Origin of the sequence: Rhizobacter sp. Root1238 (assembly GCF_001425825.1) — a bacterium.
Lineage (GTDB): Bacteria > Pseudomonadota > Gammaproteobacteria > Burkholderiales > Burkholderiaceae_C > Rhizobacter.
In genome coordinates, this window is the sequence record NZ_LMDM01000002.1 from 164,321 (window position 1) to 219,921 (window position 55,601).

At 68.4% G+C, this 55,601-nt stretch carries 55 protein-coding genes (2 of these 55 running past the window's edge); 37 read left to right on the top strand and 18 right to left on the bottom strand.

What is annotated here, in order from left to right; all coding sequences use genetic code 11:
• Both ASC98_RS03365 and ASC98_RS03370 read left to right on the top strand, forming a co-directional pair.
• A protein-coding gene (locus tag ASC98_RS03365; protein WP_056819609.1) for a phage tail protein crosses the window boundary here: on the top strand, positions 1 to 843 show its 3' end. Its footprint begins 2,889 nt before the window's first position; only the last 843 of its 3,732 coding nucleotides appear in the window; its start codon lies beyond the left edge, outside the window; its stop codon occupies positions 841 to 843.
• 223 nt (positions 844 to 1,066) lie between these two features.
• Positions 1,067 to 1,924, top strand: coding sequence for a hypothetical protein (locus ASC98_RS03370; protein ID WP_056819612.1), 858 nt, complete (start codon positions 1,067 to 1,069; stop codon positions 1,922 to 1,924).
• 814 nt (positions 1,925 to 2,738) lie between these two features.
• Here the strand turns inward: ASC98_RS03370 and ASC98_RS03380 are convergent.
• A complete protein-coding gene (locus tag ASC98_RS03380) occupies positions 2,739 to 4,091 on the bottom strand; it encodes a hypothetical protein (RefSeq protein ID WP_157598161.1) in 1,353 nt (450 codons plus the stop codon).
• A gap of 433 nt (positions 4,092 to 4,524) precedes the next feature.
• Between ASC98_RS03380 and ASC98_RS03385 the strand changes: the two genes are divergently transcribed.
• From ASC98_RS03385 to ASC98_RS03435, 13 genes are all read left to right on the top strand, one after another.
• Positions 4,525 to 4,731 carry a hypothetical protein gene (locus tag ASC98_RS03385; protein WP_082542213.1) on the top strand — a complete coding sequence of 69 codons (207 nt, stop codon included), beginning with the start codon at positions 4,525 to 4,527 and terminating at the stop codon, positions 4,729 to 4,731.
• Entirely contained in the window at positions 4,731 to 6,302 is a 1,572-nt protein-coding gene (locus tag ASC98_RS03390) for a phage portal protein (protein ID WP_235581153.1), read from the top strand. The genes ASC98_RS03385 and ASC98_RS03390 overlap by 1 nt, the downstream gene beginning before the upstream one ends.
• Entirely contained in the window at positions 6,286 to 6,549 is a 264-nt protein-coding gene (locus ASC98_RS30050; protein WP_157598160.1) for a hypothetical protein, read from the top strand. The genes ASC98_RS03390 and ASC98_RS30050 overlap by 17 nt, the downstream gene beginning before the upstream one ends.
• A gap of 97 nt (positions 6,550 to 6,646) precedes the next feature.
• The gene (locus tag ASC98_RS03395) at positions 6,647 to 7,213 is read left to right on the top strand and encodes a glycoside hydrolase family 108 protein (RefSeq protein WP_056819627.1); all 567 of its coding nucleotides are present in this window, start codon (positions 6,647 to 6,649) and stop codon (positions 7,211 to 7,213) included.
• On the top strand, positions 7,213 to 7,770 hold the full coding sequence (locus ASC98_RS03400) for a hypothetical protein (RefSeq protein WP_056819630.1): 558 nt from the start codon (positions 7,213 to 7,215) through the stop codon (positions 7,768 to 7,770). The genes ASC98_RS03395 and ASC98_RS03400 overlap by 1 nt, the downstream gene beginning before the upstream one ends.
• 400 nt (positions 7,771 to 8,170) lie before the next feature.
• The gene (locus ASC98_RS29220; RefSeq protein WP_082542192.1) at positions 8,171 to 9,280 is read left to right on the top strand and encodes a DNA cytosine methyltransferase; all 1,110 of its coding nucleotides are present in this window, start codon (positions 8,171 to 8,173) and stop codon (positions 9,278 to 9,280) included.
• A gap of 6 nt (positions 9,281 to 9,286) precedes the next feature.
• Positions 9,287 to 10,375, top strand: a complete 1,089-nt coding sequence (locus tag ASC98_RS29225; protein ID WP_200953093.1) for a DNA cytosine methyltransferase — start codon at positions 9,287 to 9,289, stop codon at positions 10,373 to 10,375.
• Between the two features lie 24 nt (positions 10,376 to 10,399).
• Complete coding sequence (locus ASC98_RS29230) at positions 10,400 to 11,407, top strand: HNH endonuclease (RefSeq protein ID WP_082542191.1); 1,008 nt, start codon at positions 10,400 to 10,402, stop codon at positions 11,405 to 11,407.
• 406 nt (positions 11,408 to 11,813) lie between these two features.
• Complete coding sequence (locus tag ASC98_RS31460) at positions 11,814 to 12,200, top strand: DUF433 domain-containing protein (protein WP_235581154.1); 387 nt, start codon at positions 11,814 to 11,816, stop codon at positions 12,198 to 12,200.
• Positions 12,201 to 12,677: 477 nt separating this feature from the next.
• Entirely contained in the window at positions 12,678 to 13,784 is a 1,107-nt protein-coding gene (locus ASC98_RS03420; protein WP_056805313.1) for a 6-carboxytetrahydropterin synthase, read from the top strand.
• Between the two features lie 23 nt (positions 13,785 to 13,807).
• Positions 13,808 to 14,443 carry a 7-carboxy-7-deazaguanine synthase gene (gene queE / locus ASC98_RS03425; RefSeq protein WP_056805316.1) on the top strand — a complete coding sequence of 212 codons (636 nt, stop codon included), beginning with the start codon at positions 13,808 to 13,810 and terminating at the stop codon, positions 14,441 to 14,443.
• A gap of 17 nt (positions 14,444 to 14,460) precedes the next feature.
• Entirely contained in the window at positions 14,461 to 15,006 is a 546-nt protein-coding gene (locus ASC98_RS03430) for a methylated-DNA--[protein]-cysteine S-methyltransferase (RefSeq protein ID WP_056805318.1), read from the top strand.
• Positions 15,007 to 15,044: 38 nt separating this feature from the next.
• Positions 15,045 to 15,374 carry a hypothetical protein gene (locus tag ASC98_RS03435; RefSeq protein WP_056805321.1) on the top strand — a complete coding sequence of 110 codons (330 nt, stop codon included), beginning with the start codon at positions 15,045 to 15,047 and terminating at the stop codon, positions 15,372 to 15,374.
• A gap of 20 nt (positions 15,375 to 15,394) precedes the next feature.
• Here the strand turns inward: ASC98_RS03435 and ASC98_RS03440 are convergent, their stop codons facing one another.
• The 8 genes from ASC98_RS03440 to ASC98_RS03475 all read right to left on the bottom strand — a co-directional run bounded on the left by ASC98_RS03440 (position 15,395) and on the right by ASC98_RS03475 (position 23,708).
• Positions 15,395 to 16,483, bottom strand: a complete 1,089-nt coding sequence (locus ASC98_RS03440; protein ID WP_157598159.1) for a hypothetical protein — start codon at positions 16,481 to 16,483, stop codon at positions 15,395 to 15,397.
• A gap of 326 nt (positions 16,484 to 16,809) precedes the next feature.
• On the bottom strand, positions 16,810 to 17,523 hold the full coding sequence (locus ASC98_RS03445) for an ABC transporter ATP-binding protein (RefSeq protein ID WP_056805326.1): 714 nt from the start codon (positions 17,521 to 17,523) through the stop codon (positions 16,810 to 16,812).
• Positions 17,520 to 18,269, bottom strand: coding sequence for an ABC transporter ATP-binding protein (locus ASC98_RS03450; RefSeq protein WP_056819639.1), 750 nt, complete (start codon positions 18,267 to 18,269; stop codon positions 17,520 to 17,522). Before ASC98_RS03450 ends, ASC98_RS03445 begins: the two co-directional genes overlap by 4 nt.
• Positions 18,266 to 19,234 (bottom strand): branched-chain amino acid ABC transporter permease, encoded by a 969-nt coding sequence (locus ASC98_RS03455; RefSeq protein WP_056805333.1) that lies wholly within the window; start codon positions 19,232 to 19,234, stop codon positions 18,266 to 18,268. The genes ASC98_RS03450 and ASC98_RS03455 overlap by 4 nt, the downstream gene beginning before the upstream one ends.
• Positions 19,234 to 20,106, bottom strand: coding sequence for a branched-chain amino acid ABC transporter permease (locus ASC98_RS03460; protein WP_056805336.1), 873 nt, complete (start codon positions 20,104 to 20,106; stop codon positions 19,234 to 19,236). The genes ASC98_RS03455 and ASC98_RS03460 overlap by 1 nt, the downstream gene beginning before the upstream one ends.
• A 1-nt stretch (position 20,107) precedes the next feature.
• Positions 20,108 to 21,235, bottom strand: a complete 1,128-nt coding sequence (locus tag ASC98_RS03465) for an ABC transporter substrate-binding protein (protein WP_157598194.1) — start codon at positions 21,233 to 21,235, stop codon at positions 20,108 to 20,110.
• Between the two features lie 76 nt (positions 21,236 to 21,311).
• Positions 21,312 to 22,127, bottom strand: coding sequence for an alpha/beta fold hydrolase (locus ASC98_RS03470; RefSeq protein ID WP_056805342.1), 816 nt, complete (start codon positions 22,125 to 22,127; stop codon positions 21,312 to 21,314).
• A gap of 3 nt (positions 22,128 to 22,130) precedes the next feature.
• Complete coding sequence (locus ASC98_RS03475; RefSeq protein ID WP_056805345.1) at positions 22,131 to 23,708, bottom strand: benzoate-CoA ligase family protein; 1,578 nt, start codon at positions 23,706 to 23,708, stop codon at positions 22,131 to 22,133.
• A 322-nt stretch (positions 23,709 to 24,030) separates the two neighbouring features.
• Between ASC98_RS03475 and ASC98_RS03480 the strand changes: the two genes are divergently transcribed.
• The 12 genes from ASC98_RS03480 (at position 24,031) to ASC98_RS03535 (ending at position 37,761) form a co-directional block, all read left to right on the top strand.
• The gene (locus ASC98_RS03480; RefSeq protein ID WP_056805348.1) at positions 24,031 to 24,945 is read left to right on the top strand and encodes a helix-turn-helix transcriptional regulator; all 915 of its coding nucleotides are present in this window, start codon (positions 24,031 to 24,033) and stop codon (positions 24,943 to 24,945) included.
• Positions 24,946 to 25,020: 75 nt separating this feature from the next.
• Positions 25,021 to 26,703, top strand: a complete 1,683-nt coding sequence (gene boxC, locus ASC98_RS03485; RefSeq protein WP_056805352.1) for a 2,3-epoxybenzoyl-CoA dihydrolase — start codon at positions 25,021 to 25,023, stop codon at positions 26,701 to 26,703.
• A 63-nt stretch (positions 26,704 to 26,766) separates the two neighbouring features.
• Complete coding sequence (boxB, locus tag ASC98_RS03490; protein ID WP_056805464.1) at positions 26,767 to 28,194, top strand: benzoyl-CoA 2,3-epoxidase subunit BoxB; 1,428 nt, start codon at positions 26,767 to 26,769, stop codon at positions 28,192 to 28,194.
• Between the two features lies 1 nt (position 28,195).
• Entirely contained in the window at positions 28,196 to 29,428 is a 1,233-nt protein-coding gene (boxA, locus tag ASC98_RS03495; protein ID WP_056805355.1) for a benzoyl-CoA 2,3-epoxidase subunit BoxA, read from the top strand.
• Positions 29,429 to 29,502: 74 nt separating this feature from the next.
• Positions 29,503 to 30,270, top strand: a complete 768-nt coding sequence (locus ASC98_RS03500; protein WP_056805358.1) for a crotonase/enoyl-CoA hydratase family protein — start codon at positions 29,503 to 29,505, stop codon at positions 30,268 to 30,270.
• The gene (locus ASC98_RS03505; protein ID WP_056805361.1) at positions 30,267 to 32,123 is read left to right on the top strand and encodes a feruloyl-CoA synthase; all 1,857 of its coding nucleotides are present in this window, start codon (positions 30,267 to 30,269) and stop codon (positions 32,121 to 32,123) included. The genes ASC98_RS03500 and ASC98_RS03505 overlap by 4 nt, the downstream gene beginning before the upstream one ends.
• Entirely contained in the window at positions 32,120 to 32,572 is a 453-nt protein-coding gene (locus ASC98_RS03510) for a thioesterase family protein (protein ID WP_056805363.1), read from the top strand. The genes ASC98_RS03505 and ASC98_RS03510 overlap by 4 nt, the downstream gene beginning before the upstream one ends.
• The gene (locus tag ASC98_RS03515) at positions 32,569 to 33,708 is read left to right on the top strand and encodes an ABC transporter substrate-binding protein (RefSeq protein ID WP_056819642.1); all 1,140 of its coding nucleotides are present in this window, start codon (positions 32,569 to 32,571) and stop codon (positions 33,706 to 33,708) included. Before ASC98_RS03510 ends, ASC98_RS03515 begins: the two co-directional genes overlap by 4 nt.
• Before the next feature lie 20 nt (positions 33,709 to 33,728).
• Positions 33,729 to 34,766, top strand: coding sequence for a branched-chain amino acid ABC transporter permease (locus ASC98_RS03520; protein ID WP_056805368.1), 1,038 nt, complete (start codon positions 33,729 to 33,731; stop codon positions 34,764 to 34,766).
• Complete coding sequence (locus ASC98_RS03525) at positions 34,756 to 36,522, top strand: ATP-binding cassette domain-containing protein (protein ID WP_056805370.1); 1,767 nt, start codon at positions 34,756 to 34,758, stop codon at positions 36,520 to 36,522. Before ASC98_RS03520 ends, ASC98_RS03525 begins: the two co-directional genes overlap by 11 nt.
• A 40-nt stretch (positions 36,523 to 36,562) precedes the next feature.
• Complete coding sequence (locus ASC98_RS03530) at positions 36,563 to 37,321, top strand: ABC transporter ATP-binding protein (protein ID WP_056805466.1); 759 nt, start codon at positions 36,563 to 36,565, stop codon at positions 37,319 to 37,321.
• 2 nt (positions 37,322 to 37,323) lie between these two features.
• On the top strand, positions 37,324 to 37,761 hold the full coding sequence (locus ASC98_RS03535; protein ID WP_056805373.1) for a MarR family winged helix-turn-helix transcriptional regulator: 438 nt from the start codon (positions 37,324 to 37,326) through the stop codon (positions 37,759 to 37,761).
• Here ASC98_RS03535 and ASC98_RS03540 read toward each other — a convergent pair.
• The 3 genes from ASC98_RS03540 to ASC98_RS03550 all read right to left on the bottom strand — a co-directional run bounded on the left by ASC98_RS03540 (position 37,758) and on the right by ASC98_RS03550 (position 40,791).
• Complete coding sequence (locus ASC98_RS03540; protein WP_082542189.1) at positions 37,758 to 39,326, bottom strand: GDYXXLXY domain-containing protein; 1,569 nt, start codon at positions 39,324 to 39,326, stop codon at positions 37,758 to 37,760. The genes ASC98_RS03535 and ASC98_RS03540 overlap by 4 nt on opposite strands.
• Positions 39,323 to 40,234, bottom strand: a complete 912-nt coding sequence (locus ASC98_RS03545; RefSeq protein ID WP_056805378.1) for a DUF2157 domain-containing protein — start codon at positions 40,232 to 40,234, stop codon at positions 39,323 to 39,325. Before ASC98_RS03545 ends, ASC98_RS03540 begins: the two co-directional genes overlap by 4 nt.
• Before the next feature lie 128 nt (positions 40,235 to 40,362).
• A complete protein-coding gene (locus ASC98_RS03550; RefSeq protein ID WP_369820479.1) occupies positions 40,363 to 40,791 on the bottom strand; it encodes a MarR family winged helix-turn-helix transcriptional regulator in 429 nt (142 codons plus the stop codon).
• A gap of 84 nt (positions 40,792 to 40,875) precedes the next feature.
• On the opposite strand from ASC98_RS03550, the gene ASC98_RS03555 reads away from it, so the two are divergent.
• Both ASC98_RS03555 and ASC98_RS03560 read left to right on the top strand, forming a co-directional pair.
• Positions 40,876 to 41,613, top strand: a complete 738-nt coding sequence (locus ASC98_RS03555; RefSeq protein ID WP_056819645.1) for a siderophore-interacting protein — start codon at positions 40,876 to 40,878, stop codon at positions 41,611 to 41,613.
• A gap of 11 nt (positions 41,614 to 41,624) precedes the next feature.
• Positions 41,625 to 42,287 carry a class I SAM-dependent methyltransferase gene (locus tag ASC98_RS03560; RefSeq protein WP_056819648.1) on the top strand — a complete coding sequence of 221 codons (663 nt, stop codon included), beginning with the start codon at positions 41,625 to 41,627 and terminating at the stop codon, positions 42,285 to 42,287.
• Positions 42,288 to 42,308: 21 nt separating this feature from the next.
• Here ASC98_RS03560 and ASC98_RS03565 read toward each other — a convergent pair whose 3' ends face one another.
• Together ASC98_RS03565 and ASC98_RS03570 are read right to left on the bottom strand one after the other, a co-directional pair.
• Positions 42,309 to 44,243, bottom strand: a complete 1,935-nt coding sequence (locus tag ASC98_RS03565; RefSeq protein ID WP_056805390.1) for a S9 family peptidase — start codon at positions 44,241 to 44,243, stop codon at positions 42,309 to 42,311.
• Positions 44,244 to 44,309: 66 nt separating this feature from the next.
• Positions 44,310 to 45,416 (bottom strand): 5-methyltetrahydropteroyltriglutamate--homocysteine S-methyltransferase, encoded by a 1,107-nt coding sequence (locus tag ASC98_RS03570; protein WP_056805392.1) that lies wholly within the window; start codon positions 45,414 to 45,416, stop codon positions 44,310 to 44,312.
• A 155-nt stretch (positions 45,417 to 45,571) separates the two neighbouring features.
• Between ASC98_RS03570 and ASC98_RS03575 the strand changes: the two genes are divergently transcribed.
• From ASC98_RS03575 to ASC98_RS03600, 6 genes are all read left to right on the top strand, one after another.
• Entirely contained in the window at positions 45,572 to 46,756 is a 1,185-nt protein-coding gene (locus tag ASC98_RS03575; RefSeq protein WP_056805395.1) for an ABC transporter substrate-binding protein, read from the top strand.
• Positions 46,757 to 46,758: 2 nt separating this feature from the next.
• Entirely contained in the window at positions 46,759 to 47,619 is an 861-nt protein-coding gene (locus ASC98_RS03580) for a branched-chain amino acid ABC transporter permease (protein ID WP_056805399.1), read from the top strand.
• Entirely contained in the window at positions 47,616 to 48,587 is a 972-nt protein-coding gene (locus ASC98_RS03585) for a branched-chain amino acid ABC transporter permease (protein WP_056805400.1), read from the top strand. The genes ASC98_RS03580 and ASC98_RS03585 overlap by 4 nt, the downstream gene beginning before the upstream one ends.
• Complete coding sequence (locus ASC98_RS03590; RefSeq protein WP_056805404.1) at positions 48,584 to 49,342, top strand: ABC transporter ATP-binding protein; 759 nt, start codon at positions 48,584 to 48,586, stop codon at positions 49,340 to 49,342. The genes ASC98_RS03585 and ASC98_RS03590 overlap by 4 nt, the downstream gene beginning before the upstream one ends.
• Positions 49,335 to 50,033, top strand: a complete 699-nt coding sequence (locus ASC98_RS03595; protein ID WP_056805470.1) for an ABC transporter ATP-binding protein — start codon at positions 49,335 to 49,337, stop codon at positions 50,031 to 50,033. The genes ASC98_RS03590 and ASC98_RS03595 overlap by 8 nt, the downstream gene beginning before the upstream one ends.
• A 137-nt stretch (positions 50,034 to 50,170) precedes the next feature.
• Positions 50,171 to 51,058 (top strand): GyrI-like domain-containing protein, encoded by an 888-nt coding sequence (locus ASC98_RS03600; protein ID WP_056805406.1) that lies wholly within the window; start codon positions 50,171 to 50,173, stop codon positions 51,056 to 51,058.
• Between the two features lie 8 nt (positions 51,059 to 51,066).
• Here ASC98_RS03600 and pobA read toward each other — a convergent pair whose 3' ends face one another.
• Complete coding sequence (pobA, locus tag ASC98_RS03605) at positions 51,067 to 52,245, bottom strand: 4-hydroxybenzoate 3-monooxygenase (protein ID WP_056805410.1); 1,179 nt, start codon at positions 52,243 to 52,245, stop codon at positions 51,067 to 51,069.
• 4 nt (positions 52,246 to 52,249) lie between these two features.
• A complete protein-coding gene (locus tag ASC98_RS03610) occupies positions 52,250 to 53,083 on the bottom strand; it encodes an IclR family transcriptional regulator C-terminal domain-containing protein (protein WP_082542210.1) in 834 nt (277 codons plus the stop codon).
• Positions 53,084 to 53,276: 193 nt separating this feature from the next.
• Between ASC98_RS03610 and pcaH the strand changes: the two genes are divergently transcribed.
• Both pcaH and ASC98_RS03620 read left to right on the top strand, forming a co-directional pair.
• On the top strand, positions 53,277 to 53,969 hold the full coding sequence (gene pcaH / locus ASC98_RS03615) for a protocatechuate 3,4-dioxygenase subunit beta (protein WP_056805413.1): 693 nt from the start codon (positions 53,277 to 53,279) through the stop codon (positions 53,967 to 53,969).
• A gap of 11 nt (positions 53,970 to 53,980) precedes the next feature.
• Positions 53,981 to 54,493 carry a hypothetical protein gene (locus tag ASC98_RS03620; protein ID WP_056805476.1) on the top strand — a complete coding sequence of 171 codons (513 nt, stop codon included), beginning with the start codon at positions 53,981 to 53,983 and terminating at the stop codon, positions 54,491 to 54,493.
• Between the two features lie 6 nt (positions 54,494 to 54,499).
• Here ASC98_RS03620 and ASC98_RS03625 read toward each other — a convergent pair whose 3' ends face one another.
• Both ASC98_RS03625 and ASC98_RS03630 read right to left on the bottom strand, forming a co-directional pair.
• On the bottom strand, positions 54,500 to 55,492 hold the full coding sequence (locus ASC98_RS03625; RefSeq protein WP_056805415.1) for a Gfo/Idh/MocA family protein: 993 nt from the start codon (positions 55,490 to 55,492) through the stop codon (positions 54,500 to 54,502).
• Positions 55,489 to 55,601, bottom strand: the 3' portion of a protein-coding gene (locus ASC98_RS03630) for an NAD-dependent epimerase/dehydratase family protein (RefSeq protein ID WP_056805418.1). It continues 904 nt past the right edge of the window; the window shows 113 of its 1,017 coding nt (coding positions 905–1,017); its start codon lies off the right edge, out of view; its stop codon occupies positions 55,489 to 55,491. Before ASC98_RS03630 ends, ASC98_RS03625 begins: the two co-directional genes overlap by 4 nt.

The window sequence follows — 55,601 nt, forward strand, 5'->3', positions numbered from 1 at the left end:
GGCAACAGCACCTTCACCGCGATCTTCGAGCAGCAGGCTGGCGTCTTCACGTACTGGGTCGCGGCCTTCGACAGCGCAGGCAACACCGGCGCGCCGGTTGGCATCGCGGCCACCATCAACCAGCCGCCCGACTACGTGCTGCGCACGCAGATCCGCTCGACGTTCAGCGGCACCGCAACGAATCTGTTCCTGGAAGACGGCGCGTTGCTCGGACCGGTCGCGCCGGAGACCTGGGCGCAGCACTTCGAATCGCACGGCTGGACCACGCCGCAGCAGCAGGTCGACGCCGGCTTCCCGCTGTACGCACAGCCGAGCGTGGCCGCCGCGACCTACGACGAGACCTTCGACTACGGCACGGCGCTCCCGCCGACGATCGTCACCGTGACGCTGGGCGCGACGGTGGTCGCCGGACAGGTCGCATCCAGCTGCCAGATCTACACGAAGTTGAACAGTGCAGACGCCTGGACAGCCGCGGCCGCGGGCACGACCAGCGTGCTGGCGGCGAGCTTCCGGTACGTCCGGGTGGTGTGGAGCTTCAGCTGCAGCGCGGGCGCGAACCTGATCCGCATCACCAGCTTCGAAGTGAAGCTGTCGAACAAGCTGAAGACCGACTCGGGGCGCTTCGTGATCACGAATGCGGCGGCCGGTGTCGCAGTGCCGTTCGCGGTGCCCTTCATCGATGCCGACACGCCGCTGTGCCAGGCCAACGGGACGACGGCACTGCTGCCCATCGTCGACTTCCTCGACGTGCCGAACCCGACCGGGTTCACCGTCTACCTGCTGAACCCGCAGACCGGGCAGAAGGTCACCGGCTCGGGCGGCTGGACCGCGCGCGGGTATTGAGCCTCATCAGTGAGCCTCCTCCATCAAGACAAACAACACGACAACATCAACGAGCCACCATGCCGATCGACTTCAGCAAGCCCGTCACNCTGAGCCCCACCTCGGTGATCTGCGAGATCATGAAGGTCACCGGCACGGGCAGCTGGACCGCACGCGGGTATTGAGCCTCATCAGTGAGCCTCCTCCATCAAGACAAACAACACGACAACATCAACGAGCCACCATGCCGATCGACTTCAGCAAGCCCGTCACTACCGACCGCTACGACACCGGCGTCCTGCCGCAGATCAAGGCCTCCTTCAGCGCTCTGGCGCAGTGGATGGACCCGGCCTACGTGGGCGCCGTCACCAGCCCGCCGGCGGGCGCGAAGCGCTTCACCGGCGGACTGATCCAGGAATTCAACGGCAGCAGCTGGGTGGAGAAGGCGACCGGGTACCTGAAGAACACTCCACCGGTCTCGTACACCTCGGTGTCGATTCCTGGTGTCGCGGGCGGATGGGCTGGTGTCCAGTTCAGTGATACCGCCAAGCTGTACTCGCTGATGGTGAACGCGAGCGACGGCACGTCGGGGATCTATTCGGTGAGCGAAGGCCGGTGGAAGTGGTTCTTCGACAACGTCGGCCAACTCATCGAAGGGACGGTGCCTTGGGGCCGAATCACGGGTGCACCGGCCATCACGGCTTGGGTGCCCGACGCGGGAGCGAACGGGAACACCGTGCCCGTGCGCAACAGCGCCGGGCACCTCTTGGCGACGTACTACCACCAGGGATCCGGCAACGATGAGAACCCGCCGATCAGCCAAGTGATGGTGACCAATGGCGGTGACGGCTATTTGCGCAAGGCCGGCCTCGGACACCTTGGGAACAGCATCGTGGTGCCCTGGAGCAACGTCTCGGGGCGGCCGGGCTCGATGTCGCAGTTCTTCAACGACGTGGGCTTCGTGTCGTGGAACAGCGCGCCGGTCTTCTCCGGGCTTGTCTACGGGCGAGGTGGCGGCGACGGCCTCGGGCGCATCACGATGACGAACGTGGCTGGTCAGCCGTCGGGCGGGGCGCCGGGCGACATCGTGTTCGTGTACTGACGGGAGGCGCGCACATGGCAGAGATGTGGCGGTATGACGACGGGGGTGTTGCGCGCAAGGCGCGCGAGGTCTGGCGCTATGACGCGGGCGGCACACCACGCAAGGCGCGCGAGATCTGGCGGTATGGCGCCGACGGCGTCTCGCGCAAGGTCTTCAGCGGGTCGTTCACGCTGACGGCCTCGACGGCCAGCGTCTTCGGCTCAGGCTTCACGTCGACGCGTGGTGCAAGCGTGCCGGTGACCACCACCCCAGTGACGGTNCTGCAGCATGCGCAGCGCATCGAAGAAGAGGCGCGAAAGGTCTTCAGCGGCTCGTTCACGCTGACGGCCTCGACGGCCAGCGTCTTCGGCTCAGGCTTCACGTCGACGCGTGGTGCAAGCGTGCCGGTGACCACCACCCCAGTGACGGTGACGGTGCAGGGCGGGGCGGGGGTTTTCACCATCGCCTGGTCGACATTGTCAGGATCGTCCGCGACCGCGATGTCACCCAACTTGGCGACGACGCAGTTCCGGCGCAATGCTGCTGCCCCAACGACCGTTGGCAAGGCCAACACGCTGAGTGGGGTGCAGCGGTGCACGGTGACGGAANTCGTCCGCGACCGCGATGTCACCCAACTTGGCGACGACGCAGTTCCGGCGCAATGCTGCTGCCCCAACGACCGTTGGCAAGGCCAACACGCTGAGTGGGGTGCAGCGGTGCACGGTGACGGAAGTGAACACGGGCGAGGTGAAGACGATCGACGTGACGGTGGTTACGGAGCACTGGTACGACTTTTGACATCCTTAGCATCGGATCGAAGTAGGGAGGCCACTTCTCATTTGGCTTGTGACTCCGCTGACATGCTGACTCGTTCCACGTACTGAACATCAAGCAACGTGGCCAAATCTCGATAGCGGTCTGGCAAGTTACTTTCAAGGGCAAGGAGGACGCGCACCGTTGGAGGTTGTTCCGGTCGATCAATGCGTGCCTGAGCCTCCAAGACTGCTCGGTACTTTACAACTTGGTACAGGCCCCGCTCGTAGTCAGTAATGAGTCGGTCGGAAACACGAGACTTCACCTCCACGCCGATCCAGAGCTGGTCGGACTTGAACATCACGTCCAGTTCATCCCCAGATCGCAGGGCGTACTCCTCCTGTGCAAACCACTCGGCGGCGGCACCGAAGACCTCGGGGTGGTCATGTACGTAGCGTTTGAGCGCTTTGTGAGCATCAGACTCACCGCCGCCCCAGCCCGTTTGCTCGGGACCGCCTCCTTTCTTGGAGGGCAGAGGAATTGGCGTCAACCCAACCAATCGCAAGATCTCGTTCCAACGACTTCCGAAATGAAGGATTCGCTGGTACTCGGCCGCGACCTTGTCTCGCTTCTCCTTTCGCGATAGCGACTCGTACCCAGGCCATCGGCCATCCACGCCAGTGTCCGGGAGTCCGGCGTTGGTGCCACTTGATAGCACGACGATGCTGGTCAGAAAGGGGGGCTCTTCCGGTATTTGCGCGCTGACGCTGTCAATGAGCGCTGTCACCCGACCCAGGACGTACCCAAGACCTTTGGCCCAGGGGGCACCGTGCTTATTGCGCCTGCCCAGTAGCGAGGCTAGTTGCAGGTAGGTAACCGGCGCGAGAACGCTATCGGTTTGTTTGAAGATGTGTGCAACCAGCAGCGAGAGTGCCATAGGCGCGTACTCTTCAGCCGTCAGGTTGCCTTCAGACCCCTGGCCGTCCTCGTCCTCCTCGGCAGTGTCGCTCCGCGTCGCGTCACGCGAACCAGGAGACCCTGGTGCTGCGGTCGTCGCGTTGACCAGTTCGAAGAGCCTTGCCTGGGCATTGGAATCCTCACTGACGAACAGCCCGCGCTGCCTGAACGCGTCTTCGATGTGCAGCCGCTCCTCAAGGTCATCAAGGCGCAAGCCAATCCAACCCTTGAGTTGGTGCGGTCGGTCGAGGTAGAAGTACTTGACTGCGCGCTGGCCGCGTTCCAGTGCGGCCGCGTCCGGCTCCGCCTCATATCCGAACACGGGGAGCTTTAGTTCAATGGCTCTATCAAGGTTGGCGCGCGCCGCATCGCCGTGCTGCTTTGCCACACCCCGCCAACGTCTTGATCTTCCGCCCATCTTCATGAAACGTCGAATACGTCCGTCCTCGGGATCAGGGATGTCAACGATGAAGTCCACCCACAGAGTGCAAACCAACTCGCGGGCATCCGCCGTGAACGCGTTCCACGGAGTGTCTAGTCGCGCATGTCTACTGCTCCGACGATATGTATCAAGTCCGCAAGTCTGCAGCCAGAAGTCGTGTGGCCGCACAGTTCGTTCAGTCATCGCAAATCCAACGAGGATGGGTGGCTAAAGAATGGTGGCTTCCGACCCGAGCGCGAGGTTCGCGATGGCGTTGGGCGGTGCCGATGTGAGTTCGGACTATGGTCGTCAATCTGATGATGGCATAGGAAGCGTAGTAGTCGAAGGGCCGGTTTGGAAGTTCACAGCGAACGGTCGACAGTCGCGTAGTGCTTGTCTGAGACGTCTACGCGCAAGCAGTCCACGTTCTCACCTACAAACTGGATGCCGCTTTCGCGAGCATGGGCGCATGACTACCTCCGCCTCCGCCATGCTGGCCGCGTACTTGCGGGCCGAAACCGAAGTCCTCCTTGGCAAGGAGGCGCGCCTCGGCGACCGCGTCTTCCGCAGCGAGGATTTGGCCGAGATCCGCGCCGGCCGACAGGAATGGGAACGACGCGTCGCCGCTGAGCGCGACCGCACATCCGGCGCGCCGACCCTCGGAGGACTGCACTTCTCCGTCGCGCGTCTCGACTGATGGCCGCCCGCCTGAACCCTGTCGACCGGTTCATCGCCTGGATCGACCCGCGGCGCGGCCTCAACCGCCTGCGCAGCCGCACGCTGCTCGCCCACTACGAGGCCGCGCAGCCGAACCCGCAGCGCAAGTTCCGCCGCGATGGCGGTTCGCCCAATCAACTCGTGGAGCAGGGCGCAGCGGCGCTGCGCAACCAGATGCGCTATCTCGACCGCAATCACGACTTGGTCGTCGGGTCGCTGGACGTGCTGGTCAACAACACGGTGGGCGCCAACGGCATCGGTGTCGAGTTCCAGCCGCGCGCCTTGAGCGGCGAGATCCACACCGACTACGCGGCCGCGCTGTCGACCGCATGGCGCGACTGGCAGCGCCGCCCCGAGGTGCGCTGGCAGCACGGCTACGCGCGCTGCCAGCGCCTGCTCGCCCGCACGCTGTACCGCGATGGCGAGTCCTTTGCGCAGCGCCTGCTCGGCAAGGTTCCTGGCCTGGACCACGGTACCGCGGTGCCGTACTCCCTGGAACTGATCGAGCCTGACTTTGTGCCGTTGGACTACGACGACTCCGCCCGCGGGATCCGGCAAGGCATCCAGCACAATGCATGGGTTCGCCCGACCGCTTACTGGGTCAGCAAGACTCACCCCGGTGAGGTCACCAGTCTGCAGCCGGACCTGAAGGTCGTCCCAGCCGATCGCATGCTGCACCTGGCGCACCTGAGCCGCATCGGCCAGTTGCGTGGCGTGACCCGCTTCGCGAGCGTCATCGGCCGCATCGAGGACATCAAGGACTACGAGGAGTCCGAGCGTATCGCGGCGAAGGTCGCCGCCATGCTCACTGGCTACGTGAAGCGCCAGGCGCCCGATGGTGGCGGCTACGAGGGGCCCCTGAAAGACGACGACGGAAACAATCTGCCGCGCCAGGTAGGCCTGTCCCCGGGCACCATCATCGACACGCTCGCGGTCGGCGAAGAGATCGGCCTCATCGACAGCAAGCGCCCGAACCCGAACCTGATCACCTTCCGCAACGGGCAGCTGCGGGCCTTCGCCGCTGGCATCAGCGCGAGTTACTCCAGCGTCAGCCGCAACTACGACGGCACCTACAGCAGCCAGCGGCAGGAGCTCGTCGAGCAGTGGGTGCACTACGCCTGCCTGACCGATGACTTCGTCTCGATGGCCGTGCAGCCGATGGTCGAGGACTTCATTCGAGCAGCGGACCTCTCCAACGTGGTGCCGATGCCGGCGGACCTGAAGCCCGGTACGCACGACGACGTGCTGTATGTAGCGCCGTCGATGCCCTGGATCGACATGGCGAAGGAAGCCACCGCCTGGCTGACCTTGAGCCAAGCCGGATTCATCTCCGAAGTCGAGGTGATCCGCAAGGCCGGACGCAACCCCGACACCGTGCTTGAGCAAATCGCAAACTGGCGCAAGAAGGTCGAGGAGAAGGAACTGCGCTTCAGCAGCGACGTGCGCCACCAGAACGCGAGTGGCCTGCCGAGCGCGCCGAAGTCCAACGACCCCAACGATCCGAACGACGACACCACCGAGGAGGGCCAAACCGATGACGACAAGCCATGAGCCGCGCAACCTGACGGATGCCGACACCAGTGCCATCGCGGAACACCTGGCTGACCAACTCGCCGCCCAGCTAGTGACCCGGCTGGGCGACGAGCGCACCGCGCAGCGCTTGGTCAACGTCTGGGGCGGCTACGTCGACCGGCAACTCGGTCGAGGTCTGCGCCGGCTCGCGATGTACGCGGTGATGGCGCTGCTCGGCCTGGGTGCGCTGAAGTTCGACTGGTTCAGCCGCCTGCTGGGCAAGTGAGCTACTGCAACGCAGAACCCCAAAACATCTCGACCCCCCCGAGAGCGCAACAACCTCAACGGCCAATCGAACAGAGACCAAACCGAGGCAGCAACGAATGGACTTCAACATAGCCTACGAAACCGTGCTTGGCAAGGAAGCCGGCTACAGCGGTGACCCACGCGACAGTGGCGGCCAGACGAAGTACGGCATCACCGAAGCGGTGGCGCGCGCCTTCGGCTACGCCGGCCCGATGAACCTGCTCGGCCTCGACCAGGCCAAGGCGATCTACCGCAGCAAGTACTGGGACGCGCTGCAGCTCGACCAGGTCGCGAGCGCGGCACCGGCCGTGGCGGGCGAACTGTTCGACACCGCGGTGAACCAGGGCGCCGACCAGGCGGCCACCTTCCTGCAGCGTGCGCTGAACGTGCTGAACAAAGAGGGCAGCTGGTATTCCGATGTGAAGGCGGACGGGCGGATCGGCCCGATGACGCTGGCGGCGCTGCGGGAGTACGTGCGTCGCCGCGGCGCCGAGGGGCAGATGGTGCTGCTGCGCGCTCTCAATGCGCTGCAGGGCGCCTTTTACGTCGAGTTGGCCGAGCGCCGCGCGAAGGATGAAGCCTTCGTCTATGGCTGGCTGTTGAACCGCGTGGAGATCGCCGCCGCTGCAGGAGGCAAAGCCTGATGGATCCGATCAGCACCGCATTCGCGCTCGCGCAGGTCGTGCCGAGCATCCTCAAGTGGATCACCGGCAGCGACCAGGCGGAGCAGGCCGCCAGCACGGTCATCGACATCGCCAAGCGGGTCACCGGCAAGGACACCGGCCAGGCCGCGCTGAGCGCGATCCAGGCCGATCCTGCCGCACTGCTGGCCTTCCGCCAGGCCGTGATCGCGGCCGAGGCCGACCTCGACAAGGCCTTCCTCGCCGATCGGCAGGACGCCCGTAAGCGCGACGTGCAACTTGCCCGCCTTGGCAGGACGACCAAGCGCGCGGACCTGATGATCGTCGGCGACGTGGTGGGCATGCTCGCCTGCCTGTCGGCAATGGTCTTCGTGACCTGGCTGGGCGTGATGAAGGGCGGCGACGTGAATCCGCTGATCATGGCTCTCAACGGCCCGCTGGGCATGCTGACCCAGCAGTTTGCCAACGGCCTGCGAGATGCGCACCAGTTCGAGTTCGGTTCAAGTCGGGGCTCAGCCGAGAAAACCGAACTGTTGGCCCGTGCGCCGGCCGTCAAATAGCACGCGAGATGCCTAGTTGAGACGTGTGCACTCGACCAGAGATGGTCCCGGCACCGATTGTTTCAAGGCGGCGACGAGGGCAGGCAGGTACATAAAATCCGCGCCGCTGGCCGCCTATCCCTCCTCCCATCCCTTGCGGCCGGCTTTCCTCGGCGCCAGCCCTCGCGGGTTGGCGCCGATTTCTGTGCCCGGCGCCGAGTTGTTCAGTCGACGCGAGGCGTAGGTCGCGACGGCCAGGTCTCGACTTCGAGCGCCCGTAGGAGGTTGGCAAACGGGGTGAGCGAGGCGTCACGCTCGCTGAGGATCGAAGTCAGGGACCTGCAACCCTGCGTCCGACTCCGAACAAGTGAACGGTGGCATACTGTATATTTACCCATGCCACGAGGACTGCAGGGTCGCGATGTCGAGCAGCAAAAAAATCAATGTCATCGACCTCTTCGCCGGCGCTGGGGGCCTCAGTGTGGGCGCTTCCCAAGCGGGCGCAAGTGTCGCTGCAAGCTTAGAGTTCAACGCCATCGCCTGCGACACGCTGCGAGCGAACCCGAGCTACCACGGCTCAGTCATAGAGGGTGATGTCTGTGCCTATACGGGCCAAGACCTGCGAAAGATTGGCGGACTCAAGAAGAGTGATCCGTTGGTCGTCGTCGGGGGGCCTCCGTGCCAGCCTTTTTCCAAGGCTGCATATTGGACGGAGGATGGACAGGACGCTGCCTATCGTCGCGCTCGCGCGGAGGGCAAGGATGTCGAGAAGCCCGCCGCGCCCACGAAGGTGAAGGATGACGACCGGCGCGATCTTGTACGGGAGTTCTGGCGTGTTGTGCGCGAGTCGAACGCGGACGGATTCGTATTCGAGAATGTCCCCAGCATTCGGCATCCTCGCAACCGGCCTATATATGACGGCCTTGTAAGGTCGGCTCGGGACGCCGGTTACGAGGTGACGGAGGTGGTCGCGAACGCTGCTGAGTACGGCGTTGCGCAGGCGAGAGAGCGCGTGCTCGTTCTCGGGTCGAAGAAGCGAAAGCCTAACAGACCAGAACAGACTCATGCCTTGGATGCGCAAAACCTATTGCTTCCGCCGGCTGTTACTGCTGGGGAGGCCCTGGATGGCCTCGGTCTGAAGAAGTATTTCGAGCCGGAAGAAGTAGTGACAGGACGTTGGGCTCGTCACTTAGAGGAGGTTCCACCCGGTTGGAACTACAAGGCCCATACATCCTGGGCAAATCATCCAAACCCAACCTTTGTGACGGAAACGCGCTTCTGGAATTTTCTGTTGAAGCTGTCGAAGGATCGACCGTCATGGACTCTTGCAGCCTCTCCGGGTCCCTGGACGGGGCCATTCCATTGGAAGAATCGTCGGCTGCGGACACCCGAGATGGCCGCCTTACAGGGTTTTCCTCGGGAATACGTTATCGCAGGAAGTCGTCGGGAGCGTGTACGGCAGATGGGCAATGCGGTGCCCGTACCATTGGCAAAGTTGATGGTCGGGGCAGTACTGGAATCACTGGAGTAAATTGCCTTGCCTAAACTACTGAAGCGGGATAACCGACCGACGTGCATTAGCCTATTTTCTGGATGTGGTGGGCTTGATTTGGGCGTCGAGGCCGCCGGCTTCCGTGTCGCAGTTGCAACCGACGCAGACAAAACATGCTCTGAGACTTATGCTCAAAACTTCCCTGGCGTTCCGTACGTCGTCGGGAAGATCGGATCTATTCCCACTGAAAAATTATTGGCGGCAGCGAACTTGCGGCCGGGAGGCGTGGATCTACTGGTCGGCGGGCCGCCCTGCCCTGCATTTTCCAAGAGCCGCTTCTATTTGAAAGAGAAGCCGCGCGCGCTCGATGATCCCGTGGCAGCAGAGACGGTCGGTGGATATCTGCGCGTGCTGCGGGATGTCCAGCCGCGTGCGTTTTTGCTCGAAAATGTCCGCGGCTTGGCATATGGGGTCCATAGGGAAGCGCTTGAGCACATCGTAAATTCTGCAACTGAGCTTGGCTATACTGTTAAATGGCAGATTGTCAATGCAGCAGATTACGGTGCTCCGCAAATACGGGAGCGTTGCTTGGTGATCGGTTCCCGGGATGGTGAAGTGCTCTCGCCGCTTCCTACTCATGCAAAATCTCCAGAAGAAGCGGGCATGCTACCTTGGGTGACCGCAGGGGCAGTATTACGTGACTTGGACACCGAAGAGAACGCGTCGGATGAAGGGCATTTCGCCGGAGGCGCCCACCACGACTTGCTGCGAGGTATTCCGCCCGGAGAGAATTATCTTCACTATACGGCCGAGCGAGGACACTCCGAGCCGGTTTTCAAATGGCGCTCTCGCTACTGGTCCTTCTTGCTGAAGCTGAGTCCTGATATGCCATCATGGACTATTCAGGCCCGCAGGTCGAATAATATGGGGCCCTTTCACTGGAGGAGTCGGATTCTCCGGATTTCGGAGGTGAAGCGGCTCCAAACGTTTCCTGATGATTTCGATCTTGTCGGGAATGTGGAACGGCAGTGGCGGCAAATCGGGAATGCAGTTCCCCCGATTTTGGCTAGACGATTTGCGGAGGCGCTGCGTACTCATTTGGATCAAGTGCAGTCGTCTCAATTGGCGGCCTGAAGTCAATATCCATAGGGAGCGGCAATGGTCACGCGAGCAACTGCAGTACACGAGAAGGTCCAACTGCTGGATGTGCTGCTTGGAGCTATTCGCGATTCGGGCTCGCAGTGCATAGTCGTTGATGAGCATCATCCGTTCGGGATCCAAATTCTCAGTCCTGACGGATTCGTGTTGCCTGCCCGCTTTTACATATGGAATTGCACCCATGGAGGCGGTTCGAAACGTGCAAGAGACGAGTTTCGTATTCAATTCACTCCTGCCGCGCAGGTCCCTAAATTGCACGTGGGAGAAGTTGTAGTTCTCCTGGGCTGGCATGACGGTTACGAGGTTTTCGTCGGATGGAGCATAGCTCATCATGCGAATCAAAAAGGCAAATCTCCTTCGGCGCAAGTCAAAGAAGCTACCTTGGCCGCCGCGCACACCAACGCATTTTCAATTCAGATCAAGACGAATGGACAAATCGTTGTCGCGTTCAAGCCGCAGTTTCTAGTGGATTATGTCCAAGAGGCTGATCAGCTGCATGGGTATAAACATGCAAAGACCGACCTTCAGCCGCTAAACGATCTTGCTAAGGTCAACGATTCCGATGTTGAGGCAATCGGTGATCAAGAGCGAAAAAGGATTGTGACGCGGATACTCCGAAAATATAGGGCATTCGATTTCCGGGCTCGAGTCCTCAGCGCGTACAAAAACCGTTGTGCATTCTGTGGGGTTCAGTTGGAGCTCTTGGATGCTGCTCATATTCTGCCGGTGGCAGATGGAAGGAGTAGGGATAGTACATTCAATGGGATCGCGCTTTGCAAAATGCATCATGCCGCATTTGATAGGGTATTGATATCGTTTAATGACAAGTATAAAATTGAAACAAGTCAACATGAGATCCAGCGGCTCGCGGCAGCAGGGCGCGACGGTGGATTGGGGCAGTTCAATTCCATGTTGCGGCCAATGATCGAATTACCGGTTGATGCTCGGGATTATCCGCCGCCAGCATTGATCAACACGGCTCGGGCGAGCCGTGGCTGGAAGCCCTAGTTTTGTCTGGTTAACGGGTATGACCCAACGGCCGACGAGTCCCGTACGCATAGTTGCATTCCGCATGCCGACTGTGCTGCAGAAGTCCGCAACTTGAATTATTATTTCAGTTGTTCGGAAGGATTTCCCATCGTCACCGAGTTCCTGATCCCTGCTGCCTAGGCAGCGCTCATCGCCGGGCTATCGGATCGCCATATGAGCCGAGTCATCGGGGAGTACTGATGCCGGCAGTCTTGTTCGAGCATCTGGGGAGCAGTCGGAAATTCGCGAGGCCGTGTGCGGCCTCCACGAAGTTGTACTTCGATGACGAGAACTGGCTCGTTGCTGAGGCTCGTCGAAAGGTGGCTCGAGGAGCTTGTCGAGCGTGTCGTGCAGCTGCAGTGCAGCGCTGAGGTGCTCTCATCTGATGACGCATCCAGACAAGTTCAGTTGGGAAGTCGTCAACTATTCTGTGGAGGTCGATGCGATGCCCTACGTTGTCGAGGTATCAGCGAGGGCGAAGGATGTCTCCGACGCTGACGCGCTGGTGGTGACCAGTCCAGACGTGATGGGCGGCGCGGCGGTATTTGCCGGGACGCGCGTGCCGATCGACATCGTGCTGGGATCGGTTGCCGCGGGAGTCGATGTCCAGCGCTTGAAGGTGTCATGCCCCTTCCTGACCGAGGCGCACCTCCAGGCTGCCCGCGTCTATGAAGAAATGCGCCCGCGGCGCGGCCGCCCACGAAGGCTGGCGGAAATCAATCCGCCGAAGACGTGCCGTGTCACCAAGGTGGTGAGGCGCGCTGCTGAATGACGCTCCGCTTGCTGATAGACGAGTGCCTCAGCCTGGAACTTGTTCAGTTTGACTGAGCCCGGCAGGGCGATTCCGCACGGCGCCGCTAGCTCAGGTAGAGTGCCCACCGAAGGACTGCCGTTCAGCGAGTTTGGAAGGGCAGCGCCGCCCCGCGAGGGGTCCGACCTGGAGTGGGAGTTCGCTGGCAACAGCGATAGAGAAACTCGCATGCGACGACCACCTTTGCGTGGTCGTCGTCTCCTTCGTCTGATCGGGCGATCTTGCGGATCGTAGCTCTACAGTAAAATCCGTCTCCGGGGGGAAGAGCGTCCCCCCGCAACCAAAATCAGGTCAGGTCGTCATGCATGCTGTCATGCATATGGTCATAGACGCAGCGACGACCAAGCCGCCACAAAACGCCCACGCCATGTGGGCGTTTTGCTTTGCGTGCGCGCTTTCCTGCGGGTTGGCGACAATCGCAGGCCGAGCAGGAACAACATGCCGATCAAGACCCTTCACTGTGCCGCCAGCGGCTTCGAATCCGCCTGCGAGGTGAGCCTGCTGCCGGCCGGCCATCGCTCCCGGCGACTGCACGGCCACAGCTTCCTCGCGACGCTGCGCGCCGAACTGCCGGCCAACTGGGCCGCGTTCGCCGGCGGCGAGGTCGAACGCCTGCGCGCCGACCTCGAATCGCGCACCGCGCAGCTCGACTACCGCCTGCTGAACGACATCGTCGCGCAACCGACCGACGAGAACCTCGCGCGCTGGATCCGCTCGCAGCTCGACGCCCCCGGCATCACGCAGCTCGGCATCCAGAGCACCGCGCACGGCGGTGTCGACCTCGATGCCGCCGGCCAGGCGCACGTGTGGCGGCGCTACCTCTTCCAGGCCGCCCACCAGCTGCCGAACGTGCCGCTCGGCCACAAGTGCGGCCGCATGCACGGCCACGGCTTCGAGGTCATCGTGCATGCCAACCAGGACCTCGGCGCGCGCGACCTCAGCATCGACTACGACCACCTCGACGACTGCTGGGCGCCGCTGCACCATGAGCTGAACTACGGCTGCCTGAACGACCTGCCCGGCCTGCAGAACCCGACCAGCGAGCTGATGTCGAGCTGGATCTGGGAGCGCCTGAAGCCGACGCTGCCCGAGCTCTCGTGGATCACCGTCTACGAGACCGCATCGTGCGGCGCCAACTTCGACGGCCGCCACCACCGCATCTGGAAAGAGTTCACGCTCGACAGTGCGCTGCAGCTCAGGCACGCGCCCGACGGCAGCCCGCTGCGCCGCATCCACGGCCACACCTACACGCTGCGGCTGCACCTGGCCGCGCCGCTCGACACGCTGATGGGCTGGACGGTCGATTTCGGCGATGTGAAGACGCTCTTCGATCCGATCTTCAAAGCGCTCGACCACCGGCCGCTCCACGAGATCGAAGGCCTCGCCGACTGCGACACCGCCACGCTCGCCGCGTGGATCCTCCGGCAAGCCCGCGCGGTGCTGCCGATGGTCGACCGCGTCGACCTCTACGAAACGCGCGGCTGCGGCGCCATCGTGATCGCCGACCAGGCCGAGGCGCAAGCCGGCCTCGCGATCCCGATCTGAACGAACCCACGGAAGGAAGCGGCATGACCTACGCGGTCAAGGAAATGTTCTACACGCTGCAAGGCGAGGGCGCCCAAGCCGGCCGCCCCGCGGTGTTCTGCCGCTTCGCCGGTTGCAACCTGTGGTCCGGCCGCGAGCAGGACCGCGCCGCCGCCGTCTGCCAGTTCTGCGACACCGACTTCGTCGGCACCAACGGCGTCGGCGGCGGCAAGTTCGACAGCGCGCTCGTGCTGGCGCAGGCGGTCGCATCGCACTGGCCGCTGCCGCGCACCGGCCGCCCGTTCGTCGTCTGCACCGGCGGCGAACCGCTGCTGCAGCTCGACGAGGCGCTGATCGACGCCCTTCACGCGCAGGGATTCGAGGTCGCCGTCGAGACCAACGGCACGCAGCCGGCACCGAAGGGCCTCGACTGGATCTGCGTCAGCCCGAAGGCCGACGCCGCGCTGGTGCTGACGAAGGGCCACGAGCTGAAACTCGTCTTCCCGCAGGCGAAAGCGATGCCCGAGCGCTTCACGGCGCTCCAGTTCGACCACTTCTTCCTGCAGCCGATGGATGGCCTGGAGCGCAAGCGCCACACCGAACAGGCGGTCGCGTACTGCCTGGCGCATCCGCTGTGGCACCTGAGCGTGCAGACGCACAAGTACATCGGCATCGCGTGACCTGCTGAGCCGATGCAATGACCCCGCGCCACGCTGTCTTCGCCACCGCCATCGGCCCGTGCGCGATCGCGTGGGGTGGGAACGGCATCGTCGGCGCGTGGCTGCCCGATGCCGATGAGGCGGCCCTGCGCCGGCGCATCCGGCGGCGGTTGGCCGCATCGGTCGAAGACACCGCACCCGCGGCGATCCAGGCCGTCATCGGCCGCCTGCAGGCCTTGATGACCGGCGAGCGCGTCGACCTGTCGCGTTCCCCGCTGGACCTGGATGGGCTGCCCGATTTCCACCGCCGCACCTACGCGATCGCGCTCGCGATCCCGCCGGGCGAGACGCGCAGCTACGGCGAGATCGCGCAGCAGCTCGGCGAGCCCGGCAGCGCCCGCGCGGTCGGCCAGGCGATGGGCAGCAACCCGTTCCCGCCGATCGTGCCGTGCCACCGCGTGCTGGCCGCCGGAGGTCGTTCGGGCGGCTTCTCGTCGCCGGGCGGGCTCGACATGAAGCGCCGCCTGCTCGTCATCGAACGCGCCCGCATCGGCAGCGAGCCGGGCCTGTTCGACGACCTGTAGCGCGCGTTGCTGCCGCGAACGCTGGCATCATCCACGCGATGTCCGACGAGTACCAGATCCACGTTCCGCCGTCTTTCTACGCGCTGTACACCGACGCGCGCCAGCGCCTGACGGTGCCGCTCGCCGAATTGCGCCAGCGCTCCGAGCTGTGCGAAGACCTGGCCCAGCACCTGAGCGAGCGTGCGGCTGCGCAGCATTTCGGCACCGGTGCCTCGACCGGATCGGTGCTCGCCGACTGCCTGCGCGGCTTGCAGGCGGGTCCGGTGGTCACGCCGGCCGAAGCGGTGTGGGTGGTGCACCGCCTCGCCGAACTGCTCGGCTGGCCGTTCCTCGAGCCTGACGACGGCCAGGCGAGCGCAGGCGACTGAGCCGCCCCTTCGCGACCGGGCTATTCCGCCTGGCCGCCGGCGAGCGCGCTGTTGGCGACCACGGTCGTCGATGCGGGCGCCACCTTCGGCGCCTCCAGCAGCGCGAGCGTCGGGCTCTTCAGGGTCTTCGCGAAGCCGATCACCGTCTGGTTCGGCTGGTACGGCAACGCCTGCCACGGGTTCGCGCCGTGGCTCATCAGGAACGTCACCATCTGGGCCTGCGCGCGCTCGTCGTTCATGAACGACGGAACGACGACACGGGCCAGCGGAATCCACGGCAGCTGCTGGCCTTGCGTCGACGGCACCTTGTCGACCAGCTTCGGTTCGCGCTTGAACCACCATTCGAGCGCCGCGTAGTCGGAGGTGCGCAGCGCCTCTTCGAAACCGGCGGTCAGCTTGCCCTGGAACGGGCCGAGGCCGGCCTTCGCGGTGTGGCCGGCCGCTTCGAGCTTGCTCGCCAGCGGCGTCTGCAGCGCGCTCGGGTGCAGCGCGCCCAGCGGGCTGAAGGCCAGCTGGCCGACGGCCAGGCCGCCCTGGTCGGCCCACTGCGAGATCACCTCGTCGAGCCCGGCGGCGCGTGCGCTCGGCGAGCTCAGCAGCCGCACGACGTCATGGTTGACCGCGCGCGAATCCACCTCGGCCAGGAAGCGCAGCGAACGCAGCGCCTGCGGCGTCGCCTTGGAGAAATCGACCGGGTTCGGCGACCGCGCCAGCGCGACCATCGGCGGCATGTAGCAGGTCTCGGGCTGCGCGCCCTTGTCCAGCAGTTCCGGCAGCACCGGCCAGAACTGCGGGTCGCGGGCCGCGAGCGTCAGCACGCATTCCTGGAAGCCGCTGGCGCGGATGTCGGCGACCTGCAGGCTGCCCGGCTGGAACGGCAGGCAGCGCGGGGTCAGTGCGCGCTGTGCGGAATTCAACGACGCGCAGGACTGCGGATCGCCTTCGGTCAGCTTGGCGTGGATGTGCTTGATGATTTCCCAGGTCGGGCTGGTGTCGGTGGCGACGCCGGTGACGCTCATGATCGCGCTCGCGGTCGTGGTGCAGCCGCCGGTCAACAGCAGGCCCGAAATCGTGGCACCGAGCAGCACCACGCGAGGCAGAAAGTTCATGAGGTGGCGCTCCCAACGCACAGCCGCCCGGCTCGTGGCCGGAATGCCCTGTCCAGCGCAAAAAACACGCCACCGCCGTATCGCGCGTCCAGCGCGGTGCGCGTGCGGATCGCGAAGTGGTGCATGGCCGCACGAAGCGTGAATCGGCGCGGGTTGCGCGCGATGTTGGGAAGCACTCGCCCGACTGCCGCCGGTGAAACGGATGCTGACGCACGTGACACAAATGGGAAGCCCGCACCGGCGCCGGGATCAAGCCGGGCAAAAAACGGCAGGCCCGCGACAGCCGGTAACGCCGCGTGTCGACGCGTTGTAAGCCTGACGAAATGTCAGACGCCGAGCCAGCGCGTCAGCGCTGCATCGTCGGCAGCGAGTGTCGCGGATGCCGCCGCGCAGACGATCCGCCCCTTCTCCAGCACCACCGCCTGGTCGGTGTGCGCCAGCACGCGCCGCACGTTGCGGTCGACGATCAGCGTGCCGATGCCGCTGGCGCGGATCTGCGCGATCACGCGCCAGATCTCGGCCACCACCAGCGGCGCGAGGCCTTCGGTCGCTTCGTCGAGGATCAGCAGCCGCGGGCTGGTCATCAGCGCGCGGCCGATCGCCAGCATCTGCTGTTCGCCACCCGACAGCTGGTGGCCGCCATGCGCCAGCCGTTCGCCGAGCCGTGGAAACGTTTCCAGAACGCGCTCCAGCGGCCACGGTCGCTGGCCGTCGGCGGCGGCCCGCGCGGCCATCACCAGGTTCTCGCGCACCGACAGGTTCGGGAAGATGCCGCGGCCCTCGGGCACGTAGCTGACGCCGAGCCGTGCGATGCGCTCCGGCGGCCAGCCGGTCACGTCGCGGCCCTGCCAGTGCACGCGGCCGGCCGTCGGGCGCAGGTAGCCCATCAGCGTGCGGATCAGCGTCGTCTTGCCCATGCCGTTGCGGCCGAGCAGGCCGAGCGCGCTGCCGGCCGGCAGCGCGAACGACACGCCGTGCAGCACGCGGCTGTCGCCGTAGCCGGCATGCAGCGCGTCGATCTCGACCAGCGGCGCGTTCATGAATGCGCCTCGCCGAGGTAGGCCGTCACCACCTGCGGATGGTCGCGGATGCGCTGCGGCACATCGCACGCGATCACTGCGCCGTTGACCATCACCGTGATGCGGTCGGCGATGCGGAACACCGCGTCCATGTCGTGCTCGATCAGCAGGATCGCGTGACCCGCCTTCAGCGACTGCAGCAGCGCGAGCATGCGCTCGGTCTCCTCGGCGCCCATGCCGGCCAGCGGCTCGTCGAGCAGCAGCACGCGCGGCCGGGTGGCCAGGCACATCGCGATCTCGAGCTGGCGTTTCTCGCCGTGGCTCAGCGTGCCGGCGATGCGCTCGGCGCTGTCGCCGAGCCCGGCCGCCTGCAGTGCCTGCATCGCCACCGCGCGGCTGCCGGTGCAGCGCTGCGCCGACTGCCACACCTGCCACGGCCGCTGCAGCGCGGCCTGCGCGCTGAGGCGGCAGTTCTCGTGCACGCTGAAGCTGTCGAAGATCGTCGTGCGCTGGTAGCTGCGGCCGATGCCGCCGCGGGCGCGCCGTGGCTGCGACCAGCCGGTGATGTCGTCGTCGCCGAAACGGATGCGCCCCGACGTGGCCGGCAGCTCGCCCGACAGCAGGTTGACCAGCGTCGACTTGCCGGCGCCGTTGGTGCCGATCACCGCATGCACCTCGCCGAGCCGCAGGTCGAGCGACACCGCGTCGACGGCCGTCAGCCCGCCGAACGTGCGCGACAGCGTCGTGGCCGCGATCACGATGCTCATGCGGCCGCCTTGCGCAGCGGCAGCCGCAGCCCGACGATGCCGCGCGGCAGCAGCGCGACGAACGCGATGATGGTGAAGCCGAGCGTCATCTGCCAGTGCGCCGCCAGCGGGCCGACCAGGCCTTCGCTCGCGAACAGTTCCTTCAGCAGCGTGAACGCCACCGCACCGACGATCGCGCCGCGCAGCGGGCCGAGGCCGCCGAGGATGATCATCAGCAGCACCGCGCCCGATTCGTGCCACGACAGCAGCTCCGGGTTCACGACGCCGTCCTGGATCGCGAGCAGCGCGCCGGCCAGCCCGGCCAGTGCCCCGGCGATCACGAAGGCGGCCAGCTTGTAGCCGTAGGTGCGGAAGCCGACCGCGCGCATGCGCGCCTCGTTGACGCGGATGCCCTGCAGCGCGTGGCCGAAGCGCGAGCGCAGCAGCAGCGCGAGCAGGCCCCAGGTGAACGCGAGCGAAGCCAGCACCAGGCCGTAGACCTGGCGCTTGTTCTCCAGGTCGAGCAGCGGCGTGTCGCCGAGCCGCAGCACCGGGCGCACGTACAGGTAGAGGCCGTCGCTGCCGCCGGCGAGCCTGGTGTCGTGGAACACGAAGTAGGCCATCTGCGCGAACGCGAGCGTGACCATGATGAAGTAGACGCCGCGGGTGCGCAGGCTGAGCGCGCCGACGAACAATGCGTACGCCGCCGCGCCGGCCATCGCCGCGGGCAGCAGCCACCACAGCGAAGCACCTTCGCCCTGCGGCGACGCCAGCACCGTCACGTAGGCGCCGATGCCGAGGAAGGCCGCGTGGCCGAGGCTCACCAGCCCGGTCGTGCCGACGAGCAGCTGCAGGCTCAGCGCGAAGATCGCCGAGATCAGGATCTTCACCGTCAGGTCCACCAGGTACGGCGACAGCACCGCCGGCAGCAGCGCCAATGCGAGCAGCACCGCCAGCGGCAGCCAGAGCGAGCGGAGCACGCGCATCAGTGCCCCCGCCGCATCAGGCCTTCCGGCCGCCACACCAGCACGATGGCCATCAGCAGGTAGATGCCGATGCCGCTCAGCTCGGCGAAGAACACCTTGCCGAAGGTGTCGACGAAGCCGACCAGCAGCGACGCGACCAGCGCGCCGGTGATCGAGCCGATGCCGCCGATCACGACGATGACGAAGCTGACGATCAGCACGCTGCCGCCCATGCCCGGGTACACCGACGACATCGGCGCGGCGATCATGCCGGCCAGCGCCGCGAGCGCGACGCCGGCGGCGAACACGCCGCGGTACAGCAGCCGGATGTCGATGCCGAGCCCGCGCACCATGTCGCGGTTGCTGGCGCCGGCGCGCACCATCATGCCGAGCCGCGTGCGGTTGACCACCAGGTACAGCAGCGCCGCGACCGCGAGGCAGGCCGCCGACGCGAACAGCCGGTACACCGGGTACGACATCAGCTCGCCGAGCGCGATGCCGCCGGCGAGCCATGCGGGTGGCTGCACGCCGTGCACGTCGTTGCCGAGCAGCAGGCTGCGCGACTCCTCGAACACCAGGATCAGCGCATACGTCATCAGCACCTGCTGCAGGTGCTCACGCCGGTACAGGAAGCTGAAGAACAGCCACTCCAGCACGAAGCCGAACAGCGCGGCCAGCAGCGTGCCCACCAGCAGCATCAACAGGAACCGGTCGACGAAGTACGGCGCCAGCGCGAACGCCAGGTAGGCGCCGATCATGTAGAAGCTGCCATGCGCCAGGTTGATCACGCCCATGATCCCGAAGATCAGCGTCAGCCCGCTGGCCACCAGGAACAGCAGCAGGCCGTACTGGACGGCGTTCAGGCACTGGACGAGGAAGGTGGCGAGGTCCACCTCAGAGCTTGCAGCCGCGCGCGGGGTCGGCGAGTGCCTTCACGGCGATCGACTTGAACTCGTTGTTCGGGCCCTTCGCCTCGCGCAGGTACATGTCCTGCACCGGGTTGCCGGCCGCCGACAGCGTGAACTTGCCGCGCGGGCTGTCGACCGTCGTCTTGTGCATCGCGGTCGTCAGCGCCTCGCGCTTCGTCAGGTCGCCCTTCACCGCCGTGAGGCCGGCCGCGAGGATCTGCGCCGCGTCGTAGCCCTGCACCGCATAGACGTCGGCGTTCGCCTTGTACGCCAGCGCGAAGCTCTTGCGGAACGCGTTGTTGCGCGGCGTGTCGAGGTTGTCGGCGTAATGCAGCGTGGTCTGCAGGCCCTGCGCGGCGGCGCCTTGAGCTTCGAGCGTGCCGTCGGTCAGGAAGCCCGAGCCGTACAGCGGGATCGTCTTGTTCAGGCCCGCCGCCGCGTAGTCCTTGACGAACTTCACCGCGCCGCCACCAGCGAAGAACGCGAACACCGCGTCGGGCTTCTGCGCCGCGATCTCGGTCAGCAGGGCCTGGAACTCGACGTTCGGGAACGGCAGGTTCAGGTCCTTCACGACCTTGCCGCCGGCCTTCTCGAAGGCCTCGGTGAAGCCCTTCACCGTCTCGCTGCCGGCCGCGTAGTTCCAGGTGATCGTCATCGCGCGCTTGTGGCCCTTCTGCGCCACCACGACGCCGGTGGAGTAGCCCGGCTGCCAGTTCGAGAACGAACTGCGCACGATGTTCGGCGAGCACAGCGGGCCGGTGATCGCGTCGGCACCGGCGTTCGGCACGATCATCAGCGTGTTGCTCTCCTTTGCCGCCTTCGCCATGCCGAGCGCGACGCCGGAGTGCACCGTGCCGACCAGCACATCGACCTGGTCGCGCTTGATCAGCTTGTTGACGTTGTCGGTCGCCTTCGACGGCTCGGACTCGTCGTCGACCTTGAAGTACTGGATCTCGCGGCCGCCGAGCTTGCCGCCTTGCTCCTGCACGTAGAGCTTGAAGCCGGCCTCGATCATGTTGCCCAGGCTCGCGTAGGTGCCGGTGTAGGGCAGCATGAAGCCCACCTTGACCGGCCCGGCGGCGGCCTGCGCATGGGCCTCGCCCGACATCGCCATCGACAGGGCCAGCGTCGTCGCCAGGGCGGCCGCGGCCGACAGTTTGATCAGGTGCATGCCAATCTCCGTTTGAGGTTCAGGATTCGGGGGTGCCAGCCCATCCGGCGATGAAGCGGCCGGTCTCGCGGATCACGAGGTCGGCCTGGTCGCGGTGCGGCGAATGGCCGCACTGCGCCAGCTCCAGCAGCCGGGTCTGCGGCGCGCGCCGCGCGATGCCGCGGATCTGTTCCAGCGTGCCGTACTCGTCGTCGACGCCCTGCACCGCCAGCACCGGGCAGGCGATCGCGGGCAGCTCGTCCTCGATCGTCCAGCCACGGAACTCCGGCGCCAGCCAGATGTCGTTCCACCCGCGGAAGGCCGACTCCGCGTCCGCATGGTAGCGCCCGAGGCGCTGCGGCAAATCGGTGGTTTCATAGGTGCGGCGGGCCTGCTCGATGCTCGCGATGCTCAGGTCCTCGACCCGGATGTGCGGCGCCATCGCGACCACGCCGGCGGTCGGGTGCGACGCCGCATGCAGCAGCGCGATGCTGCCGCCGTCGCTGTGGCCGAACAGCCAGGGCCGCGCGACGCCCAGCTGCTGCAGCAGGGCCGGCAGCACCTCGCGCGCCTGGATGTGCATGAAGTCGACCGGCCAGCGCTCGTCGCGCGGCTTCGGTGTCGACTGGCCGTAGCCGTAGCGCGAATACACCAGCCCGCGCAGGCCGTGGGCCTGGCACAGCTGGCGCGGGAAGTTCTTCCACATCGCGACCGAGCCCAGCCCTTCATGCAGGAACACGACGACCGGCAGCGTCGATGCAGCATCGCCGACCCACTGGTATTCGAGGCGCAGCGGCCGGCCGCGCCCCTCGAGTTCGGCGAACTGGATCGGTTCGGCGTAACGGCGACCGACCATGCGTCAGGCGGGCGTGTCGCCCAGCGCCCGCAGCCTGAAGCGCTGGATCTTGCCGGTCGCGGTCTTCGGCAGTTCGGTCGTGAAGACGATGTCGCGCGGCGTCTTGTGCGGTGCGAGCCGGGTCTTCACGAAGACCTTCAGCGCGGCCTCGAGCGCCGGGCCGGCGTCGTGGCCGGGGTTCGGCACGACGTAGGCGCGCGTCTTCGTCAGCCCGGTCGCATCGGTCACGCCGACCACCGCGCACTCCATGACCGCCGCGTGGCCCATCAGCGCCGATTCGACCTCGATCGGCGACACGTACTGGCCGCTGACCTTCAGCATGTCGTCGCTGCGGCCGGCGTAGGTGTACCAGCCGTCGGCGTCGACCACGTACTTGTCGCCGCTGCGCACCCAGTCGCCCTGGAAGGTGGCGCGCGTCTTGTCGCGGTTGTTCCAGTACAGCAGCGCGGCGCTCGGCCCGCGGATGAACAGGTCGCCGATCTCGCCGGGCGCGACCGGGCCGCCGTCGTCGCTGCGCAGTTCGAGCTCGTAGCCCGGCACCGGCTTGCCGGTGCAGCCGTAGCGCAGCGCGCCTTCGCGGTTGGACAGGAAGATGTGCAGCATCTCGGTCGAGCCGATGCCGTCGAGCACGTCGCAGCCGAAGTGCGCGCTGAAGCGCTCGCCGACCTCGCGCGGCAGCGCCTCGCCGGCCGACGCGCAGACGCGCAGCGCGACCGCGTCGCGCACCGGCAGTGCGTCGTTCGCGAGCAGCGCGACGTACAGGGTCGGCACGCCGCAGAACACGGTCGGGCGGTGCTGCGTCAGGCGCTTGAAGACGGCCGCCGGCGTCGGCCGCTCGGCCATCAGCACGACGGTCGCGCCGACGCTCAGCGGAAAGGTCAGTGCATTGCCGAGCCCATACGCGAAGAACAGCTTGGCGGCCGAGAACACCGTGTCGTCCTCGCGCACGCCCAGCACCGGCTGGCCGTACAGCGCGGCGGTCCAGTACAGGTTGGCGTGGCTGTGCACCGTGCCCTTGGGCTTGCCGGTGGAGCCGGACGAATACAGCCAGAACGCGAAGTCGTCGGCCTGCGTGTCGGCGGGTGCGGCGAGCGGCGGGGTGTCGAGCAGCGCGGCGAACGCCGTCGTGCCGTCCGCGGCAGGTGCGGCGGACGCGCCGGCGATGACGGCGACCGGCGGTTCGTCCAGGCCCGCCAACGCCTGCTGCGCCACCGGCCACAGCGCGCCCGACACGATCAGCGCGCGAGCCCGGCTGTGCGCGAGCATGTAGGTGTAGTCGCCGGCCGGCAGCAGCGTGTTGACCGGCACCGGCACGATGCCGGCATACAGCGCGCCGAGGAACGCGACCGGCATGTCCACCGTGTCGAGCATCAGCAGCAGCACGCGGTCTTCGCGGCGCAGGCCGAGCCGCAGCAGCCCGGCGGCGCAGCGCTTCACCCGGTCGGCCAGCTCGCCGTAGCTGAGGCGGCTGTCGTCGTCGATGTAGGCGGTCTTCGCGGCGCGGCCGGCGTTGCGCTGCAGCAGGTGGGCGGCGACGTTGAATCGTTCGGGCGGCGCCTCCACGGCGAGGTTCGGGGCCATGCTGTTCTCCTGACGGTCAATCGGCCCGGATGCCGGGGCGGACCTGGAGGGCCACCCGCGTCGCGACAGCTGGGGCCGCCGGGACGGCCGGCCGCGTTTGTACCTCAAGCGCGGCGAGGCCGAACCGTCCGCACCGCAACTTCGTCCCAATGGACCTTCGGGTGGGTTCGCACTGACGTCTCACGGCGATCTCCGCATAATGCATTCACGGACAGTGCGAAACCACCTGATGCAATATGTTGCACTGAAGTCAGTATAGCCAGCAGTCCCGATCGACCTCGTTACGGACATACCCTTGGACCGATTCCCGACTTCGCCGCCCATGCCGCCGCTGCCGCCCACGCCGGAGGGCGATGCCGACCCGAACGCCGACAAAGACCCGTTCCTCTCGTCGCTGGGCGAGCGGACGCGCGCGCTGCGCTCGCGGCGCGGGCTGACACGCAAGAGCCTTGCCAAGGTGGCCGACGTGTCGGAGCGGCACCTGGCCAATGTCGAGATGGGGGTCGGCAATGCGTCGATCCAGTTCCTGCGGCAGCTGGCGCAGGCGCTGAACTGCACGCTGGCCGAGCTGGTCGGCGACGAGACCGCCAGCTCGCCGGAGTGGCTGATGATCCGCGAGATCCTGCGCGGCCGCAGCGAATCCGAGCTGGCGCAGGCGCGCTCGGCGCTGGCTTCGGTGTTCGGCGCGCCGGCCAGCCAGGCGGCCCGGCGCCAGCGGGTCGCGCTGGTCGGCCTGCGCGGGGCGGGCAAGAGCACGCTCGGGCGCCTGCTGGCCGACAGCTGGGCCGTGCCCTTCGTCGAGCTGAACCGCCACATCGAGACGGTGGCGGGCTGCAGCGTCTCCGAGATCCATTCGCTGTACGGGCCGGCGGCCTACCGCCGCTACGAGCGGCGCGCGCTCGAGGAATGCATCCAGCGCTGCCCGCGCGCGGTGATCGCGACGCCCGGCGGCATCGTCTCCGACCCGGCCACGTTCAACATGCTGCTGGCGCACTGCTACACCGTGTGGGTGCGCGCCTCGCCCGAAGAGCACATGAACCGCGTGCTGGCCCAGGGCGACACCCGCCCGATGTCGGGCAATGCCGAAGCGATGAACGACCTGCGGCGCATCCTCGAGAGCCGCGCGGCCTTCTACTCGAAAGCCGACGAGGTGTTCGACACCAGCGACAAGACCCTGGAGACCGCGTTCGTGTCGCTTCAAGACCAATTGCGAGGCACGATCCGGCTGGCGGGTTGACGCTCGGCGCGACATGCACTAAATTGCATTTCTATTGTCGGGCGTGCAGCATACTGCCGCCGGCTGGAGATGCCCATGACTGCTGCTGCCATTGACCGGGTCGACCCTGCCGACCCGGTCGACTACGAAACCCATCCCGACCGCTACCGCCATTGGCGCCTCGGCGTCGAAGGCGACGTCGCGACGCTGGTGCTGTCCGTCAGCGAAGACGGGGGGCTGCGGCCGGGCTACAAGCTGAAGCTCAACAGCTACGACCTCGGCGTCGACATCGAGCTGCACGACGCGGTGCAGCGCATCCGCTTCGAGCACCCGGCGGTGCGCACGGTGATCATCACCAGCGGCCGCGAGCGGGTGTTCTGCTCGGGCGCCAACATCTTCATGCTCGGCCTTTCAAGCCATGGCTGGAAGGTCAACTTCTGCAAGTTCACGAACGAGACGCGCAACGGGCTGGAAGACAGCAGCCGGCACGGCGGCCTGAAGTTCCTCGCCGCCGTCAACGGTGCCTGTGCCGGCGGCGGCTACGAGCTGGCCGCGGCCTGCGACGAGATCATCCTGGTCGACGACCGCTCGTCGGCCGTCAGCCTGCCCGAGGTGCCGCTGCTCGGCGTGCTGCCCGGCACCGGCGGGCTGACGCGGCTGACCGACAAGCGCCGCGTGCGCCACGACCATGCCGACATCTTCTGCACCACCAGCGAAGGCGTGCGCGGCAGGAAGGCGGTGGACTGGCGGCTGGTCGACGAGGCGGTGAAGACGCAGGCCTTCGCGCAGCGCGTGCAGGAGCGGGCGCGCGAACTGGCCGCGCTGAGCGACCGGCCGGCCGGCGCACGCGGCGTGCCGTTGCCGCGCTTGAGCAAGCAGCGGTCCGCCGACGCACTGGCCTATGGCCATGTCGACGTGCAGATCGACCGCGCGGCACGCCATGCGACGCTGGCGGTGCGTGCCCCCGCCGGCGCGCAACCGACGGACATCGCCGGCATCGAAGCCGCCGGGGCCGCCTGGTACCCGCTGCAGATGGCACGCGAGCTCGACGACGCGATCCTGCACCTGCGCACCAACGAACCCGAGATCGGCACCTGGCTGCTGAAGACGCAGGGCAGCGTCGACGCGGTGCTCGCGATGGACGCGACGCTGTACGCACACCAGGCGCACTGGCTGGTGCGCGAGACCATCGGCCTGCTGCGGCGCACGCTGGCGCGGCTCGACGTGTCGTCGCGCTCGCTGTTCGCGCTGGTCGACCGCGGCTCGTGCTTCGCCGGCTCGCTGCTCGAGATCGCGCTGGCGGCCGACCGCATCTACATGCTGGCCTTGCCCGACGAGCCCGGCGCAGCGCCGAAGATCGCGCTGTCGCCGTTCAACTTCGACGCGCTGCCGATGGTCAGCCGCGAGACGCGTCTGCAGCGCCGCTTCCACCGCGATGCCGACGAGATCGCCGCGGTGCAGGCCACGCAGGGCCGGGCGCTCGATGCCGACCAGGCGCTCGCACTCGGCCTCGTCACCGCGGCGCCCGACGACATCGACTGGGCCGACGAGATCCGCATCGCCATCGAGGAGCGCGCGAGCCTGTCGCCCGATGCGCTGACCGGCCTGGAGGCCAACCTGCGCTTCGCCGGCACCGAGAGCATGGAGACCCGCATCTTCGGCCGCCTGACCGCGTGGCAGAACTGGATCTTCAACCGCCCGAACGCTGTCGGCGAGGCCGGCGCGCTGAAGGTCTACGGCACCGGGCACAAGGCCCAGTTCGACTGGAAACGAATCTAGGACGCCCGCACACAAGCCGGTCGCACTGAGCCTGTCGAAGTGCAGCGCAACGAAACCAAGCCCATGTCCAGCATCAACTACACCGACAAGATCCCGAACAACGTCAACCTGTCCGAGGACAGGACGCTGCAGCGCGCGCTCGAGCACTGGCAGCCCAACTACCTGAACTGGTGGCAGGACATGGGCCCCGACGGCTCGCACGGCTTCGACGTCTACCTGCGCACCGCCACCAGCACCACGCCCGACGGCTGGGCGCAGTTCGGCCACGTGAAGATGCCCGACTACCGCTGGGGCATCTTCCTCGCGCAACCCGAGGCCGACCGCCGCATCGGCTTCGGCGACCACCGGGGCGAGGCCGCCTGGCAGGACGTGCCCGGCGAGCACCGCGCCAACCTGCGCCGCATCATCGTCACGCAGGGCGACACCGAGCCGGCCTCGGTCGAGCAGCAGCGCCACCTCGGCAAGACGGCGCCCAGCCAGTACGACCTGCGCAACCTGTTCCAGGTGAACGTCGAGGAAGGCCGCCACCTGTGGGCGATGGTCTACCTGCTGCACAAGCACTTCGGCCGCGACGGCCGCGAGGAGGCCGAGGCGCTGCTCGAACGCCGCTCCGGCGACCAGGACAACCCGCGCATCCTCGGGGCTTTCAATGAAGAGACGCCGGACTGGCTGGCGTTCTACATGTTCACCTACTTCACCGACCGCGACGGCAAGTTCCAGCTGTGCGCGCTGGCCGAGAGCGCGTTCGATCCGCTGTCGCGCACCACGCGCTTCATGCTGACCGAAGAGGCGCACCACATGTTCGTCGGCGAATCCGGCGTGTCGCGCGTGATCCAGCGCACCTGCGAGGTGATGAAGCAGACCGGCCTGGAAGACCCGGCCGAGCTGCGCCGCCACGGCGTGATCGACCTGCCGACGATCCAGCGCTACCTGAACTTCCACTACAGCGTGACCATCGACCTGTTCGGTGCCGACCAGTCGAGCAATGCGGCGATCTTCTACAGCTCGGGGCTGAAGGGCCGCTACGAAGAAGGCAAGCGTGCCGACGACCACGTGCTGAAGGGCGCGCACTACAAGATCCTCGACGTGCGCGACGGCGTGCTGGTCGAGAAAGAGGTGCCGATGCTGAACGCGCTGAACGAGGTGCTGCGCGACGACTACATCCGCGATTCGTCGGCCGGCGTGAACCGATGGAACAAGGTGATCGAGAAGGCCGGTCTCGCGTTCCGGTTGAGCGTGCCGCACAAGGCCTTCAACCGCCACATCGGCAGCTTCGCCGGGCTGCGCGTCAGCCCCGACGGCCGGGTGATCGGCGAGGTCGAATGGCAGGCCAACGTGCCACACTGGCTCGCGAGCGAGGAAGACCGCGCCTACGTCGCGTCGCTGATGGGCCGCGTCGTCGAGCCCGGGAAATACGCGAACTGGATCGCGCCGCCGCCGATCGGCATCAACAAGCAGCCGGCCGATTTCGAGTACGTGCGATTCAATTGAGATGGACCCCGTCATCTTCATCCAGCAGCACCTGATCGACCCCGAGGTCTGCATCCGCTGCAACACCTGCGAGGAGACCTGCCCGGTCGATGCGATCACGCACGACGACCGCAACTACGTCGTCGATCCGGCGATCTGCAACGGCTGCCAGGCCTGCGTGTCGCCATGCCCGACCGGCAGCATCGACCACTGGCACCCGGTGCCGAAGGCGGCGGCCTATTCGGTCGAGGCGCAGTTCGGCTGGGACGAACTGCCGCCGAAGCAGGAGATGCCGGCGCTCGCGCAGCCGCTGGCCGACGCGGGTGCCGCGCCGGTCGACGACGTGCCGCCGCAGGCGAACGCGGCGCTGTCGCCGTCGTCGGCGCGGCCGCCGTGGTCGGCCGCGCACCCGTACCTGAACCTGCACACGCTGAAGAAGCCGGTGCAGGCGACGGTGGCCGGCAACTTCCGGCTGACCGCGCCCGATGCCGAAGGCGACATCCACCACCTGGTGCTCGATTTCGGCACGCAGTTCTTCCCGCTGCTCGAAGGCCAGGCCATCGGCATCGCGCCGCCGGGGCTCGATGCGAGCGGCAAGCCGCACTACCTGCGCATGTACTCGGTCGCGAGCCCGCGCAGCGGCGAGCGCGAGGGCTACAACAACGTCTCGCTGACGGTGAAGCGGGTGACCAGCGATCACGACGGGCAGCCGGTGCGCGGCGTCGCGTCGAACTACCTGTGCGACCTGCGCAAGGGCGACACGGTGCAGGTCTGCGGCCCGTTCGGCGACCGCTTCCTGATGCCCAACCACGACGGGTCGAACCTGCTGATGATCTGCACCGGCACCGGCGCGGCGCCGATGCGCGCGATGACCGAGCACCGGCGGCGCCTGATGGTCGCGGGCAAGCCGGTCTACGCGCGGCTGATGCTGTTCTTCGGCGCGCGGCGGCCCGAGGAGCTGCCGTACTTCGGGCCGTTGACCAAGCTGCCGGCGTCGTTCATCGACACCTCGCTCGCGTTCTCGCGCGTGCCGGGGCAGCCGCGGCGCTATGTGCAGGATCTGCTGCGCGAGCGCGCGGCCGATGTCGTCGACCTGCTGCGCGGCGACACCTGCCTCTACCTGTGCGGGCTGAAGGGGATGGAGACCGGCGTGCTGGAAGCGCTGGCCGACGTGTGCGCGGCGGCGGGGCTCGATTGGCCGCTGCTGCACCGGCAACTGGTGGAGGAGGGGCGCTTCCACGTGGAGACGTATTGAGGGGTAATCCCTGCTGTGCCGCGGCGTCGTTTGTTTAAGACTCATAACTGTTCAAGCTTCAACCGCCGCGCACCGTGACCCTGCTGTCCATCACCCATGAAGGTCCGGTCGCCCATGTGCGGCTCACCCGACCCGAGAAGCGCAACGCGCTGAACGACGCGCTGATCGCCGAGCTGCACCACACGTTCGCCGCCTTCGACGCGAGCGTGCGCGCCGTCGTGCTGAGCGGCGAGGGCCCGCATTTCTGCGCCGGCCTGGACCTGTCCGAACTCGATGAACGCAGCGCCGCCGACGGCATCCTCCATTCGCGCTCGTGGCATGCGGCCTTCGAGCAGGTCCAGTTCGGCCGCGTGCCGGTGGTCGCGGTGCTGCACGGCGCGGTGGTCGGCGGCGGGCTTGAACTCGCGAGCGCCGCGCATCTCCGCGTCGCCGAGCGCAGCGCCTTCTATGGCCTGCCCGAAGGCCAGCGCGGCCTGTTCGTCGGCGGTGGCGGCTCGGCGCGCATCCCGCGGCTGATCGGCGTCGCCCGCATGAGCGACATGATGCTGACCGGTCGCGTGCACGATGCCGAGGAAGGCCAGCGCATCGGGCTGTCGCAGTACCTGGTCGACGATGGGCAGGGCCTCGCGACCGCGTTCGAGCTGGCCCGCAAGATCGCATCCAACGCGCCGCTGTCGAACTTCGCGGTGATGCATGCGCTGCCGCGCATCGCCGAGCAGGGCCAGGCGGCCGGGCTGTTCACCGAATCGCTGATGGCCGCGATCGCGCAGGCCGACGACGCGGCCAAGCAGCGCATGCGCGCCTTCCTCGACGGCCAGGCCGGCAAGGTCGGCAGGACATGAGCGCGGCGCTGCCACGCTATCGTCCGGTGGCGCTGGGCGGCTCGCTCACCGCACGCTTCACGCCGGGCGACGACGGCAGCCTGTGGATCGAATCGACCGAGCCGCTGCAAGCGCATCCGCTGCGGCTGACCGATCGATTGCAGCATTGGGCCGCGAAGGCGCCCGAGCGCACGCTGGCCGCCAAGCGCGATGCCACCGGCACCTGGCGCCGCCTGAGCTACCGCGACGCGGTGCACGGCGCGCGCAGCATCGCGCAGGCGTTCCTCGACCTCGGGCTCGGCCCGGAGCGGCCGCTCGCGATCCTCTCCGACAACGACCTCGAGCACCTGCTGCTGACGCTCGGCGCGATGTGGGCCGGCGTGCCCTGTGCGCCGGTCTCGCCGGCGTACTCGCTGCTGTCGCAGGACCATGCGAAGCTGCGCCACATCCTCGGCCTGCTGACGCCGGGGCTGGTGTTCGCCGCGAACGGCCCGGCCTACGCGCGGGCGATCGACGCCGCGCTGCCGCATGGCACGCCGCTCGCGCTCGCCAGCGGCGCGGTCGAGGGCCGCCACGCGCTGCACTTCGCCGACCTGCTCGCGACCACGCCCACCGACGCGGTCGATGAGGCCCATGCCCGCGTCGGCCCCGACACCATCGCGAAGATCCTGTTCACCTCCGGCTCGACGCAGGCGCCCAAGGGCGTGATCAACACGCAGCGCATGCTGTGCAGCAACCAGCAGATGATCCTGCAGTGCTTCCCGTGCCTGGGCGAGACGCCGCCGGTGCTGGTCGACTGGCTGCCGTGGAACCACACCTTCGGCGGCAACCACAACGTCGGGCTGACGGTCTGGAACGGCGGCACGCTGTACATCGACGACGGCAAGCCGACGCCGGCGCTGATCGGCCAGACGCTGCGCAACCTGCGCGAGATCGCACCCACCGTCTACTTCAACGTGCCGAAGGGCTTCGAGGAGATCGCCAACGCGCTGGAGCACGACGCTGCCTTGCGCGACATGCTGTTCAGCCGCGTGCAGATGTTCTTCTTCGCCGGTGCCGGGCTGTCTCAGCCGGTGTGGGACCAGCTCGACCGGCTGGCCGAAGCCACCTGCGGCGAGCGCATCCGCATGCTGACGGGCCTGGGCATGACCGAGACCGCGCCGTTCGCGATCTGCGCCAATGGCGACGACGTGCGCTCCGGCCACATCGGCCTGCCGGCCCCCGGCATCGCGTTGAAGCTGGTGCCGAGCGGCGACAAGACCGAGCTGCGCTACCGCGGCCCGAATGTCACGCCGGGCTACTGGCGGCTGGCATCGGCCGGACACCTTGACGACGACGGTTTTTACGCCAGCGGCGATGCGGTGCGCCTGGTCGATCCGGCCGACCCGCAGCGCGGCCTCGCGTTCGACGGCCGCATCGCCGAGGACTTCAAGCTCGCGACCGGCACCTTCGTGTCGGTCGGCCCGTTGCGCGCGCGGGCCATCACGGCCGGCGACCCCTGCGTGCAGGACGTGGTCGTCACCGGGCTGAACCGCAGCGAGATCGGCCTGCTGGTGTTTCCGCGCGCCGACCGCTGCCGCGCGCTCGCCGGCCTCGCGGCCGATGCGTCGCTGGCCGAGGTGCTGGCCGCGGCGCCGGTGCGCGCGTTCTTCCAGCGCTGGATCGACCTGCTGCACGACGCCGGCACCGGCAGCGCGACGCGCGTCGCGCGCGCGCTGCTGCTGGCCGAGCCGCCGGCGATCGACCGTGGTGAAGTCACCGACAAGGGATCGATCAACCAGCGCGCGGTGCTGGCCTGCCGGGCCGCGCTCGTCGAGCAGCTGCACGACGGCAGCGCGCCCGGCCTGTTCCTTCCGGGCAGCCGATCGGCATGAGCGACTCCCGCACCACCACGCACACCGTCGCCGTGAACTTCGGCGACTGCGACCCGGCCGGCATCGTCTTCTTCCCGAACTTCTCGCGCTGGATGGACGCGGCCTCGCTGTCGTTCTTCATGCAGTGCGGCGTGCCGCCATGGCGCGAGCTGGAGCGCACGCGCGGCATCGTCGGCACGCCGCTGCTGGAGATCCACACCCGCTTCCTGCAGTCGGTCACCTATGGCGAGACGATCACGATCGAGACCTGCGTCGACGAATGGCGCGGCAAGGTCTTCGTGCAGCTCCACCGCGTGCTGCGCGACGGCGAGCTGGTCTGCGAAGGCCGCGAGACGCGCATCTTCGTGACCCGCGACGTCACCGGAAAACTGAAGTCCATCGCGGTGCCGGACGACATCCGCGCGCTGTGTCGACAAGCATCACGACCCCGAACGGAGACCACCCCATGAAGCACCTGAAGACCTGGCTGGCCACGGCTGCCTTGGCCGCAATCGCGGCGGGCGCGCAGGCCGACGTGACGATCGGCGTCAGCGTCCCGCTGACCGGCCCGACCTCGGCGCTCGGCATCCCGTGCAAGAACGGCATCAGCCTGTGGCCGGCCACGATCGCCGGCGAGAAGCTGAACGTGATCGTGCTCGACGACGCGACCGACCCGACCGTCGGCGTGAAGAACGCGCGCCGCTTCGTCACCGAAGACAAGGTCGACATCATCGTCGGCTCGGCGGCCACGCCGATCGCGATCGCGATGTCCGACGTCGCAGCCGAGGCGCAGACGGTGCAGCTGGCGCTGTCGCCGATCCCGCTGCCCGAAGGCAAGGGCGCGTGGACCTTCAGGCTGCCGCAGTCGACCGCGGTGATGTCGATCCCGATCGTCGAGCACTGGAAGAAGACCGGCGCCAAGACCTTCGGCTTCGTCGGCTATGCCGATGCGTACGGCGAGGCCTGGTTGAAGGACATCACCGCGCAGGCCACCGCGGCCGGCATCAAGAACGTCGGCGTCGAGCGCTTCGCGCGGGCCGACACCAGCATCACCGGCCAGGCGCTGAAGCTGGTTGGCGCGAACCCGGATGCGATCCTGATCGCCGCATCGGGCAGCGGCGCGGCGATGCCGCACAAGGGCCTGGTCGAGCGCGGCTACCCGAAGGGGAAGATCTACCAGACGCACGGCGCGGCCACGCTGGACCTGATCCGCGTCGGCGGCAAGGACGTCGAAGGCTCGTTCGTCTCGTCGGGCCCGGCGCTGGTGGCGCCGAAGCTGCCCGACAGCAACCCGAGCAAGGCGCTCGGCGTGCGCTTCATCGAGCAGTACGAGAAGGCGTTCGGGCCGAAGAGCGCGAACCAGTTCGGCGCGCATGCGTTCGACGCCGCGATCGTGCTCGAGAAGATCATTCCGATGGCGCTGAAGAAGGCGAAGCCGGGCACGAAGGAATTCCGCGCCGCGCTGAAGGAGGCGCTGGAGACGGCCGGCCGCATTCCGATGTCGCAGGGCGTGCTGAACTACACCGCGACCGACCACTTCGGCTTCACGCCCGACACCGGCGTGCTGCTGAAGGTCGTCAACGGCGACTGGGACGTCGTCAAGTGATCGGCTGACGCGCCGCTCGCATGGACCTCTCGATCGCGGGCATCCTGCTGCTCGACGGCGCGACCAGCGGTGCGGTCTACGCGCTGCTGGCGCTCGCGCTGGTGCTGGTGTTCGCGGTCACGCGGGTGATCTTCATCCCGCAGGGCGAGTTCGTCGCCTACGGTGCGCTGACGCTCGCGATGCTGCAGATGGGCAAGCTGCCCGGCACCGTGTGGCTGCTCGGGATCCTGGCCCTGCTGGCCGCGCTGCGCGATGCGTTCGGCGCGCTGCGTGAAGGCAGGCCCGCCGGCCGCATCGCACGCGATGCCGCGCTGTCGCTCGCCTTGCCGGCCGCGGTGAGCCTGCTCGCGCTGTGGGCCGCACCGCGCCAGCTGCCGCTGCTGCTGCAAAGCCTGCTGACGCTCGCGATCGTCACGCCGCTCGGCCCGCTGGTCTACCGGCTGGCGTACCGGCCACTGGCCGATGCATCGGTGCTGGTGCTGCTGATCGTCTCGGTCGGCGTGCATTTCGCGCTGACCGGGCTGGGCCTGCTGTTCTTCGGCGCCGAGGGCTTTCGCAACCCGAGCTTCTGGGACGAGCGCTTCCAGGCCGGGCCGCTGACGCTGTCGGGGCAGGCGATGATCATCTTCCTCGTCTCGGCCGCGCTGATCGTCGGGCTGTGGCTGTTCTTCGGCCGCACGCTGCGCGGCAAGGCGTTGCGGGCGACCGCGGTGAACCGGCTCGGCGCGCGGCTGATGGGCATCTCGACGGAAGGCGCCGGACGCTGGAGCATGGGTCTCGCCGCCTTCATCGGCGCGCTGTCGGGCCTGCTGATCGGGCCGACCACGACGATGTTCTACGACACCGGCTTCCTGATCGGGCTGAAGGGCTTCGTCGCGGCGATCTTCGGCGGGCTCGCGAGCTACCCGGGCGCCGCAGCCGGCGCGCTGTTCGTCGGCTGGCTCGAATCGTTCGGCTCGTTCTGGGCCAGCGCCTGGAAGGAGGTGATCGTCTTCACGATGATCCTGCCGGTGCTGCTGTGGCGCAGCTTCACGCACGGCGCGCCCGATGACGAGTAGGCGCTGGTTCCTCGTCGCGTTCACCGCCGTGCTGGCGCTGCTGCCGCAGCTGCCGGTGCCGGAGTTCTGGATCACGCAGCTGAACTACATCGGGCTGTATGCGCTGGTCGTGATCGGCCTGGTGCTGCTGACCGGCATCGCCGGGCTGACGTCGTTCGGCCAGGCCGCGTTCGTCGGCATTGGCGCCTACAGCAGTGCGTGGCTGACGCTGAACCTCGGGCTGTCGCCGTGGCTCGCGGTGTTCGGCGGGCTCGCGCTGACGGCGCTCGCGGCGCTGCTGCTCGGCTGGATCACGCTGCGCATGTCGGGCCACTACCTGCCGCTCGCGACCATCGCATGGTGCCTGAGCCTGTACTACCTGTTCGGCAACCTGGAGGCGCTCGGCCGCTACGACGGCCTGCTTGGCATCGCGCCGCTGAGCGTCTTCGGCCTGCCGCTGAACACCGGCCGCAGCTTCTTCTACCTGCTGTGGGCGCTGGTGCTGCTGGCGGCGCTGGCCGCGACGCAGCTGCTCGATTCGCGCAGCGGCCGCGCGCTGCGGGCGCTGAAGAGCGGCAGCACGATGCCCGAGGCGATGGGCATCGACACCTTCCGCGCCAAGGTCACGGTGTTCGTGCTGGCTGCGTTGCTGGCCGGCGTGTCGGGCTGGCTGTTCGCGCATTTCCAGCGCAGCGTCAATCCGTCGCCCTTCGGGCTGAAGATGGGCATCGAGTACCTGTTCATGGCGGTGATCGGCGGGGTCGGCCAGGTGTGGGGGGCGCTCGCCGGTGCGGCGGTCGTCAAGCTGCTGGAAGACCAGCTGCAGGTGCTGCTGCCGCGGCTGCTCGGCGGCAGCGGCAGCTACGAGGTGATCGTGTTCGGCGTGCTGCTGGTGGTGGTGCTGCAGTACGCGCGCGACGGGCTGTGGGCGGCGGTCGTCGCGCGCCTGCCGCGGCGCGCGCGGCGCCGCGACTGGGCCGATGCGGCGCCGCTGCCCGAGGCCGCGCGTCCGCCGCACGGCGAGCTGGTGCTGGACGTGCACTCGGTGCGCAAGGAATTCGGCGGGCTGGTCGCGGTGAACGACGTCAGCTTCCAGGTGCGGGCCGGCGAGATCGTCGGGCTGATCGGGCCGAACGGCGCCGGCAAGTCGACCACCTTCAACCTGGTCAGCGGCGTGCTGCCGCTGACGAGCGGCGAGGTGCGGCTGCGCGGCGAGCGCATCGACGGGCTGCCGTCGCGCGGCATCGCGCGGCGCGGGGTGTCGCGCACCTTCCAGCACGTGAAGATGGTGCCGGAGATGACGGTGCTCGAGAACGTCGCGCTCGGCGCGCACCGGCGCGGGCGGCGCGGCGTGCTGCCGGCGATGCTGCGGCTGGAGCGCGACGAGGAGCGCCGCCTGCTGCGCGAGGCCGAGCGGCAGCTGCAGCGCGTCGGCATGGCCGACCGCATGGACGAGTTGGCCGGCAACCTGGCGCTCGGCCCGCAGCGTCTGATGGAGATCGCCCGCGCGCTGAGCGCCGACCCGTCGCTGCTGCTGCTCGACGAGCCGGCGGCCGGGCTGCGCCACCAGGAGAAGCGCGCACTGGCCGAGGTGCTGCGGCAACTGCGCGCCGAGGGGCTGTCGATCCTGCTGGTAGAACACGACATGGACCTGGTGATGGACGTCAGCGACCGCATCGTCGTGATGGAGTTCGGCATGCAGCTGATGCAGGGCACGCCGTCCGAGGTGCAGGCGAGCGCGGCGGTGCGGGCGGCGTACCTGGGGACGGAGCACTGAATTGACACCGCAGCACACTCCTGCTCCGCTCACCCTGAGCCTGTCGAAGGGTCGGGCTGAGCCTGTCGAAGCCCTCGAAGTCAGCGAGCTCCACGCCGGCTACGGCCGCGCCGAGGTGCTGCGCGGCATTCACCTGCAAGCCGCCGCCGGCAGCGTCGTCACCGTGATCGGCCCGAACGGCGCCGGCAAGTCGACGCTGCTGAACGCGCTGATGGGCGTGCTGCCGTCGCGCGGTGCGATCCGCTGGCAGGGCGCGGCGATCGATGCGTTGCCGCTCGAAGCGCGCGTCGACCGCGGCATCGCCCTGGTCCCCGAGACCCGCGCGCTGTTCGGCAGCATGCCGGTCGAAGACAACCTGCGGCTCGGCGCCTGGCGCCTGCGAGGGCGCGGCCCTCAAGCGGCGCGCGATGCGATGGAGCGGGTGTTCGCACTGTTCCCGCGCCTGCACGAGCGGCGCGGCCAGCTCGCCGGCACGCTGTCGGGCGGCGAGCGGCAGATGCTGGCGGTCGGCCGCGCGCTGATGGGCGAGCCGTCGCTGCTGATGCTCGACGAGCCGAGCCTCGGCCTCGCGCCGCTGGTGGTGCGCGAGATCTTCCGCACGATCGCCGCGTTGCGTGCGACCGGCGTGACGATCCTGCTGGTCGAACAGAACGCGCGCGCTGCGCTGGAGGTGGCCGACCACGCCTATGTGCTGGAGATGGGCGAAATCGTGCTGCAAGGCCCGGCGGCGGCGCTGGCACGCGATGCCCGCGTGATCGACACCTACCTCGGCGCGGCGCGTTCCGCCGCGCCACGCTGACCGTGGACGCCCTCGACAGCTCGCGCCTGGAGCACTTGGTCGGCTATGCGGCGACCCGCGCCTCGGTGCAGCTGAAGCGGTCGTTCGTGCGCCACCTGGGGCCGCTGTCGCTGAAGGCCGTCGAGTTCTCGATCCTGGTGCTGGTCGCGGCCAACGAGCGGGTGAACCAGAAGCAGCTGGGCCAGGCGCTCGACGTCTCGCCGCCGAACATGGCGGTCACGCTGGACCGGATGGTCGAGCGCGGCTGGGTGTTGCGGGTGCGCTGCAGCGAAGACCGGCGCTCGCAGCGCATCGAGCTGACGCCGGCCGGGCGGACGCTGGCGGCGCGGGCCGAGAAGATCGCCGCGACGATGGAGGATGCCGCGTTGCAGGCCTTGGCGCCGCGTGAGCGTGCGACGCTGATCAAGCTGCTGATGCGCGTCGCGGCAGGCGCCGGCTAGAGCGGCTGCAGGTCCGGTCCGCGCAGCCCGACCAGCAAGGCCCGCCCGTTGTCGTCGATGCGGAACTCGCCGTAGCGCGCGCCCGACCAGCGCTGGGCCTCGCCCTCGCGGAAGAACCATGCATCGGTGACGAGGATCCAGTCGCCGCCCTTCGGCGTCAGCTCGATGCGCAGCTCATCGGCGGCGAGCGCGCTGCCGTCGTCCAGCCGCAGCAGCGTCAGCACGTTGCGCTCATCGCGCCGCGCGACCGCGTGCGGGCGCTGCGCACGCAGCTGGTCGCCGTCGAGCTGCTGCGCCACGCGGGGTGGCATGCGGAAGTTCAACCGCATGAAATCACCTTGCATCAACGAGCGCGGATCGGCCGGTGCGAGTTCGACGAACACCGGCTGACCGTGGGCGATCAGCGATTCCTTCTGCCAGATCGCAATATTCGCGACGGCCAGCACGGCCACAGCGCAGGCGGCGATCCCCCAGCGCTGCAGACCGGCCGGTGGCACAGCGGGGGCCGCGGTCTCGCTCGACGCGCGCCGCGGGCTTCCCCATCGCGCCAGCAGCGCGAGCACCGCGCCGGCCGCCACCATCAGCAAGGCCTTGTGGGCGAGCGGCCAGGCCAGCTGGTAGTAGAACGCGCCGATGATCCAGGCGGCAGCCACCCCCGCCGCGGCGGCCAGGCGCCAGCGCCGCGTGGTGATGCTCAGCGCGAGCACCAGCAGCACCGCGCCGAGCGTCGGCATCAGGCAGGCCAGCAGCGCGAGCACGGCGGCCACGCCGGCCAGCCACGGCCGCCGCAGGCCCGGCCAGCGGCGCGCGGCCCACAGCGCGCCCGCGACGGCCAGCGCCAGCGAGGCCAACTGCTGCAGCGTGCCGGTCCAGTGATGTCCACTGCGATCGAAGCCGCGCACGACATCGCTGCCGAACTCACCGAGGTTCGCGCCGACCAGGAAGGTCATGCCGGCCCACCACGCCAGGCCGCACAGCGTTGCGAGCAGCCAGCCGGCGCTGACCGGCTCGACGACGGCCGCGTGCACCGGCGCAATGCGGCGCACCAGCACGTGTGCCGCCAGCCAGGCCGCGACGCAGCCGTGCCAGGCGAGCCAGAACACACCGAGGCGCGTCGCATGCGAGCCGCGCCACGGGTCGATCGCCAGCGCGAGCGCCCCCGTCGCCGCCGCCAACGCGCCGAGCAGCGCGCGCAGCCAATCGGCGCGCACCAATACCGCGGCGGCGAGCGCGACCGCACCGAGCGTCGCGAAAGCGAGGGCGTCCGGCAGGTCGCGGAACAGTCCGAACGCAAGCACGCCGCCGCCGACGATCAAGCCCGGCACCGCGAGCTGCTCGACGAACAGCGGGATCTGCCGCGAGTGCAGCACCACCAGCGAGCCGGCCAGCACCAGCAGTCCGATCAGGTAGGGGCCGGCGCCGCGCGTGACGAAGTCGCCGAACAGCATGCCGACGACGATGATCAGCGGCACGGCCGCCAGCCAGGCGCCGAGGCCGGTCAGCAGCACGACCGGCCACGGGCGGGTCTCGGATGTCTCGGAAGGGGTCATGAGGGAATCGCTCATGCGTCGGCTCCGGTGGTGGTGCCGGTCCGTGCGTGGCGGCGTGCGAGGTGCATCACGCCCGACACGCTGGCGGCCAGCAGCCCGGCGGCGGACAGGCCCAGCAACAGCATCCGGCTGATCTCGTCGAACGCGCTGCGGCGATCGAACAGCCAGTGCGTGAGCCCGGCGACGAGCAGCGCGTTCAGCCCCAGGGCCACCGCGCTGAGCCCGTAGATGTCGAAGAGGTGCCGGTTGGCCAGCAGCACCGCGGCGATGCCCAGCACCGCGAGCGCCAGCGCGTAGTGCGCGCCGCTGCGGTCGCTGAACAGCGCGCTGGCACCGCTGACGCAGATCATCAGGACGGCCAGCGTCACCGCGGTGCGCTCACCCCATTCACCGCCGCCGGTGAAGCGCTGCCACGCCGGGTGCAGCGCGACCACCAGCGCGATCGCCGCGCTCCAGCCGATCAGGTGCGCGGGCAGGTCCTGCGGTTCGATGCGCCAGCGGTGACCGGTGTGCGCGACGATCCACAGCGAGATGCCGCTCATCGCGACCAGCGCGAACGGGGCCCACAGCACGTCGCTGCGCGCCCCCAGGCACAGCGGCAGCGCGAGCGCGGCCCAGAGTGCGAACAGCTGCCAGGGGTCGGCGCCAGTCTGGTAGGTCTGGCCGAAGAACGCGAACAGCCCGCCGATCGCCAGCAGTGCCAGCAGCCCGAACGGTGCGCGCAACGCCGGCCGCCACAGCGCGCCGGCGCACATCACCGCCACGCAGCCTTGCAGCAACGCGAAGCGGCCGGTGCGACCCAGCGTGTCCCAGTTGGCGGCGATCCAGAAGATCAGCCCGAGGCCGCCGAGCGCCGCGGCCAGCACGGCGATGCCTTGCGGCAGGCGCTGCGAGAGCGCGGGGGGTTCTTCATGCAGGTCCATGGCTCCTCCGGTGGTGGGCGCGATGGTAGCGATGCACGGTGATGCCTGGTGCCGCTGCATGCGCGCGGTGCCGCGGGCTGCCACCGTCGGGATCGTGGACCGATACCGCGCTCAGCCCGATACCGCGCTCAGTCCGATGCCGCGAGGTTGTCCGTCACCCGCTGCAGCAGCGCCTGCAGCTGCCGCTGCTCGGCCGTGCTGAAGCCCGACACCGCGCGCGCCGTCAGCTTGCGCGCCTGCTGCTGCAGCGTGCGCAGCACCGCCTGGCCGTCGGCCGTCAGCGACAGCACGACGCTGCGCCGGTCCGCCGCGTCGGCCTGCGCATCGAGCAGGCCGCGTTCGCGCAGGCCCTTGATCAGCCGCGCCAGCTGCGCCTTGTCGCGCCCGCTGTGCTGCGCCAGCTCGCTCTGCGTCGCGCCCGGGTGGCGGCCGAAGTAGCCGAGCACCTTGCTCTCCATGTGCGTGATGTCGTGCGGCCCGTCGCGCAGCACCTGGTACTGCTGGCCGCGGTACTGGTGCATCACCGTGTGGATCAGCTCCAGCACGTCGTCTTCCACGCGGGCTTTGCCCTGATGGTTGACATTGTCATCTTGTTTGCCCATGATGGGGGATATTGTCAACCATTTCGGAAGCCAGCTCCCATGACGGCAAAAACATCCACCCGGCGCGTGCAGCGCGTCCAGCACGAGATCAAGCGGCGCGAGCTGAGCGTGGTGCGCGTCGAGGCCACCAGCCCCGGCTTCCGCCGCATCGTGGTGGCCGGCGCGCCGATGGCCGGCTTCGTCAGCGCGTCGTTCGACGACCATGTGAAGCTCTTCATCGACACCGGCGACGGCGAGGCGGTGCGCCGCGACTACACGCCGCGGCGCCACGATGCCGCGGCGGGCGAGCTGACGCTGGATTTCGCGCTGCACGACGACGGCCCGGCCTCCGACTGGGCCGCGCGTGCGAGGCCCGGCGACGCGTTGACCGTGGCCGGCCCGCGCGGCTCGTTCATCATCCCGCTCGACTTCGACTGGCACCTGCTGGTCGGCGACGCGAGCGCGCTGCCGGCGATCGAACGCCGGCTGGAGGAACTGCCGGCCGGCACGCGGGCGATCGTGCTGCTGCAGCTCGACGCCGTCGACCGCCGGCCGCTGGCGAGCGCGGCCGAGCTGCAGGTGCAGCACGTCGACAGCGACGCCGCGCTGATCGCCGCGGCGCGTGCGCTGGCATTGCCGCCCGGCGACGGCTATGCCTGGTGCGCCGGCGAAGCCACGGTGATGGCCACGCTGCGCCGCGTGCTGGTCGACGAGAAGGGCCACGACCGCCACGCGATCCGCGCGGCCGCGTACTGGAAGCGTGGTGCGATCGCGCACCACGAGAACCTCGAATCCTGAAGGAGAACGCCATGTCAAACCGCACCCTGCCGCTCGACGACCGCCTGCTCGACTACGTCATCGCCCATTCGGTGCGCGAGCACCCGGCGCAGGCCGCGCTGCGCGATGCGACGCGCAAGCATCCGCATGCGTCGATGCAGATCTCGCCCGAGCAAGGGCAGTTCATGTCGCTGCTGGTGCGGCTGATCGGCGCACGCCGCGCGATCGAGGTCGGCGTGTTCACCGGCTACAGCGCGTTGACGGTGGCGCTCGCGCTGCCCGACGACGGCCGGCTGCTCGCCTGCGACATCAGCGACGACTACACCCGCGTCGGCCGGCCGTTCTGGCAGCAGGCGGGTGTCGCACACAAGATCGACCTGCAGATCGCGCCGGCGCTGCAGACGCTGGATGCGCGGCTCGCGGCGGGCGAGGCCGGGCAGTACGACTTCGCGTTCATCGATGCCGACAAGCGCGGCTACGACGGCTATGTCGAGCGCTGCCTGCAGCTGCTGCGCCCGGGCGGGCTGATCGCGATCGACAACGTGCTGTGGGGCGGCGAGGTGGCGCGCCCGACCGCGGCCGGCACCGACACCGCGGCGCTGCAAGCGCTCAACGACAAGCTGCACCGCGACGAGCGGGTCGATGTGTCGATGCTGCCGATCGGGGATGGGCTGACGCTCGCGCGCAAGCGCTGAGCGGCGCCCTGTCCGCGTCGCTCAGGGGGCGGAGGCCGCCGCAGCGGGGACGGCTGGTGCCCCGATGTGCCTGTCCAGGAAGGCAAGCAGCGTTTCGTAAAGGCGTCGGCGGTCGTCGAGGTCGAAGCCATGGCCCGCCCTGTCGATGGCCATCCACTCGACCGGCTTGCCGGCGGCCTTCAACGCGTCGCGCATCTTCTCTGCGTGCTCGATCGGCACGCGGCCGTCGTACTCGCCGTGGATCAGCAGGACCGGCGCGCGAACGAGCTCCGCGTGCTTCAGCGGCGAAACCGCATCGAGAGCCTGTTGCTGTGCGGAGGGGTCGCCGATGTGCAGCCGCACCGATTTCATCGTGTCCTTGTTGTTGCGGAAGTCGGCCTCCTTGACGAAGAGGCTGATGTCGGTCACGCCGGCGACGCTGACGCCGCAGCGAAAGAGATCGGGCGTCTTGATCAGGCCCCACAGTGCCGCATAGCCGCCGTAGGACGAGCCGTAGATGCAGATGCGCTGCGGGTCGACGAGCTTCTGCGCGATCAGGTGGCGCACGCCGGCGGTGACGTCGTCCTGCATGCTCCGACCCCATTGGTGGTAGCCGGCCTCCTCGAACTTCCGGCCGAAACCCTGCGAGCCGCGAAACTGGGGTTGGAACACGGCATAGCCGCGTTGGGCCAGCAGTTGCACCTCTTCGTCCCACCCCCAGTGATCGCGGGCGATCGGGCCGCCGTGCAGCAGCACGACCAGTGGCGGCAGCGGCGCCGTGGCGGTGCCGGCCGGCCGGGTGAAATAGGCGGGGATGCTCATGCCGTCGTCCGCCGCGTAGCGCAGCGTTTCCATCGGACGCATCGTCGACGGATCGGCTTCGGTGCGCATCTTCGCCACCTCGCGCAGCGTCATGTCCTGCGTGTCGAGCAGCATCCAGCGGCCCGGCTCGGTGTCCGCAAACGACAGGATCAGCAACTTGCCGGTGGGCTTGCCGTTCACGATGTGATTGACATGCCCCGGCAGGGCGGCGTCGACGGCCTTCTGCAGGCCCGCCATGCGCGGGTCCAGCCAGACCTGCGTCGGCTTCAACCCGGAGGTCGTGACACGAACCAGTTCCTGGCTGCCGTCTGCCTTGTCCGATTGATCGACGTACGCGAGATCCTGCGTGTCGGCGCCTGCGAGCATGTCGACGTGGCGCCCGGTCGCCACGTCGTGGCTGAACAGCGCCCAGGTGTCGCGCGACTCGCGAGAGAACACGATCAGCGTGTCCGGCTTTCGGTCGAAGTTGACCGGAACCCAGCGCTCCTCGGTGAAGCCGAAGTCGGCGATCCGGCGAAACGCGGACTCTCCGTTGCTGCGATACCAGTAGATGACGCGGGTGTCGTCGGAGGCGAACTTGCGATCCAGCGTGGCGACGAAACGCAACACCCCCGTGTCATCGAAGAGGCTCTGCAGCCGGTAGCCATTGACGCCATGATCGTCCGGGATCGATTTCCCCGTCCGTGCGTCGACACGCTCGTAGTCGTTGACCCCGCCCTTTCGCATGAGCACCACGTCGTGCAGGTCTTCGACATCCGGGACACGGTGGACGAACCAGTTGCCCAGCGTCGACACCTGCTTGCCATCGAGATCGACAGCAAGCGTGCTGCTGTAGTGGTAGTCGATGGCCAGCAACTCGCCATTGATCCACGAGGCTCGCTGGATGACGTGCGCCGGCTGCGTCTCGATACTCGATTCGTCGATCTTGCGGGCCGCGAGCGTGTCGGTGTCGATCACGAACACGGCGTTGTTGCCGTCCGTGTAACCCAGCGCAACGATGTGCTTGCCGTCCGGCGAGAGCTTCAGGTTGTAAAAGCCGCGCGGGTTGGTCAACTTGAGAATCAGCGGATCAGTGGCAACCGGTTTGTCGTCAGCCAACGCCGCATTGGCGAAGAAGGTCAGCAGCAGCGTGCAGGCGGCAATGAAAAGCCTCATGGCATGTCGTGGCCGCAATCGTGCAGCTCCCTCCAGGGCCGGCATTGTGCGGCATGAGGCGCCGCCTCAACCCCACACTTCCGCCGCCGTCTCCACCACCAGCCGCAGCTTCGCCCGCTGCGCCTCCACCGCGATGTCGTTGCCGTGCACCGTGCTGCTGAAGCCGCACTGCGGCGACAGGCACAGCTGCTCCAGCGGCACGTACTTCGCGGCCTCGTCGATGCGGCGCTTCAGGTCGTCCTTCGACTCCAGCTCGCCGAGCTTGGTCGTCACCAGCCCGAGCACCACCGTCTTGCCCTTCGGCAGGAAGCGCAGCGGCTTGAAGTCGCCGCTGCGCGCGTCGTCGTACTCCAGGAAGTACGCATCGACATCCATCTCCGACAGCAGCGCCTGCGCCACCGGCTCGTAGCCGCCCTGCGCGGCCCAGGTGCTCTTGAAGTTGCCGCGGCACAGGTGCACCGCGAGCGTCATGCCGGCCGGCTTCTGCGCCACCACGCGGTTGATGAAACCGGCGTAGCGGTGCGGCAATTCGTCGGGGTCGTCGCCACGCTGGCGGGCCGCCTCGCGCATCTTGTCGTCGCACAGGTAGGCGAGGTTGGTGTCGTCCATCTGCACGTAGGTCGCGCCGGCGGCGGCCAGCGAGCGCAGCTCGTCGCCATAGGCGTTCGCGACGTCCTGGTAGAACGGCTCCAGGTCCGGGTAGTGCTCGCGGCTGATGCCCGCCCGGCCACCGCGGAAGTGCAGCATCGTCGGCGACGGGATCGTCACCTTCGGCGTGCGCCGCGTCTGCGATTTCAGATACTCGAAGTCGGCGCGCTGGATGTCCTTCACATGGCGGACGGTGTCGATCACGCGCATCACCGGTGGTGCCAGCTCCTCGCTGCCGTCGGGCTTCTTCACCAGCACCGGGATGTCGGTCTTCACGCCGCCCAGCTGCTCCAGGAAATCGATGTGGAAGTAGGTGCGCCGGAACTCGCCGTCGGTGATGCTCTGCAATCCCACGTCTTCCTGGAAGCGCACGATCTCGGTGATCGCACGGTCCTCCACCGCGCGCAGTTCGGCCGCACCGATCTCCTTCAACCGAAACCGCTCGCGCGCTTCCAGCAGGAACTTCGGCCGCAGGAAACTGCCGACGTGGTCGGCACGGAAAGGGGCCCCTGAACGCTCGGTCATGACAGTCTCCTGTGAGGGTTCACCGCGATGCGCGATGTCCCTGTTTCTGCTGCAATGTTCTTATATAGAACACGGGTGCTGTATGCGAACCTGGATGCTAGCATCCGGCCCCGGATTCGCTGCATCATCCACCGCCTTCCCATCGGAGACAACGCATGCAAAAGCGCACCGCCCTGCGGCACCTCGCTGCGGCGGGGCTGGCCACCAGCCTGCCCCTGGCTTTCCCCTCGACGGCCCTGGCCCAGGCCAGGCCGTTCAAGATCGGCTTCATCCTCCCGATGACCGGGCAGTCGGCCTCCACCGGCCGGCAGATCGAAGCCGCCGCGAAGCTGTATCTGGCGCAGAACGGCGCGACGGTGGCAGGCCGCAAGATCGAGCTGATCGTCAAGGACGACGGCGGCGTGGCCGACGCGACCCGCCGCATCGCGCAGGAGCTGGTCGTCAGCGACAAGGTCGACGTGCTGGCCGGCTTCGGGCTGACGCCGCTGGCGCTGGCCACCGCACCCATCGCCACGCAGAGCAAGACGCCGATGGTCGTGACGGCCGCGGCCACGTCGATCGTCACCGAGCAGTCGCCGTACATCGTGCGCACCAGCTTCACGCTGCCGCAGGTCACGCTGGGCATCGCCGAATGGGCGAGCAAGAACCAGATCAAGCGGGCGGTGACGATGGTGGCCGACTACGCGCCGGGCATCGATGCCGAGAAGACCTTCAAGGACCGCTTCAAGCTGAACGGCGGCGAGATCGTCGCCGAGATCCGCTCGCCGCTGCGCAACCCCGATTTCGCGCCCTTCCTGCAGAAGGTGCGCGATGCGAATCCAGATGCGGTGTTCGTGTTCCTGCCGTCCGGCCAGGGCGCGGCCTTCATGAAGCAGTTCGCCGAGCGCGGGCTCGACAAATCCGGCATCCGGCTGATCTGCACCGGCGACGTGACCGATGACGACCAGCTGAACGACATGGGCGACGTCGCGCTGAACATCGTCAGCTCGCACCACTACTCGGCCTCGCACCCGTCGGCGGTCAACAAGAAGTTCGTCGAGGCCTTCCAGGCGGCCAACAAGTTCCGCCCCAACTTCATGGCGGTGGCCGGCTACGACGGCATGCGGGTGATCGTGAAGGCACTCGAGGCCACCAAGGGCGCCGGTGGCGGCGATGCGCTGCTGGCCGCGATGAAGGGCCAGGTGTTCGAGAGCCCGCGCGGCCCGGTGCTGATCGACGCGCAGACGCGCGACATCGTGCAGGACGTCTACATCCGCCGCGTCGCCCGCGTGAACGGCCAGCTGTACAACGAGGAGTTCGAGGTGCAGAAGGCGGTGAAGGATCCGAACAAGACGAAGTAGGCATGCTGACGCTGCTGTTCGACGGCATCGCCTACGGGATGCTGCTCTTCGTGCTGGCCGTCGGGCTGGCGGTCACGCTCGGGCTGATGAACTTCGTCAACCTGGCGCATGGCGCGTTCGCGATGGCCGGCGGCTACGTCACCGTGCTGCTGATGAACCGCCTCGGCGTGCCCTTCCTCGCGACGCTGCCGGCCGCCTTCCTGCTGACTGCGCTGGCCGGCGCGCTGCTCGAACGCACGCTGTACCGGCCGATGTACGCGAAGCCGCACCTCGACCAGGTGCTGTTCTCGATCGGGCTGGTGTTCATGGCGGTGACCGCGGTCGACTGGGCCATCGGTTCGCAGCAGATGATGATCCAGGTGCCGCCCTGGCTGCAGGGCCGCTTCGATCTCGCCGCGGTCGGCATCGGCAAGTACCGGCTGTTCGTCATCGTGCTGTGCGGGCTGCTCGCGATCGGGCTGCAGGCGGTGCTGACGCGCACGCGCTTCGGCAGCCGGCTGCGCGCCGCGGTCGACGACCCGCGCGTCGCGCAGGGCCTGGGCATCGACACCGGCCGGGTGTTCCTGCTGACCTTCGCGGTCGGTTCCGGGCTGGCCGGTCTCGGCGGGGCGCTCGGTGCCGAGGTGGTCGGGCTCGACCCGGCCTTCCCGCTGAAGTTCATGGTCTATTTCCTGATCGTCGTCTCGGTCGGCGGGACGACGACCATCACCGGCCCGCTGCTGGCCGCGCTGCTGCTCGGCATCGCCGACGTGTTCGGCAAGTACCACGTGCCCAAGCTCGGCGCCTTCATCGTCTACACGCTGATGATCGTGATCCTGACGCTGCGCCCGCAAGGCCTGTTCGGGCGGGGCGCGACCCGATGAGCGTGCGCGACGGGGTGCGCGGTTCGCTGGCGGCGGCCTCGGCGTGGCGCTGGTGGGAGTTCGCGCTCGGCGCGGTGGCGCTTGGCTCCTGCGTGCTGGCTGGCGAGCATGCGCTGCTGCTGAACGAGATCGCGATCCTCGGGCTGTTCGCGATGTCGCTCGACCTGGTGCTGGGCTATGCCGGCGTCGTGTCGCTCGGCCATGCGGCGTACTTCGGCTTCGGGGCCTACGCCGCGGCGCTGTTCGCGAAGCACGTGATGCCGGATCCGCTGGTCGGCCTCGCGGTGGCGGTCGCCGCGTCGGCGCTTCTCGGAGCGCTCGGCAGCCTGCTGATCCTGCGCGGCTCCGACCTGACGCGGCTGATGGTGACGCTCGGCGTCGCGTCGGTGCTGTACGAGCTCGCGAACAAGCTGGACGGGCTGACCGGCGGCACCGACGGGCTGCAGGGCGTCGTGATGGGACCGCTGCTCGGCCGTTTCGAGTTCGACCTGTACGGCCGCACCGCGTATGCCTACAGCCTTGCGGTGCTGGCGATCGCGCTGCTGCTCGCGCGGCGCGTCGTGCACTCGCCGTTCGGCGTCTCGCTGAAGGCCTTGCGCGACAACCGGCTGCGCGCCACCAGCATCGGACTGTCGGTGCCGGCGCGGCTGGTCGCGGTCTACACCTTCGCCGCGGCACTGGCCGGCGCGGCCGGTGCGCTGCTCGCGCAGACCAGCGGCTTCGCATCGCTGGACGTGCTCGACTTCCACCGCAGCGCCGACGTGCTGCTGGTGCTGGTGATCGGCGGCACCGGCTACCTGTACGGCGGCATCTTCGGCGCGATCGCGTTCAAGCTGCTGCACGACCTCATCTCGGCCTGGACGCCGCAGTACTGGCTGTTCTGGCTCGGCCTGTTCCTCGTCGTGCTGATGCTCGTCGGCCGCGACCGTTTCATCCGCCCGTGGACCTGGTTCGGGCGCAAGACATGACGGCCGTGCTGCAGACTCAGGGCCTGGTGAAGCGCTTCGGCGGCATCGCCGCGACACAGGACGTCTCGCTGACGATCGAACGGGGCGCGCGCCACGCACTGATCGGCCCGAACGGCGCCGGCAAGACGACGCTGATCAACCTGCTGACCGGCGTGCTCGTGCCGAGCGCCGGCCGCATCCTGCTCGACGGGCAGGACATCACCCGCCTCGCGCCACACCAGCGCGTGCGCCGCGGCCTGGTGCGCACCTTCCAGATCAACCAGCTGTGGAACGAGCTGACGCCGCTGCAGTCGCTGGCGCTGGCGGTGTCGGCCCAGCGCGGTGCCGCGGCGCGCTGGTGGCAGCCGCTCGGCCGGGCCGATGGCGTGGCCGAGGCCTGCGAGACGCTGTTGACGCAATTCCGGCTCGACGACGTGATGGACCGCCAGGTCGCGGTGCTGCCGTACGGCAAGCGCCGGCTGCTGGAGATCGCGATCGCGCTCGCCTGCAAGCCGCGCGTGCTGTTGCTCGACGAGCCGGTGGCCGGCGTGCCCGCAGGCGAGCGGCAGGAGATCTTCGACACCATCAACGCGCTGCCGGCCGATGTCTCCATCCTGCTGATCGAGCACGACATGGACCTGGTCTTCAACTTCGCGCGGCGCGTCTCGGTGCTGGTCAGCGGCGCGCTGTTCGCCGAGGGCGACGTGCAGGGCATCTCGAACGACCCGCGGGTCAAGGCGGTGTACCTCGGCCATGGAGACGCTGTCGATGGCTGAGCTGCTGCGCGTCGAGGGCCTGCGCGCCGGCTACGGCGAGGCGGTGGTGGTGCAGGGCGTCGATTTCGAGCTCGACGCCGGCCGCTCGCTCGCGCTGCTGGGCCGCAACGGCACCGGCAAGACCACGCTGCTGAACACGCTGGTCGGCGTGACGCGCCGCCATGCCGGCCGCATCGTGCTGGCCGGGCAGGACATCACGTCGATGCCGCCGTACCGGCGCGCCGCGGCCGGCATCGGCTGGGTGCCGCAGGAGCGCAACATCTTCAAGTCGCTGACGGTCGACGAGAACCTGGGCGCGGTCGCGCGGCCCGGCCCGTGGACGCTGGCGCGTGCCTACGAGATGTTCCCGCGGCTGGCCGAGCGGCGCGCCAACCTGGGCCACCAGCTGTCGGGCGGCGAGCAGCAGATGCTCGCGGTCGCGCGGGCGCTGGTGCTGAACCCGAAGCTGCTGCTGCTCGACGAACCGCTCGAAGGGCTGGCGCCGATCATCGTCGACGAGCTGCTGCGCTCGATCGCGCGCGTGGTGCGCGACGAAGGGCTGTCGGCCATCATCGTCGAGCAGAACCCGCGGATGATCCTGCCGATCACGCAGCAGGCGATCGTGCTCGACCGCGGCGCGGTGGTGCATCGCGGCGAGAGTGCCGCGTTGCTGGCCGACCCGCAGCAACTGGAGCGCTGGCTGGCCCCGTAGGTTCATGTCGGGCGTCCCCCCGGGGGACCGGCTGGCGTACCCGCCGGACGAGGGGTCGTCATGCAGCAACTCAGCAATCGAGGACGCGCGCCGCAGGGGCACGGCCTCTACAGTGGCGCGGCCCCTCACCGTCACCCATGCGCCACCAGTCCGAACTCTCCTACCGCCGCCGCATCAACCGCGTCGTCGCGCACGTGCACGCCCACCTGGCCTGCGATCTCGAAGGCGGCACGCTGGCCGACATCGCGGCGATGTCGCGCTTCCACTTCCACCGCGTGTTTTCGGCAATGACCGGCATGACGCCGGCGCAGTACGTGCTGCGCATGCGTCTGGCGGCCGCGGTCGAGGCGCTGCGCGGCGGCAGCGAGCCGGTCGGGCAGATCGCGCTCGATTGCGGCTTCGACGGCGGCACGAGCCTTGCCCGCGCGCTGCGGCGCGAGTTCGGCCTGTCGCCGAGCGCCGTGCGAGCGGCGCTGGTGGACCCGCGCCTGGCGCTGCCGGTGAGGGCATCCCCGCAACCCTCCCGGAGAAAGACGATGCTCGAACCGACCTTCCGCGACCTGCCCGAACGCCAGGTGCTGTGCGCCACCGAACGTGGCGCGATCGACAACGACATGAGCGCCGCCGCGCAGCGCGCCTTCGGCCGCCTGATCCCGGCCGTGCAGGCGCTCGGCCTCGCCGACCGGCAGACCGCGTGCCTCGCGATCTGCCCCGACGAGATCAAGGGCTTCGACGACCCCGACGCGCGCTTCATCGCCGCCATCGCATTCAGCGGCCCGGTGCCCGACCTGTCGCGCGTGGACCGCATCGACTGCCAGGCGATCCCCGCCGGCCGCTGGGCGGTGTTCCGCCACACCGGCCCGTACGACACGCTGTGGCAGACCTGGCGCGCGATCTACCGCGACTGGGTGCCGTCGGCATCGGCGGAATTGCGCGACGCAGCGCCCTTCGAGGACTACGTGAACGACCCCAGCCAGGTGCCGGCCGAAGCGCTGATCACCGACATCCACATCCCGGTGCGCTGACGCGCCGGTCAGCGCTCGAGCGGCAGGCCGACGTAGTTCTCGGCCAGCGCGGTGGCCGCCGCCTCGGACTGCAGCAGGTAGCCGATCTCCGCCTCCTGCAGCTTCTGCCCGAACTCGCCGCCGTCCGGAAAGCGGTGCATCAGCGACGTGAACCACCACGAGAAGCGCACCGCGTTCCAGACCCGGTGCAGGCAGCGCTCGGAATACCGGTCGATGCCGGCATCGCTGTGCTGCTGGTAGTGCTCGATCAGCGCCTGCGACAGGAACTGCACGTCGGAGGCCGCCAGGTTCAGCCCCTTCGCGCCGGTCGGCGGCACGATGTGCGCCGCATCGCCGGCCAGGAACAGCCGGCCGAAGCGCATCGGCTCGGCGACGACGCTGCGCAACGGCGCGATGCTCTTCTCGATCGACGGGCCGGTGACCATGCGCTCGGCCGATTCCGGGTCGAGCCGGCGCCGCAGCTCGTCCCAGAAGGCCTGGTCGCTCCAGCGCGCGGGCGTGTCGTCGGCCGGGCACTGGATGTAGTAGCGGCTGCGCGTCGGCGAGCGCATGCTGCACAGCGCAAAGCCGCGCTCGTGGTTCGAGTAGATCAGCTCGTGCGAGACCGGCGGCGTCTCCGACAGCACCCCCAGCCAGCCGAACGGATAGCGGCGCTCGAACACCTTCAGCGCGCCGGGCGGCACGCTGGCACGGCTGACGCCGTGGAAGCCGTCGCAGCCGGCGATGAAGTCGCACTGCAGCTCGTGCGCGACGCCGTGCCGGCGCCAGCTGACGCGCGGCGACGTGCCGTCGAAGTCGTGCAGCTGCACCTCGTCGGCGTCGTACACCGTGACCGCGCCGCAGGCGCTGCGCGCGTCCATCAGGTCGCGCGTCAGCTCGGTCTGGCCGTAGACCATCACCTGCCGGCCGTGTGTCAGCCGGTGCAGGTCGATGCGCTGGCGCGTGTTGCGGAAACCCAGGTCGAAGCCGCCATGCACCAGCCCCTGCGCGTGCAGGCGCTGGCCGACGCCGAGCTGGTCCATCAGGTCGACCGTGCCCTGTTCCAGCACGCCGGCGCGGATGCGGCCCAGCACGTAGGCGGCGCTGCGCTGTTCGAGGATCACCGCGTCGATGCCGGCCTGGTGCAGGCGCTGGCCGAGCAGCAGGCCCGAGGGCCCGCCGCCGATGATCGCCACCTGGACCCTCATGGCCTCACAGCACCGTGCGCAGGCTGGCCTGGGCGTGCAGCAGCGCCGGCAGCGAGCCTTCGACCAGCTGGTCCATCGTGACGCGCGCCGCGTGCACGCTGACGTTCATCGCCGCCAGCACCTCGCCACGGTGGTTCTTCAGCGGCACCGAGAGCGTGCGCAGCCCGAGCTCCAGCTCCTGGTCGACCGTCGCATAGCCCTGCGAGCGGGCGCGCGCGATCTCCAGGCGCAGCCGCTCCGGCAGCGTCACGGTGTTGGGCGTCAGCGGCTCCAGTGCCTGGCGGGCGATCCAGGCGTCGACCTCGGCCTGCGGCCGCGCGCTGAGCAGCACGCGGCCGTTCGCGGTGCAGTACGCCGGCACGCGGGTGCCCGGTTGCAGCGTGGACGACACGACGCGGCCGGCGCTGGTGGCGGCGATGCAGATCACGTCGTTGCCGTCGAGCACGCCGGCCGACGAGGCTTCCTTCAGCGCGTAGGCCAGCTTGTGCAGTTCGGGCTGCACGATGCGTGGCAGCCGCGCCGAATGCATGTAGCTCTGGCCCATGCGAAGCACCTTCGGCGTCAGCGCGTACATCTTGCGGTCGCTGTTGACGTAGCCGAGGTGCTCCAGCGTGATCAGGTAGCGGCGCGCCGCCGCGCGGGTCAGCTGGCAACGGGCGGCGACCTCGCTGATCGTCAGCCGCGGCCGGTCCTGGTCGAAGGCCTCGATCACCGCGAGGCCCTTCTCGAGGCCGGCGATCAGGTCGCGCTTGTGCGGGGCCGGTGTGGCATCGGGAGGCGAGCTCGGCGCGGGGTCGCCGGCCAGGTCGTCGGGATGCCGAGGTTCGCGAGCGTTCATCTCCACTGCTGCTCCGATGTGCGCCAATCGCCCACGGTGGGCGATGTGTCGACGCGATCGGCGTCCGGGCCCTTGTGGTGCGAATCAATGTAGCCTACCTTCCGCGAATTGCGGCCGGCTTGCGCGCGCGTGGGCGATTGGCGTACCGGTCGATGGGCGGCCGGCGCACCGGCCTCGCAGCCAGGAGACATCGATGCAGTTCGACGAGGTGGCACCGGGGGTGTACCCGAGCCTGATCCATCCGCCTTACCAGTCCACCCGCAGCCGCGGCCCGACGCAGCCGCCGTTGCGCGTGAAGGCTCCGGTGCCGGCGGGCGACGGCGTGCGCTTCTCGCCGGCGCTGGTCGGCCCGAAGGACCTCGACCTGACGAGCCACGGCAGCAGTGCGCCGCTGGGCGAGAAGATCATCGTCAGCGGCCGCGTGGTCGACGAGGACGGCCGGCCGGTGCGGCGCTCGCTGCTGGAGGTGTGGCAGTGCAACGCCGCCGGCCGCTACTGGCACCCGAAGGACCAGCACGACGCGCCGCTCGACCCGAACTTCCACGGCGTCGGCAAGATGTTCACCGACGACGACGGCCGCTACCGCTTCGTCACGATCAAGCCGGGGCCGTACCCGTGGGGCAACCATGCGAAGGCCTGGCGGCCGGCGCACATCCACTTCTCGCTGTTCGGCAACGTGCTGGCGCAGCGGCTGGTGACGCAGATGTATTTCGCGAACGACCCGCTGTTCGCGTTCGACCCGATCTACCAGAGCATTCCGGATGAGGCGGCGCGGGCGCGCCTGGCCGCGCACCTCGACATGGACCACACCGATGGCGGCAACGCCCTCGGCTATGGGTTCGACATCGTGCTGCGCGGCCGCCACGCCACGCCGATGGGCCTGTGAGCGCCGACGCCATGACGAACGACATCACCTCATCGCAGACCATCGGCCCGTTCCCGCACGAGGGCTGGCGCTGGGCGGGCGAGCTGTCGCAGCAGGGGGCGGTGGGCGCGGGCCTGGTCACGATCGGCGGTGTGCTGCGCGATGGGCAGGGGTTGCCGGTCAGCGACGGCTGGGTCGAGGCCTGGACGCCGGCGGCCGCGCCGGTCGAGCACGAGCGCCCGGTGCCGGGCTTTCGCCGTTGTGCGACCGGCGAGCAGGGCGAGTTCCGGCTGGAACTGACGGCCGCGTCGAGGCCCGGCGAACCGGTGGCCTGGATCACGCTGTTCGCGCGTGGCCTGCTGAAGCACCAGTTCTGCGCGGTGTTCCTCGCGGACGCGCCGGGCCTCGCGGACTCGGAGCTGCTGGCCCAGGTGCCGGCAGCGCGGCGCGACACGCTGATCGCGCAGCGCCAGGCCGATGGCAGCTACCGCTGGGACATCCACCTGCAAGGCGAGCGCGAGACGGTGTTCCTCGACTTCACGTAGCCCGGATCACACATTCGCCGCGCCGTGCGCGCCGGCCAGCAGCGCATCCATCGCGACCGCCTGCGCGATCGAATCGTCGAGCGTGATGCGCAGCGCCTCGTGGCCGTGCGCGGCCGCTTCGAAGTGCCGCACCATCAGCGCATACGGGTCGCAGGGCGCGAAGCGCTCGACGTGGTCGCCGATGCGCAGCACCGCTTCGACGTCCTTCCAGCCGAACGGCGTTTCCAGCCGCAGGATGCCGTCGCGCAGCAAGGCCTCGAACTGCGTGTGCGGCGGCAGCGAGAACGCGCAATCGAAATGGCCGGTGACGTCGCCGTGCACGGTGTCGAAGCGCAGCATCGCGTGCGCCGCATGGTCGACGCGGCCGCCCTCGGCATCGGGCGGCGTCAGGCCGGCCGCGACGCCCGTCACCACCGGCTCGACGCCGGCCAGCCACCGCATCACGCTCAGCGGGTAGCAGCCCAGGTCGTACAGCGCGCCGCCGCCCATGCGCCGGCTCCAGCGCACGTCGGCCGGGTCGTGCAGCGTGTAGGTGAAGTGGCTGCGCATCCACTTCAGCGGCCCCCAGGCCTCGCCGTGCACCAGCGCCTGCGCCCGCGCGAGCTGCGGATGGAAGCGGTGCATGAAGGCCTCCATCACGGTGCGCTTCGCCGTGGCCGCGGCGGCCTTCATCTGCCGCGCTTCATCGGCGCTCAGCGCGAGCGGCTTCTCGCACAGCACGTGTTTGCCGGCCTTCAGCGCGGCCAGTGTCAGCGGCAGGTGCGCATGGTTGGGCAGCGCGATGTAGACCGCGTCGATGTCGTCGCGCGCGAGCAGGGCCTCGTAGCCGGTCGCGTGCGGGATCTCGTGCGCCGCGGCGAAGGCGGCGCCGCGCACCGGGTCGCTGCAGCCGACCGCGACGATCGGGCTGCCGGTGCTCCGGAACGCCGGGACCAGTGCCGACGCGGCGATGCGCGCCGCGCCGATCAGGCCCCAGCGCAGGGTGGGTGGTGAGGTCATGGTGGTGGTGTGAGCTGCGCCCATCGTGCCAGCAATTCCCGTTCTCGCTGCGGCGTCAGCTTGCCGTGGCGCCGCGGATCGTCCGCCGCGGGCAGGGGCTCGGCCAGGA

Coding starts and splice junctions, on each gene's coding strand:
- ASC98_RS03600 (WP_056805406.1), top strand. CDS start 50,171: ATGCGCCACCAGTCCGAACTCTCCTACCGCCGCCGCATCAACCGCGTC.
- ASC98_RS30050 (WP_157598160.1), top strand. CDS start 6,286: ATGACGACAAGCCATGAGCCGCGCAACCTGACGGATGCCGACACCAGT.
- ASC98_RS03435 (WP_056805321.1), top strand. CDS start 15,045: ATGTCCGACGAGTACCAGATCCACGTTCCGCCGTCTTTCTACGCGCTG.
- ASC98_RS03370 (WP_056819612.1), top strand. CDS start 1,067: ATGCCGATCGACTTCAGCAAGCCCGTCACTACCGACCGCTACGACACC.
- ASC98_RS03465 (WP_157598194.1), bottom strand. CDS start 21,235: ATGGCGATGTCGGGCGAGGCCCATGCGCAGGCCGCCGCCGGGCCGGTC.
- ASC98_RS29230 (WP_082542191.1), top strand. CDS start 10,400: ATGGTCACGCGAGCAACTGCAGTACACGAGAAGGTCCAACTGCTGGAT.
- pobA (WP_056805410.1), bottom strand. CDS start 52,245: ATGAGGGTCCAGGTGGCGATCATCGGCGGCGGGCCCTCGGGCCTGCTG.
- boxA (WP_056805355.1), top strand. CDS start 28,196: ATGGACCCCGTCATCTTCATCCAGCAGCACCTGATCGACCCCGAGGTC.
- ASC98_RS03475 (WP_056805345.1), bottom strand. CDS start 23,708: ATGGCCCCGAACCTCGCCGTGGAGGCGCCGCCCGAACGATTCAACGTC.
- ASC98_RS03395 (WP_056819627.1), top strand. CDS start 6,647: ATGGACTTCAACATAGCCTACGAAACCGTGCTTGGCAAGGAAGCCGGC.
- ASC98_RS03400 (WP_056819630.1), top strand. CDS start 7,213: ATGGATCCGATCAGCACCGCATTCGCGCTCGCGCAGGTCGTGCCGAGC.
- ASC98_RS03450 (WP_056819639.1), bottom strand. CDS start 18,269: ATGAGCATCGTGATCGCGGCCACGACGCTGTCGCGCACGTTCGGCGGG.
- boxC (WP_056805352.1), top strand. CDS start 25,021: ATGACTGCTGCTGCCATTGACCGGGTCGACCCTGCCGACCCGGTCGAC.
- ASC98_RS03555 (WP_056819645.1), top strand. CDS start 40,876: ATGACGGCAAAAACATCCACCCGGCGCGTGCAGCGCGTCCAGCACGAG.
- ASC98_RS03455 (WP_056805333.1), bottom strand. CDS start 19,234: ATGCGCGTGCTCCGCTCGCTCTGGCTGCCGCTGGCGGTGCTGCTCGCA.
- ASC98_RS03585 (WP_056805400.1), top strand. CDS start 47,616: ATGAGCGTGCGCGACGGGGTGCGCGGTTCGCTGGCGGCGGCCTCGGCG.
- ASC98_RS03510 (WP_056805363.1), top strand. CDS start 32,120: ATGAGCGACTCCCGCACCACCACGCACACCGTCGCCGTGAACTTCGGC.
- ASC98_RS03420 (WP_056805313.1), top strand. CDS start 12,678: ATGCCGATCAAGACCCTTCACTGTGCCGCCAGCGGCTTCGAATCCGCC.
- ASC98_RS03525 (WP_056805370.1), top strand. CDS start 34,756: ATGACGAGTAGGCGCTGGTTCCTCGTCGCGTTCACCGCCGTGCTGGCG.
- ASC98_RS03515 (WP_056819642.1), top strand. CDS start 32,569: ATGAAGCACCTGAAGACCTGGCTGGCCACGGCTGCCTTGGCCGCAATC.
- ASC98_RS03545 (WP_056805378.1), bottom strand. CDS start 40,234: ATGGACCTGCATGAAGAACCCCCCGCGCTCTCGCAGCGCCTGCCGCAA.
- ASC98_RS03580 (WP_056805399.1), top strand. CDS start 46,759: ATGCTGACGCTGCTGTTCGACGGCATCGCCTACGGGATGCTGCTCTTC.
- ASC98_RS03575 (WP_056805395.1), top strand. CDS start 45,572: ATGCAAAAGCGCACCGCCCTGCGGCACCTCGCTGCGGCGGGGCTGGCC.
- ASC98_RS03440 (WP_157598159.1), bottom strand. CDS start 16,483: ATGAACTTTCTGCCTCGCGTGGTGCTGCTCGGTGCCACGATTTCGGGC.
- ASC98_RS03430 (WP_056805318.1), top strand. CDS start 14,461: ATGACCCCGCGCCACGCTGTCTTCGCCACCGCCATCGGCCCGTGCGCG.
- boxB (WP_056805464.1), top strand. CDS start 26,767: ATGTCCAGCATCAACTACACCGACAAGATCCCGAACAACGTCAACCTG.
- ASC98_RS29220 (WP_082542192.1), top strand. CDS start 8,171: ATGTCGAGCAGCAAAAAAATCAATGTCATCGACCTCTTCGCCGGCGCT.
- ASC98_RS03390 (WP_235581153.1), top strand. CDS start 4,731: ATGGCCGCCCGCCTGAACCCTGTCGACCGGTTCATCGCCTGGATCGAC.
- ASC98_RS03540 (WP_082542189.1), bottom strand. CDS start 39,326: ATGAGCGATTCCCTCATGACCCCTTCCGAGACATCCGAGACCCGCCCG.
- ASC98_RS03470 (WP_056805342.1), bottom strand. CDS start 22,127: ATGGTCGGTCGCCGTTACGCCGAACCGATCCAGTTCGCCGAACTCGAG.
- ASC98_RS03590 (WP_056805404.1), top strand. CDS start 48,584: ATGACGGCCGTGCTGCAGACTCAGGGCCTGGTGAAGCGCTTCGGCGGC.
- ASC98_RS03505 (WP_056805361.1), top strand. CDS start 30,267: ATGAGCGCGGCGCTGCCACGCTATCGTCCGGTGGCGCTGGGCGGCTCG.
- pcaH (WP_056805413.1), top strand. CDS start 53,277: ATGCAGTTCGACGAGGTGGCACCGGGGGTGTACCCGAGCCTGATCCAT.
- ASC98_RS03620 (WP_056805476.1), top strand. CDS start 53,981: ATGACGAACGACATCACCTCATCGCAGACCATCGGCCCGTTCCCGCAC.
- ASC98_RS03560 (WP_056819648.1), top strand. CDS start 41,625: ATGTCAAACCGCACCCTGCCGCTCGACGACCGCCTGCTCGACTACGTC.
- ASC98_RS31460 (WP_235581154.1), top strand. CDS start 11,814: ATGACGCATCCAGACAAGTTCAGTTGGGAAGTCGTCAACTATTCTGTG.
- ASC98_RS03445 (WP_056805326.1), bottom strand. CDS start 17,523: ATGAACGCGCCGCTGGTCGAGATCGACGCGCTGCATGCCGGCTACGGC.
- ASC98_RS03520 (WP_056805368.1), top strand. CDS start 33,729: ATGGACCTCTCGATCGCGGGCATCCTGCTGCTCGACGGCGCGACCAGC.
- ASC98_RS03565 (WP_056805390.1), bottom strand. CDS start 44,243: ATGAGGCTTTTCATTGCCGCCTGCACGCTGCTGCTGACCTTCTTCGCC.
- ASC98_RS03385 (WP_082542213.1), top strand. CDS start 4,525: ATGCTGGCCGCGTACTTGCGGGCCGAAACCGAAGTCCTCCTTGGCAAG.
- ASC98_RS03625 (WP_056805415.1), bottom strand. CDS start 55,492: ATGACCTCACCACCCACCCTGCGCTGGGGCCTGATCGGCGCGGCGCGC.
- queE (WP_056805316.1), top strand. CDS start 13,808: ATGACCTACGCGGTCAAGGAAATGTTCTACACGCTGCAAGGCGAGGGC.
- ASC98_RS03570 (WP_056805392.1), bottom strand. CDS start 45,416: ATGACCGAGCGTTCAGGGGCCCCTTTCCGTGCCGACCACGTCGGCAGT.
- ASC98_RS03480 (WP_056805348.1), top strand. CDS start 24,031: ATGCCGCCGCTGCCGCCCACGCCGGAGGGCGATGCCGACCCGAACGCC.
- ASC98_RS03595 (WP_056805470.1), top strand. CDS start 49,335: ATGGCTGAGCTGCTGCGCGTCGAGGGCCTGCGCGCCGGCTACGGCGAG.
- ASC98_RS03610 (WP_082542210.1), bottom strand. CDS start 53,083: ATGAACGCTCGCGAACCTCGGCATCCCGACGACCTGGCCGGCGACCCC.